Origin of the sequence: Arenibacter sp. S6351L (assembly GCF_023016025.1) — a bacterium.
GTDB lineage: Bacteria > Bacteroidota > Bacteroidia > Flavobacteriales > Flavobacteriaceae > Arenibacter > Arenibacter algicola_B.
In genome coordinates this window covers 115,344-173,014 of the sequence record NZ_JALKBB010000009.1, presented here as the reverse complement: position 1 = coordinate 173,014, position 57,671 = coordinate 115,344, and the positions used below count along the sequence as shown (strand labels likewise).

General features: G+C 39.1%; 54 protein-coding genes and 1 riboswitch (2 of these 55 cut by a window edge). Of the genes, 29 read left to right on the top strand and 25 right to left on the bottom strand.

Annotation, left to right across the window (positions count from 1 at the left end; translation table 11 throughout):
* On the bottom strand, positions 1-36 hold the 5' portion of the coding sequence (locus MWU82_RS10080) for an RNA methyltransferase (RefSeq protein ID WP_247096271.1). It extends 621 nt beyond the left edge of the window; the window shows 36 of its 657 coding nt (coding positions 1-36); its start codon is at positions 34-36; its stop codon lies beyond the left edge, outside the window.
* 61 nt (positions 37-97) lie between these two features.
* Here MWU82_RS10080 and MWU82_RS10075 point away from each other — a divergent pair, with 61 nt between their 5' ends.
* From MWU82_RS10075 to purB, 3 genes are all read left to right on the top strand, one after another.
* Positions 98-790, top strand: coding sequence for an NAD-dependent deacylase (locus MWU82_RS10075; RefSeq protein ID WP_247096270.1), 693 nt, complete (start codon positions 98-100; stop codon positions 788-790).
* Positions 791-945: 155 nt separating this feature from the next.
* The gene (locus MWU82_RS10070; protein ID WP_247096269.1) at positions 946-1,506 is read left to right on the top strand and encodes an adenylosuccinate lyase; all 561 of its coding nucleotides are present in this window, start codon (positions 946-948) and stop codon (positions 1,504-1,506) included.
* A gap of 105 nt (positions 1,507-1,611) precedes the next feature.
* Positions 1,612-2,955 (top strand): adenylosuccinate lyase, encoded by a 1,344-nt coding sequence (gene purB / locus MWU82_RS10065; protein ID WP_215947467.1) that lies wholly within the window; start codon positions 1,612-1,614, stop codon positions 2,953-2,955.
* 127 nt (positions 2,956-3,082) lie between these two features.
* On the opposite strand, the gene MWU82_RS10060 is transcribed toward purB, so the two are convergent.
* From MWU82_RS10060 to MWU82_RS10040, 5 genes are all read right to left on the bottom strand, one after another.
* Positions 3,083-3,898: a mechanosensitive ion channel domain-containing protein gene (locus MWU82_RS10060; protein ID WP_215947468.1), complete on the bottom strand. Its 816-nt coding sequence runs from the start codon at positions 3,896-3,898 to the stop codon at positions 3,083-3,085.
* A 268-nt stretch (positions 3,899-4,166) separates the two neighbouring features.
* Positions 4,167-4,712, bottom strand: a complete 546-nt coding sequence (locus MWU82_RS10055) for a DUF4252 domain-containing protein (protein WP_215947469.1) — start codon at positions 4,710-4,712, stop codon at positions 4,167-4,169.
* A gap of 70 nt (positions 4,713-4,782) precedes the next feature.
* A complete protein-coding gene (locus tag MWU82_RS10050) occupies positions 4,783-5,328 on the bottom strand; it encodes a DUF4252 domain-containing protein (protein ID WP_247096268.1) in 546 nt (181 codons plus the stop codon).
* Positions 5,329-5,338: 10 nt separating this feature from the next.
* Positions 5,339-5,761, bottom strand: a complete 423-nt coding sequence (locus MWU82_RS10045; protein ID WP_215947471.1) for a hypothetical protein — start codon at positions 5,759-5,761, stop codon at positions 5,339-5,341.
* Positions 5,748-6,257 (bottom strand): RNA polymerase sigma factor, encoded by a 510-nt coding sequence (locus MWU82_RS10040; protein WP_215947472.1) that lies wholly within the window; start codon positions 6,255-6,257, stop codon positions 5,748-5,750. Before MWU82_RS10040 ends, MWU82_RS10045 begins: the two co-directional genes overlap by 14 nt.
* A 242-nt stretch (positions 6,258-6,499) precedes the next feature.
* On the opposite strand from MWU82_RS10040, the gene MWU82_RS10035 reads away from it, so the two are divergent.
* Both MWU82_RS10035 and MWU82_RS10030 read left to right on the top strand, forming a co-directional pair.
* Complete coding sequence (locus tag MWU82_RS10035; protein ID WP_247096267.1) at positions 6,500-7,993, top strand: S41 family peptidase; 1,494 nt, start codon at positions 6,500-6,502, stop codon at positions 7,991-7,993.
* A 93-nt stretch (positions 7,994-8,086) separates the two neighbouring features.
* Entirely contained in the window at positions 8,087-9,559 is a 1,473-nt protein-coding gene (locus MWU82_RS10030) for a S41 family peptidase (RefSeq protein ID WP_247096266.1), read from the top strand.
* Positions 9,560-9,726: 167 nt separating this feature from the next.
* Here MWU82_RS10030 and MWU82_RS10025 read toward each other — a convergent pair whose 3' ends face one another.
* Together MWU82_RS10025 and MWU82_RS10020 are read right to left on the bottom strand one after the other, a co-directional pair.
* Complete coding sequence (locus tag MWU82_RS10025) at positions 9,727-10,782, bottom strand: DUF5074 domain-containing protein (RefSeq protein WP_215947475.1); 1,056 nt, start codon at positions 10,780-10,782, stop codon at positions 9,727-9,729.
* Between the two features lie 15 nt (positions 10,783-10,797).
* The gene (locus MWU82_RS10020; protein WP_215947476.1) at positions 10,798-12,642 is read right to left on the bottom strand and encodes a TonB-dependent receptor; all 1,845 of its coding nucleotides are present in this window, start codon (positions 12,640-12,642) and stop codon (positions 10,798-10,800) included.
* A gap of 32 nt (positions 12,643-12,674) precedes the next feature.
* A riboswitch (cobalamin riboswitch) is annotated at positions 12,675-12,892 on the bottom strand.
* A gap of 259 nt (positions 12,893-13,151) precedes the next feature.
* On the opposite strand from MWU82_RS10020, the gene MWU82_RS10015 reads away from it, so the two are divergent.
* The 6 genes from MWU82_RS10015 to MWU82_RS09990 all read left to right on the top strand — a co-directional run bounded on the left by MWU82_RS10015 (position 13,152) and on the right by MWU82_RS09990 (position 18,579).
* On the top strand, positions 13,152-14,297 hold the full coding sequence (locus MWU82_RS10015) for an ABC transporter substrate-binding protein (protein ID WP_247096265.1): 1,146 nt from the start codon (positions 13,152-13,154) through the stop codon (positions 14,295-14,297).
* Positions 14,298-15,329 (top strand): iron ABC transporter permease, encoded by a 1,032-nt coding sequence (locus tag MWU82_RS10010; protein WP_247096264.1) that lies wholly within the window; start codon positions 14,298-14,300, stop codon positions 15,327-15,329.
* Between the two features lie 109 nt (positions 15,330-15,438).
* On the top strand, positions 15,439-16,233 hold the full coding sequence (locus MWU82_RS10005) for an ABC transporter ATP-binding protein (protein WP_247096287.1): 795 nt from the start codon (positions 15,439-15,441) through the stop codon (positions 16,231-16,233).
* 64 nt (positions 16,234-16,297) lie between these two features.
* Positions 16,298-17,647: a DNA recombination protein RmuC gene (rmuC, locus tag MWU82_RS10000; RefSeq protein ID WP_215947478.1), complete on the top strand. Its 1,350-nt coding sequence runs from the start codon at positions 16,298-16,300 to the stop codon at positions 17,645-17,647.
* An 18-nt stretch (positions 17,648-17,665) separates the two neighbouring features.
* On the top strand, positions 17,666-18,022 hold the full coding sequence (locus MWU82_RS09995) for a 6-phosphogluconate dehydrogenase (protein WP_247096263.1): 357 nt from the start codon (positions 17,666-17,668) through the stop codon (positions 18,020-18,022).
* A gap of 5 nt (positions 18,023-18,027) precedes the next feature.
* Positions 18,028-18,579 carry an acyl-CoA thioesterase gene (locus MWU82_RS09990; RefSeq protein WP_215947480.1) on the top strand — a complete coding sequence of 184 codons (552 nt, stop codon included), beginning with the start codon at positions 18,028-18,030 and terminating at the stop codon, positions 18,577-18,579.
* Here MWU82_RS09990 and pgl read toward each other — a convergent pair.
* On the bottom strand, positions 18,576-19,286 hold the full coding sequence (pgl, locus tag MWU82_RS09985; protein ID WP_247096262.1) for a 6-phosphogluconolactonase: 711 nt from the start codon (positions 19,284-19,286) through the stop codon (positions 18,576-18,578). The two genes, MWU82_RS09990 and pgl, sit on opposite strands and share 4 nt — an antisense overlap.
* Before the next feature lie 25 nt (positions 19,287-19,311).
* Positions 19,312-20,844, bottom strand: coding sequence for a glucose-6-phosphate dehydrogenase (zwf, locus tag MWU82_RS09980; RefSeq protein WP_247096261.1), 1,533 nt, complete (start codon positions 20,842-20,844; stop codon positions 19,312-19,314).
* Positions 20,845-21,033: 189 nt separating this feature from the next.
* Between zwf and gndA the strand changes: the two genes are divergently transcribed.
* The 3 genes from gndA (at position 21,034) to MWU82_RS09965 (ending at position 24,279) form a co-directional block, all read left to right on the top strand.
* Positions 21,034-22,440 (top strand): NADP-dependent phosphogluconate dehydrogenase, encoded by a 1,407-nt coding sequence (gene gndA, locus MWU82_RS09975; RefSeq protein WP_247096260.1) that lies wholly within the window; start codon positions 21,034-21,036, stop codon positions 22,438-22,440.
* Positions 22,441-22,526: 86 nt separating this feature from the next.
* The gene (locus tag MWU82_RS09970; protein ID WP_215947484.1) at positions 22,527-22,808 is read left to right on the top strand and encodes a hypothetical protein; all 282 of its coding nucleotides are present in this window, start codon (positions 22,527-22,529) and stop codon (positions 22,806-22,808) included.
* Between the two features lie 283 nt (positions 22,809-23,091).
* Positions 23,092-24,279, top strand: a complete 1,188-nt coding sequence (locus MWU82_RS09965; RefSeq protein ID WP_247096259.1) for an LETM1-related biofilm-associated protein — start codon at positions 23,092-23,094, stop codon at positions 24,277-24,279.
* 91 nt (positions 24,280-24,370) lie between these two features.
* On the opposite strand, the gene MWU82_RS09960 is transcribed toward MWU82_RS09965, so the two are convergent.
* The 9 genes from MWU82_RS09960 to MWU82_RS09920 all read right to left on the bottom strand — a co-directional run bounded on the left by MWU82_RS09960 (position 24,371) and on the right by MWU82_RS09920 (position 34,801).
* Positions 24,371-25,126 (bottom strand): LytTR family DNA-binding domain-containing protein, encoded by a 756-nt coding sequence (locus tag MWU82_RS09960; RefSeq protein WP_247096258.1) that lies wholly within the window; start codon positions 25,124-25,126, stop codon positions 24,371-24,373.
* Between the two features lie 52 nt (positions 25,127-25,178).
* Positions 25,179-25,496: a 2TM domain-containing protein gene (locus MWU82_RS09955; RefSeq protein WP_247096257.1), complete on the bottom strand. Its 318-nt coding sequence runs from the start codon at positions 25,494-25,496 to the stop codon at positions 25,179-25,181.
* A 5-nt stretch (positions 25,497-25,501) separates the two neighbouring features.
* Positions 25,502-25,831, bottom strand: a complete 330-nt coding sequence (locus MWU82_RS09950) for a 2TM domain-containing protein (protein ID WP_215947488.1) — start codon at positions 25,829-25,831, stop codon at positions 25,502-25,504.
* Positions 25,831-26,133 carry a 2TM domain-containing protein gene (locus MWU82_RS09945; RefSeq protein ID WP_215947489.1) on the bottom strand — a complete coding sequence of 101 codons (303 nt, stop codon included), beginning with the start codon at positions 26,131-26,133 and terminating at the stop codon, positions 25,831-25,833. The genes MWU82_RS09950 and MWU82_RS09945 overlap by 1 nt, the downstream gene beginning before the upstream one ends.
* A gap of 90 nt (positions 26,134-26,223) precedes the next feature.
* Positions 26,224-27,561, bottom strand: coding sequence for a 2TM domain-containing protein (locus MWU82_RS09940; RefSeq protein WP_247096256.1), 1,338 nt, complete (start codon positions 27,559-27,561; stop codon positions 26,224-26,226).
* Between the two features lie 52 nt (positions 27,562-27,613).
* A complete protein-coding gene (locus MWU82_RS09935) occupies positions 27,614-27,871 on the bottom strand; it encodes a hypothetical protein (RefSeq protein ID WP_247096255.1) in 258 nt (85 codons plus the stop codon).
* A 1,336-nt stretch (positions 27,872-29,207) separates the two neighbouring features.
* Positions 29,208-30,341, bottom strand: a complete 1,134-nt coding sequence (locus MWU82_RS09930) for a Gfo/Idh/MocA family oxidoreductase (RefSeq protein ID WP_247096254.1) — start codon at positions 30,339-30,341, stop codon at positions 29,208-29,210.
* A 12-nt stretch (positions 30,342-30,353) separates the two neighbouring features.
* Positions 30,354-31,211 (bottom strand): sugar phosphate isomerase/epimerase, encoded by an 858-nt coding sequence (locus MWU82_RS09925; protein WP_247096253.1) that lies wholly within the window; start codon positions 31,209-31,211, stop codon positions 30,354-30,356.
* 83 nt (positions 31,212-31,294) lie between these two features.
* On the bottom strand, positions 31,295-34,801 hold the full coding sequence (locus MWU82_RS09920) for a PVC-type heme-binding CxxCH protein (RefSeq protein ID WP_247096252.1): 3,507 nt from the start codon (positions 34,799-34,801) through the stop codon (positions 31,295-31,297).
* Positions 34,802-34,996: 195 nt separating this feature from the next.
* Here MWU82_RS09920 and MWU82_RS09915 point away from each other — a divergent pair, with 195 nt between their 5' ends.
* From MWU82_RS09915 to rpiA, 6 genes are all read left to right on the top strand, one after another.
* Positions 34,997-35,863 (top strand): AraC family transcriptional regulator, encoded by an 867-nt coding sequence (locus tag MWU82_RS09915; RefSeq protein WP_215947494.1) that lies wholly within the window; start codon positions 34,997-34,999, stop codon positions 35,861-35,863.
* Between the two features lie 73 nt (positions 35,864-35,936).
* On the top strand, positions 35,937-37,493 hold the full coding sequence (locus MWU82_RS09910; RefSeq protein WP_247096251.1) for an FAD-dependent protein: 1,557 nt from the start codon (positions 35,937-35,939) through the stop codon (positions 37,491-37,493).
* Between the two features lie 70 nt (positions 37,494-37,563).
* A complete protein-coding gene (locus tag MWU82_RS09905) occupies positions 37,564-38,838 on the top strand; it encodes a DEAD/DEAH box helicase (protein ID WP_215947496.1) in 1,275 nt (424 codons plus the stop codon).
* Positions 38,839-38,971: 133 nt separating this feature from the next.
* The gene (locus MWU82_RS09900) at positions 38,972-39,814 is read left to right on the top strand and encodes an endonuclease/exonuclease/phosphatase family protein (RefSeq protein WP_247096250.1); all 843 of its coding nucleotides are present in this window, start codon (positions 38,972-38,974) and stop codon (positions 39,812-39,814) included.
* 39 nt (positions 39,815-39,853) lie between these two features.
* Complete coding sequence (locus MWU82_RS09895) at positions 39,854-40,462, top strand: FMN-binding negative transcriptional regulator (RefSeq protein ID WP_247096249.1); 609 nt, start codon at positions 39,854-39,856, stop codon at positions 40,460-40,462.
* Between the two features lie 44 nt (positions 40,463-40,506).
* Positions 40,507-41,181, top strand: coding sequence for a ribose-5-phosphate isomerase RpiA (gene rpiA / locus MWU82_RS09890; RefSeq protein WP_215947498.1), 675 nt, complete (start codon positions 40,507-40,509; stop codon positions 41,179-41,181).
* A 127-nt stretch (positions 41,182-41,308) separates the two neighbouring features.
* On the opposite strand, the gene MWU82_RS09885 is transcribed toward rpiA, so the two are convergent.
* The 3 genes from MWU82_RS09885 to MWU82_RS09875 form a co-directional block, all read right to left on the bottom strand.
* A complete protein-coding gene (locus MWU82_RS09885) occupies positions 41,309-42,097 on the bottom strand; it encodes a hypothetical protein (protein ID WP_247096248.1) in 789 nt (262 codons plus the stop codon).
* Between the two features lie 217 nt (positions 42,098-42,314).
* The gene (locus tag MWU82_RS09880; protein WP_247096247.1) at positions 42,315-43,049 is read right to left on the bottom strand and encodes a response regulator; all 735 of its coding nucleotides are present in this window, start codon (positions 43,047-43,049) and stop codon (positions 42,315-42,317) included.
* Positions 43,050-43,051: 2 nt separating this feature from the next.
* Positions 43,052-45,004, bottom strand: a complete 1,953-nt coding sequence (locus MWU82_RS09875) for a tetratricopeptide repeat protein (RefSeq protein WP_247096246.1) — start codon at positions 45,002-45,004, stop codon at positions 43,052-43,054.
* Between the two features lie 184 nt (positions 45,005-45,188).
* Between MWU82_RS09875 and MWU82_RS09870 the strand changes: the two genes are divergently transcribed.
* The 9 genes from MWU82_RS09870 to MWU82_RS09830 all read left to right on the top strand — a co-directional run bounded on the left by MWU82_RS09870 (position 45,189) and on the right by MWU82_RS09830 (position 53,318).
* The gene (locus MWU82_RS09870; RefSeq protein ID WP_247096245.1) at positions 45,189-45,728 is read left to right on the top strand and encodes an ester cyclase; all 540 of its coding nucleotides are present in this window, start codon (positions 45,189-45,191) and stop codon (positions 45,726-45,728) included.
* Between the two features lie 58 nt (positions 45,729-45,786).
* A complete protein-coding gene (locus tag MWU82_RS09865; protein WP_247096244.1) occupies positions 45,787-46,554 on the top strand; it encodes a hypothetical protein in 768 nt (255 codons plus the stop codon).
* A gap of 174 nt (positions 46,555-46,728) precedes the next feature.
* Positions 46,729-47,163 carry a hypothetical protein gene (locus MWU82_RS09860; RefSeq protein ID WP_215947504.1) on the top strand — a complete coding sequence of 145 codons (435 nt, stop codon included), beginning with the start codon at positions 46,729-46,731 and terminating at the stop codon, positions 47,161-47,163.
* Positions 47,164-47,226: 63 nt separating this feature from the next.
* A complete protein-coding gene (locus tag MWU82_RS09855; protein WP_215947505.1) occupies positions 47,227-48,147 on the top strand; it encodes an ester cyclase in 921 nt (306 codons plus the stop codon).
* A 25-nt stretch (positions 48,148-48,172) separates the two neighbouring features.
* The gene (locus tag MWU82_RS09850; protein ID WP_247096243.1) at positions 48,173-48,682 is read left to right on the top strand and encodes a RidA family protein; all 510 of its coding nucleotides are present in this window, start codon (positions 48,173-48,175) and stop codon (positions 48,680-48,682) included.
* Between the two features lie 316 nt (positions 48,683-48,998).
* Positions 48,999-49,544, top strand: a complete 546-nt coding sequence (locus MWU82_RS09845; RefSeq protein WP_281502419.1) for an acyl-CoA thioesterase — start codon at positions 48,999-49,001, stop codon at positions 49,542-49,544.
* Between the two features lie 12 nt (positions 49,545-49,556).
* Entirely contained in the window at positions 49,557-50,594 is a 1,038-nt protein-coding gene (locus MWU82_RS09840) for an acetylserotonin O-methyltransferase (protein WP_247096241.1), read from the top strand.
* 15 nt (positions 50,595-50,609) lie between these two features.
* Positions 50,610-51,659 carry a proline iminopeptidase-family hydrolase gene (locus MWU82_RS09835; protein WP_247096240.1) on the top strand — a complete coding sequence of 350 codons (1,050 nt, stop codon included), beginning with the start codon at positions 50,610-50,612 and terminating at the stop codon, positions 51,657-51,659.
* 15 nt (positions 51,660-51,674) lie between these two features.
* The gene (locus MWU82_RS09830) at positions 51,675-53,318 is read left to right on the top strand and encodes an AMP-binding protein (RefSeq protein WP_247096239.1); all 1,644 of its coding nucleotides are present in this window, start codon (positions 51,675-51,677) and stop codon (positions 53,316-53,318) included.
* Positions 53,319-53,428: 110 nt separating this feature from the next.
* On the opposite strand, the gene MWU82_RS09825 is transcribed toward MWU82_RS09830, so the two are convergent.
* From MWU82_RS09825 to MWU82_RS09815, 3 genes are all read right to left on the bottom strand, one after another.
* Positions 53,429-54,868, bottom strand: coding sequence for a carbon starvation protein A (locus MWU82_RS09825; RefSeq protein ID WP_247096238.1), 1,440 nt, complete (start codon positions 54,866-54,868; stop codon positions 53,429-53,431).
* Positions 54,869-54,921: 53 nt separating this feature from the next.
* On the bottom strand, positions 54,922-56,037 hold the full coding sequence (locus MWU82_RS09820) for a hypothetical protein (protein WP_215947513.1): 1,116 nt from the start codon (positions 56,035-56,037) through the stop codon (positions 54,922-54,924).
* 65 nt (positions 56,038-56,102) lie between these two features.
* Positions 56,103-57,671, bottom strand: the 3' portion of a protein-coding gene (locus MWU82_RS09815; protein WP_215947514.1) for an FAD-dependent oxidoreductase. 219 nt of this gene lie beyond the right edge of the window; only the last 1,569 of its 1,788 coding nucleotides appear in the window; its start codon lies beyond the right edge, outside the window — the gene reads right to left on this strand; it ends in the stop codon at positions 56,103-56,105.

Here is a 57,671-nt window from a genome sequence, read left to right as displayed (position 1 = left end):
ACCTTCCAAATAATCAAGCAACTTGAGATCGACCATAATCCTAAGGTATTAAAAAAGAAAACGTTTAATTTTACAAATATTACTATATTCTGGCACAATGAAAAAAATAGTAGTTTTAACCGGCGCAGGAGTCAGTGCGGAAAGTGGAATTAACACTTTTAGGGATGCGGATGGCCTATGGGAAGGTCATGATGTCACGGAAGTGGCCACACCCCAAGGTTTTCAGAGGAATCCTGATTTGGTGCTCAATTTTTACAATGAGAGAAGAAGGCAATTGTTAAAAGTCTTCCCCAATTTGGCCCATAAAGCTTTGGTGCGCTTGGAGGACCATTTTGATGTTAGCATTATTACCCAAAATGTGGATGACCTGCACGAACGGGCTGGCAGCTCCAAGGTAATTCATTTGCACGGAGAATTACTTAAGGCTAGGTGCAGTCATAATCCCAACAAAATAATTGACTGGAAAACCGACCTCAAAATTGGTGATCTTTCAGAAGCAGGAAAACAATTGCGCCCCCACATTGTATGGTTTGGAGAGGAAGTACCATTATTGGGAGAAGCTGCCAATATAACACAAACAGCCCATATTTTGATTGTAATAGGAACCTCGATGCAAGTTTATCCAGCAGCCAGTTTAATACATTATGTATCCAGCGACACCCCTATTTACTTTATAGACCCAAAACCTAATATAAGTAGAACCGATTTTAACGGACTCACTATAATACAGGCGAGTGCCGTAAATGGGGTGCCCCAATTAGTTTCGGAATTAATTGAAAGGGAATCCTAAATTTGACTGTCCGGAGTTATACCAGCGTAAAATACTTTGCTCAGTTAACCGGATGTTTAAAGTTCTTTTTATATTTATTTCTTAGATTAATAACAGGTGTATAAAACAACACCAAACTGACAATCCAACAAAAAAATTAATATTTAGGTGTATTTGTGACCTACTTAGAACTCTATAACGCCCTTAACTACGTTGATCATTCCAGGACCAAAAGAATGGAAATGTCCAACCTTGTACTAAACGATCCATCCAGTATTGCACCTCTAATGGAAATTGCATTTCAAGTGGATGACCCTGTTTCCTGTAAAGCATGCTGGGTTTTGGAATTTACTGCCAAAAAACATTTGGGCTACCTCTTTCCTAGTATGGATATTTTTGTCCTTAATATTGGTTCGGTGCATTTGGATCCAGCGGTAAGACCCGTAGCAAAAATATGTGAGATACTTATGAAGTCCTACTTTCAATTGAAGGAAAACAAAACCCGTGATGCACTCCATGAACAGCATTTGGAAAGCATAACCTCCGCTTGTTTTGATTGGCTTATAGGTGACCATAAAGTAGCGGCCCAAGCATATTCTATGACAAGTCTTTTGTTATTGGGCAGGAAGTTTAGCTGGATCCATCCGGAATTGCGCATGATACTGGAACAGAACTATCAAAATGGCAGTGCAGCTTATAAGGCAAGGGCAAGGATGACCTTAGCTAAACTAAGGTAGGCAAAGGCTTTTGTACAAATAAGAGAACAATCTTCCGCTTCACTTTTAAACTCTTTAACTTATAGCTATCTTTGCGCTTTTCCAAAATCAATCAAATAGCATAAGATGTCATTAAACAAATTAAACGCCATATCCCCTATTGATGGCAGATACAGAAACAAGATAGATTCCCTTGCCTTATATTTTTCTGAAGAGGCACTTATAAAATATAGGGTGCGCGTGGAAATTGAATATTTTATAGCACTATGCGAAATTCCACTTCCTCAGCTTTCAAATTTTGACAATTCAAAATTTAATGATTTGAGGAAAATCTATATTGATTTTAACTCAGAGGACGCCATGGCCATTAAGGAAATTGAAAAGGTAACGAACCATGATGTAAAGGCCGTTGAATATTTTATAAAAAAGGAGTTCGACAAATTAGGCTTGGAGTCCCATAAAGAATTTATCCATTTTGGACTTACCTCACAAGATATAAACAACACTGCTATTCCACTTTCCATTAAAGAGGCCATGAACGAGGTTTATGTACCCCAATATTTGGAGGTATTGAACAAGTTAACGGCTTTGGTCAAGGAATGGGAAGCTGTACCAATGTTGGCAAGAACACATGGACAGCCTGCATCCCCCACCCGCTTAGGAAAAGAGATCGAGGTATTTACTGTTCGTTTGGAAGAGCAATTCAATCTACTCAACGATATTCCCAGTGCTGCAAAATTTGGTGGAGCAACAGGAAACTATAATGCCCACAAGGTTGCCTACCCCCAAATTGATTGGAGGAATTTTGGACAAAAATTTGTTCAGGAGAAGCTTGGCCTACACCATTCCTTTCCAACTACGCAGATAGAACATTACGACCACATGGCTGCTTTGTTCGACTGCCTCAAGAGGATCAATACGATTATAATAGATTTGGACAGGGATTTTTGGACCTATGTTTCCATGGACTATTTTAAACAGAAAATAAAAGCTGGTGAAGTGGGATCTTCCGCCATGCCCCATAAGGTAAACCCTATCGATTTTGAAAACTCCGAAGGGAATTTGGGTATAGCCAATGCCATTTTCGAGCATTTATCGGCCAAACTTCCCATTTCCAGGTTGCAGAGGGATTTAACCGATAGTACGGTGCTTAGAAACGTTGGCGTGCCTTTTGGGCATACACTTATAGCCTTTCAATCTACATTAAAGGGATTGAATAAACTATTATTGAATAAGGAGAAGTTTGAACAAGACCTAGAAAATAATTGGGCAGTAGTAGCTGAGGCAATCCAAACCATTTTAAGGCGCGAGGCCTATCCCAATCCGTATGAAGCATTGAAGGGCTTAACACGTACCAATGAGAAGATTACACAGCAGTCCATTTCCAATTTTATCGATACTTTGGAAACAACGGAAGAAATAAAATCCGAATTGAAACAAATTACCCCAAGTAATTATACGGGTATTTAAAGAATACCCTATTACAACATACCTAATAAAGGGTCAAAATAAAACCTCTTTTAAATATAAAGCAATCTAGAACCTAATAATTATAGCCTAGATTGCTTTTTTTATTGACAATTCAAAGGGACTAAACTTACCCTTTCTTTTGTATCTCTACCTGATGTGGGTATGGTATCTCTATACCTGCTTTATCCAGTGCTAGTTTACAGTTTTCCAATGTCTCAAAATACACCGTCCAATAGTCTTCGGGTTTACAAAATGGACGTACGGCAAAATTCACGGAACTATCCGCCAACTCCGATACGTTAACCGATGGCGCAGGGTCTTTCAACACCTTTGAATTGGATTCCAATACCGCTAATAATACTTCCTTGGCCTTCTTGATATCCTCACCATATCCAATACCAATGGTAGTGTCCACCCTCATCTTACCTTCGGCAGTATAATTTATAATATTGCCATTGGCCATGGCCCCATTGGGCACAATGGCCAACTTATTTTGAGGTGTTATAAGTTTTGTAGTGAAAATTTCAATTTCCTTTACGTTACCCAACACTCCCTGTGCCTCTATTAAATCTCCAATTTTGTAGGGCTTAAAAATCATAATCAAAACCCCACCGGCGAAATTGGACAATGAGCCCTGCAGCGCTAGGCCAACAGCCAAACCGGCCGCTGCGATCACAGCGGCGAAAGTGGTTATATTTATCCCTAACTGGCCAATGACCACTAAGATTAAAAATATTTTAAGGACCCATGATACCATACTGAGTAAAAAACGTTGTAGGGATTCATCGTATTTACTGCTGTACATTACCTTTCTTGTACCTCCAATAATTCTTTTAATAACCCATAATCCAATAATAAAAATTAGCAATGCGGTTAGCACCTTAGGTCCGAATTCCTTTGCCAATTCCATTCCGTAATTAAGCCATTCTTCTGCTTTTTCCATGATAATATATAGTTAGTGTTTTTGTAAGTACTAATATAGAAAATAAAAAAACTCTTGAAATTGCTTACCACAAGACCCGCCAAATGGAAATCTTTGGACCCAAGAATTAAGTGCTTGTTAGACTCTTAATTAAACACCAAGGAAATACTTATAATCCGGTTATAAAGTTGACTGTCCTAAAATATAACCCATAAAAAAAGCCCTGAATTGCCGTTTGGCCGCACAGAGCTTTAAATCAATATTGACTATGAATTATATAATTTTTTATTTAACCTTTTAAAAAATTTCCGATTTCACCCAAGCCTTCACCTTTATAATCCGATTTTTCAACAGCCTTCATAAATTGGACCAATTTGGCTGGGTTCATATTTTTGCCCAAAACCCGGACCAGCATAAAACCCTTATCCTCACTATCACCATAGATGATTACCTCATCAATGGCATCATCATCACCCAAATATCTTACGGAAGCTTTGCCGTAACTGGTGTTCATTTTCATCAGCTCCGTAAATTTGCCATTTTTTAGGATGGCATTGATATTCGCTTTTTCCTTTTGAAACTCATTATGGTTATCCTCAGTTATTTTAAACGCCAGAATATTTAGTTTTTTTAATGACCCAAGTGCTTCCCTTTGGTCATCGGTTAAATCGGCCTTCTCCATATTTAATAAGCTTACCGGCAGATCGACGGATAAAAAATTTGGATTATCCGCATTGTCCACATAATATTCCTGTAGACTTTGTGTTGACGAACATGCAGACATTGCCAAGATCAGCAACATTGCCCAGGCCAATTTTTCAACTCTTTTTTTCATTTCCTTTGTTATTAAGCTTTGATCAACAAGGGCAATGGTCTTTTTATTGAACCACTACCCTAGTCTACTATTACTTGTTCTTACCTGCCTTATTTAACTCGGAAGGCAAATTCATCTTTTGGGTTAAAGATCCAATCTTGTTGAGATCTATATCCCCGGTCAGCGATAGCAATACCGTTTCAAATTTCCTATCATTGATTTCCACGTTCCCATTTTTTATACCGGTAACAAACATTAGCAATTCGCTTACATGGTCTTCATCCTTTCCGCTCTTGATGTAAAACTTTACGTTGGCATCCTTATCCTTTACCCTCATAAGTTCCTGTAACGAGGAGGATTTTAAATACTTCTCCATGGTAATCTGCATGTCTGAGGAAATCTTTTTATCCTCCGTAATAAAAACCTTTAAATTTTTCAGATTTTGGGCTATATCCATAAAATCCTGAGCCTCTTTATCATCGACCTCAACGTTTATCTTGCTCAATAATTTAAACATACTTTCATTGACAACCACGGCACTTACATTGTCCAAATCTTCAAATTTATCGAACATGGATTGCGAAAACCCAATAAAAGGCAACACGGCTACTAATACTATTATGATATTCTTCTTCATCTTTTTTAATTTAATTTTTGTTGTAGATTTTTTGTTTTGTTACTTCAAATTCCCTTAAATAAGCTACTTTCTCGGTTCCCTTACCAAGATTGGTGGCCAAAAGACTTAATGCCTTTTTGGTTTCCTGATAGGCGTATTCCGCTTCTCTCTGTTCTTGATAGCTTTTTCCAAAATATATTCCAAATATTAGAATGCTTACAGCCGCAACGGAAATCCACTTTATATAACTTTTTTTTCTGGGTTTTAGCGGAACCTGTCCAGTAAACTTCTCTTCCTTGGCAATGGAAAAATACTGAAACATTGGGGCATATTTCTTTAAGTGTAAAGGAACATCTTCCTTTGCAAAATATTCCCTCAACATTTCTTCTTCGGCAACAGTAGCAGTTGCTTCAAAATACCTTTCCAATAATTTTTCTATATTACTTAATTCCATAATTGTGCTTTTGAACTAATTTTTCCCTCACTGTTTTTCGCGCCCTGGATAAAGCTACCCTAACCGCTGTAGCATTCATACCCAACAGATCCGCTATTTCTTCAAATTCATACTGTTCCACATCCCTTAACTGTAAGACCATTTTTTGTTGTTCCGGCAATTCCTCCATGATTCTTTCTATCCAACTTAGACTATCACTAACCTCCACCTGATTTTGTAGTGAAACATTTTCATCCCTGTAATTGCTGTGCACCAATTTCAAGTTTCCAGCCTGTTTGGATTTAAGTCGGTCTAAGCAAAAATTCTTGGTCATCATCATGGCATAAGCCTCCACATTGTTATAGCCTTCCATCATCTTATTCTTGGACCATAACTTCATTAGGATTTCTTGTGTGGCATCCTCAGCTTCTTCTTTAGAGACCAATAAACGCTTGGCCAGTCTATAAAGTTTATCCTTAAATGGTAAAACCACATTTAAAAACTCAGTTTGCTGCATTTTGGTTTAGTTGTTTTATAATCCTGAATAACGGGCCTACAATAGCAAGACGACTTACATCGAATTTTGTTACAATTAGTTTTCAATTCATTACAATGTAAGTAAATTAGCGCAACGGAAACCAAATTGGCAATATTACCGTATATAATTAAAATCGTTCCCCAAAACTGATTCATACTTTTTTAATGGAATGATATTTGTAAGCCACTACTAGTTATATTTTGGCCGTTATATTAAAGATTATGAAGAAGTATTTATTAGTTTTTTTAGTATTGAGTTTGTTCCTCACTAGTTGTAGCAAGAATGATGACCCCCTGGTTGCTGAGGAAATAGAAGAAATTATTCCTACCCCGGAAGCAGAAATAGATGTAACCGTCCAAAACTTTATGTGGCAGACCATGAATACCTATTATTTTTGGCAAAGTGATGTAGCTGACCTAGGGGATTACCGTTTTGCATCCTATGATGATTATGTGTCATTTTTGGAAACCGAGGAAAACCCTGGAACATTTTTTGACGAAAAATTACTTTACACGGAAGACCGCTTTAGTTTTTATTCCGATGATTATGAAGAATTGACACAATCTTTTGCAGGTATATCCAAGAGTAATGGTTTGGAATTCGGGTTGAGCTTATTTGTGGATAGTGATGATGTTTATGGATATGTGCGCTACATTGTACCTAATTCCAATGCCTCCACCAAAGATATCCAAAGAGGGGATATTTTTACCGGTGTAAATGGCACATCCCTTAACTTGGATAATTATATAGATCTGTTATTTGGTGATAGTGATACCTACACCTTAAATATGGCAGAAATCTCCAATAATGTTATTACCAACACAGACAGGGAAGTTTCCTTGACAAAAGAAGCCAACTTGACCGAAAATCCAATCTTTATCAACAAGGTATTGGAAACGGGAGGTAAAAAAATAGGCTATTTAATGTACAATGGCTTTACCAACGAGTTTGACGAACAATTGAATGCTGCCTTTGGCGAGTTCAAATCTGCCGGCGTTACGGATCTAGTATTGGATCTAAGGTACAATCCAGGTGGATCGGTCAATTCGGCCCGATTATTATCCAGTATGATTTATGGCACTTATACCAATAGTGTTTTCCTGAAGGCCAGGTATAATGTAAAGCTGCAATCGGAGTTTAAGGACGCCGACCTTATTGAATATTTTGCCGACGCAACGGACAACAATACCCCTATAAATACGTTAGGCCTAAGCAAGGTTTATATCATTGCAACCGGTAGTAGCGCATCGGCAAGCGAATTAGTTATGAACGGCCTGGACCCCTACATAAATGTAATCCATATAGGGACCACAACGACTGGGAAGAATGAATTTTCGGTTACCTTTGTAGACGATTTTGAGAATGGCAATGTTTACGACCCAGATAGGGAAGATAATATCAACCCCGATAATCATTGGGCCATTCAACCATTGATAGGACGAAATGAAAATGCCAATGGCTTTTCTGAATATACGGACGGACTTTCACCTGATATTTTATTAAGTGAGGATCTATCCAATTTAGGCGTATTGGGCACTATGAATGAACCCCTGTTGGCCAAGGCCATTGCCGAGATTACAGGAACTACTGCAAAAATAGATTTTACAGTGGATATGCCGGTTAAATTGGTAAGTAGTTCCAAAATGTTCACAAAGATCAAGGATAATATGTTTATGGATATCAAAAAACCCTTAAACTTGAAAGAAAAACAGTAGCCAGTGCTCTGTATAAGGTGCCGCTTTAGCCTACAAAGATTAACATAGGCTGATCAATATAATGTGCGACACAATTAATAATACAATTACATTATGAAAAAAATCCTAGGCCTACTCTTAATAACCATAGTTCTTTCCTGTTCGGATAAGGATGATGACGCATTCGTCTATCCAAAGGAATCAACTGTGCAGAACTTTATGTGGCAAGGCCTAAATCTCTGGTATTTTTGGCAGGCGGATGCCCCCAATTTAGGGGATAGCAGATTCACCACTAATGACGACTATGTGGCCTATCTTGAATCCTATACCGATCCAGAGGAGTTCTTCTATCAAACCTGTTACAAGCACACTAATATAGTGGGCAGCAATTCTGCCATTGATAGGTTTAGTTTTGTTGAAGATGATTACGAAACACTCGTAAATTCCCTGAGTGGTGTGTCTAAAAGCAATGGACTTGAATTTGGCCTGGCGCGCAATGAGGGCAGTACGGATCTTTTTGGATACGTACGATATATAATCCCAAACTCCGATGCTTCCAACAAAGATATAGCCAGAGGGGATATTTTTACTAGAGTGAACGGGGTTCAACTCACTGATGCCAATTATATAAGCTTACTTTTTGGGAATTCAAACACCTATACCCTTGGTATGGCTGATATTTCTGGTACTGTAGTTACAGATAATGATAAGGAAGTAACATTAACTAAGTCCGAAGGATTGCAAGAAAACCCAATATTGGTAGCGAAGACCGTAGAGGTCAACGGAACCAAAATTGCCTATCTAATGTACAACGGTTTTACCAGTGGCTATAATGAACAATTAAATACGGTTTTCGGACAGTTTAAAACGGCAGGGGCAACGGAATTGGTACTTGATCTTCGTTACAACCCTGGAGGTTCGGTAAACAGTTCCAGATTATTGGCCAGTATGGTATATGGTACCAATACCAGCGAATTATATGTAAGACAACGATGGAACGATAAAATACAATCCATGCTGAATAAGGAGCAATTGGAGGATTATTTTGCAAATAAAACAGACTCTGGAACAGCTTTGAACAGTCTAAACCTTAGCAAGGTATATGTTCTGGCAACAGGAAGTTCCGCATCGGCCAGTGAATTGGTCATGAACGGACTGGCACCCTATATTAATGTTTTTCATATTGGCGAAACTACCAGGGGCAAGAACGAATTTTCCGTTACCATGGTAGACGATATAGACAATGACTATATCTATAGATCCGACAGGGAAAATAAAATAAATCCCAGCAATAGGTGGGCAATGCAGCCGCTTATGGGGAGAAATGAAAATTCTGACGGATTTTCGGACTATACCTCTGGCCTGGCGCCCGATGTTGTTTTAAAGGAAGATCTTGCGGATCTAGGGATTTTAGGGGATATAAACGAACCCTTATTTGCTAGGGCAATCCAAGAAATTACAGGTGCAAGTGCGAAGAGGGACTTTACTGTAAAAATTCCGGTAAATGAAATATCCAACTCCAAAATGTTTACGGCCATAAAAGATAATATGTATCTGGACAAACCTGTTGATATTACTTTTCAATAAGCCCTACACTTGAATTAATAGTATACACAAACTATAAAACAGAAACCCCTCTTTTACTAGGTCGCTACCATGTAAAAGAGGGGTTTCTGTTTCTTTAGGTTACAGCCGTTACCACTATTATAATTACAACTAACTAATTTAGTCACCGAACCTAAAGATAAAAACGCCTAATTAAAGTAAATACCACCAGGAATAATACCTACGGATAGGGTTTCTATGGCTATTTTGGTATTTAGATCATAAACCGTAAGTGTTCCATTACTGGCATAATCCCCTGCATCAGTACCGTATAATCTCCCATTGTTTATGACCATGGTATAAAAACTGACGCCTTCCAATGCTACATCCAGATCCAAACTTGTAGCGGACAAACTTTGTTTATATACCTTATCGCCTAATTTATAATACAAATCACCTCCGTCTAAATTTAAACCCCCTGGATGTTGCGTAGTTTCGAATTGGATATTGCTATCCACCTCATTGGAAGCGGTATTGATCTTGGAAAGTACCCCTGCAGTTTCATCCCCTGTATAAGCGGGTTTTCCTGAGGCCAGGACCCACAAATTTCCGGAGGCATCCAATTGCATGGAACTGGGCACATCCCCTACTGTAAGTGTTTTTACTACCTCATTGGAAGCGGTATTGATAACCGAAACCTTATTGTTCTGTCCCCAAGCACCCTGATGGGCCACATAAACCGTATTGTCCTTGGCCAAAATGGCCTCAGGGCCCAAAACTACGGATATGGTACCTTCCACAGTATAATCCTGAAGATTGATAATGGCTACGAAATCATCTGTTTCATCTGCGGTATCACCCCAGTTGGTAACGTATCCCTTGCCGTTGGCTTCAATAAAATACCTAGGGTTGTTCAATCCGTCAGTAATGCTAGCAATTTTTTCAAAAGTATATCTATTTACCACATTTATCTTGTTGGAGACATTGGCCACTATAAACGCCTCATCCTCCGTGAATCCTATAGACTGTACAACATTGCCAAGATCCTCATCATTCGTCATTTTATAAATTTCGTTACTCACTACGGACAGATCCTCGGAAATAAAAGTGACCGTTCCCGTACCATTACTAAAGGGACCTTCATTGGAAACCAATATTCCATTTGCGTAATCGCCCATAGGCTCTTGAATCTCCTCATCATCATTGGAACATGACCAGGTAAGACCGATAGTCAACAAGGATAAAAATACATTTCTAATCTTCATTTGTTTTAGCTGTTTTTAAAATTTAGTAATTAATTGTAATTGAAAATTTCTATTGGGCATAGGCCTATAGGCCACATTCTGATAATCTTTATTAAACAAATTGTTCACCCTAACCCCTATAGTAAATTTAATTTCGGGAATGTCGGGCCAATGGTAATCCATCCCTATATTGCCAATGGTATAAGAGGGCAAACTATCACTGTTATCTGTGGTAGTGTAGACCGAACCATTATATAAAAATTGATAAAAGGCTACCAACTTCTTATATTGATAGGCCACGTTTGACCTCAACAAATGCTCCGGCACATACAGTAATTGATTTTTTGTTGAATTGTCTATAGATTTGGTAAAGCTATATTCACTTTCCCAGGCCACATTTTGGTTCTCCCATTTCTTCTTCCAATCAAAACCCAGTTCTAATCCATATTGGGAAACATCCTGAACATTCATTGCCATCCAAATTCCTTGTGCATTGGGTCGCCATTGAATTAAATTATCGGTTGTTATGCTATAGGCATTTAATGAAAGTGCTATGTTTTTCACTGCAACCGTCTGACCAAGTTCCACCTGCCAAGAGGTTTCCGGCAAGACCTCCAAATTACCGCTAGCCCCGGCACCTGTCCAATAAAGATCATTGAAGGTGGGAATTCTATGGTTTTTGGACGCATTAATAGCCAAGGTGTAGTTTTTGGCTACTTCATAACTACTGTTCAATGAAAAAAGAAAAGGACTATCAAAATCGCTGACCACTTCTTGTCTCAAGTTTACACCGTAACTCAATTTATCCGAAAGTTCATGGGAGAATAGGAAAGTGCCCGAAACAAAATTTCTTTGGGCATTTTCAATAGAAGTCCCTTTGGCCCATATGGAAGAAAAATCAATAATCCCATTTAAGGTAATTTTCTTTAATTGATATTTATAATCGTAGTTGGCAAGGACGGTATTGGCTTGCCCAAAACTAAACTCCTCCCTTTGCTTATTTGGGAAATATCGATAACGCTCATATAAATGCCCCACTTTTAAACGAGAGACCTTACGTTCGTTAAAGCTGCTCAACTCTATGAGCGACCTGTGATTTAAATCCCTATAATTTTCATCGGCCGGGGCCGTCAAGGTCCCGGAAAAATCCCTGTCCCCACTAAAGGTGTTGTGGTACAACTTTATAATTTGCTGATCGGACAAAATAATGCCAATATTGGCATTTAAATTAAATTGATCATAAGCACCGTTCTCATTCCTTAAATTAGTACCCAAATACTTATAATCGTTATCTGAAGCTATGTGGTTGATTCCGATATGAAAAGACGTTTTTTCTTTGCCAAGAGAAGTATTAAAAGCAAGTTTGCTGGTATTAAAACTACCATAACTTGTCTGTAAACTATTTTTCCAGCCGTTATTAAACCTAAAGCTATCGTTTAAAAGAATAGTGCCCCCAACGGCCCCACTCCCGTATTGCACCGAGCCCCCGCCACTTCTGACCACCACATCCCCATAATTCCCTGGAATTAAAGTATTGAAATCTGTCTGGCCGGTAAGTTGTGAATTTATATTTATCCCGTTCCAAACAACAGCGGTCTGTTGGGCGTTGGTACCCCGAAATGAAGCTGAAGAGACCATTCCATAACCATTTTCCTTAAAATACATATTGGAATTATACCTCAATAAATCGGTAAGTGATGTGCCGCTTTTTTGATAAACGGAATCATTGACAACCCTAACTTTTGTTCCTTTTGAAAAATGAAGCAGTTTGGCATCGCTCAAAACTACCTCGTCCAAAACAATAACGCTGTCCCTTTGCCCAAAAACCTGCGCAATGGCCAAGAGTACCAATGAAAATAAAAATATTCGCTTTTTTTCCATATCCAAGAAGACCCTTTGCCCGAAGATCTATTCTATTTAGTGATGAATATGGCAGGTCTCCTGACTTGCGTACTATCATTTACCTTCCCACCCCATAATTTAGGGCAGTGGTATTAGAAGAAATGATAGCCATCCAATAAACATGGATTAAGCTCACAGTTGCGGGAACAGTTTCGGAGTTTCACCGAATTCCCTTTTAATCCTATCCCCCAAACATTAGGGAATAGAAACCAAAATTCGCAGCGAAACTACTACTTTTTTTTGGAAGTATCACTGTCCTTTTTTCTATTTAGTTTATAGGCCAACCAGATAAAACCAACTATAAAATGTAAGACTATGACAGCGGCAATAATATATATTAGGGTGTTGGACTCTCCTCTCATAATTTTTTGATTTGCCCAAAAATAAATACTCTGGCCGCAATAAATTATGACCATTGTTAGGCTTTTAGAAATTTTGATTCAAGAAATTAATGCTACTTTTGAATTTTTAAACAAACCTTTAGCCTCTTGAACAAAGCCCTTCTTTATCTACTCCTTCTATGTATTTGTTCTTGCAAACAGCCTAAAAAGGAGAATATTTCCAGCGCCGTTTTATCGCAGCCCATAACCATAGATTATGCCCAAGGATTTACAATTGAGAGGACAACATCCGATATAACCATTATTAAAGTATCCTCACCTTGGCCAGAATCGGAAGATAGTTTTACCTATGCTTTGGTGCCTAAAGAAAAATTGGCCAGCATTACCTTGGACAAAGACGCCTATAACGCCATAATAGGTGTTCCGGTAGAAAAAATGGTAGTTACCTCCACAACCCATATCCCTGCACTGGAGGCTTTGGGAGAAGCTGATAAATTAATAGGATTCCCAGATACGGAGTACGTATCTTCCCCAATGACCAGAAAAAGAATAAATGAGGGATTGGTGCAGGAATTGGGCAACAATGAATCCTTAAATTCAGAAATGGTGATTGCCTTAAACCCCGAAGTAGTGGTAGGTTTTAGCATTAACCACGAAAACAAGGCCTACGAAACTATTCAACGATCCAATATTCCCGTAGTGTACAATGGGGATTGGACAGAAGAAACTCCCTTGGGAAAAGCGGAATGGATAAAATTTTTCGCCCCATTTTTTCAAAAGGAAAAAGAGGCGGATAGTATTTTCAAATCCATTGAGGACAATTATAATAATGCCAAGGCCTTGGCAAAAAAGGCAAATAACAGACCTAAAGTTTTAAGCGGAGCCCTTTATAAGGATATATGGTACCTGCCGGGCGGAAAAAGCTGGGCCTCCAAATTTATAGAAGATGCAAACGCTGAATATTTATGGAACAGCACCTCCTCCACCGGAAGCCTATCTTTAAGTTTAGAAAGTGTAATTGAGCGGGCTTATGATGCCGATTTTTGGATCTCCCCTTCACAATTTGGCAGCTATTTGGAACTAAAGGAAGCCAACCAGCATTATGCCCAATTTTCTGCTTTCAGCAATAAGAAGGTATATACCTATGCCAATTCCACAGGGGAAACAGGGGGATTGCTCTATTTTGAACTGGCACCAAACAGACCGGATTTGGTACTAAAAGACCTTATCCAAATTTTTCACCCGGAGCTGCTTCCCAACTATACGCCCACCTTTTTTAAACCCTTGGATTAAGTGCTGCAACTAAAAACATATAGAATCTATTTTATCCTCCTGCTATTGGTTATGTTGGTTTGTTTCATGATGAACATCAGCTTGGGCTCCGTATCCATTCCCTTAGAGGACACATTGAACGCTATAATGGGCAGACCTACCAAGGTGGATTCTTGGAGCTATATTATTTGGAACTACCGAATTCCCAAAGCGTTTACCGCCATTTTGGTAGGTAGTGGTTTGGCCTTAAGTGGTTTGTTGATGCAGACCTTATTCAGAAACCCCTTGGCCGGTCCCTTTGTATTGGGCATAAGCGCGGGCGCAAGTTTAGGTGCTGCCCTATTAATTTTAGGGTCCGCCCTATTCTCCGGGATATTTGCCTTCGGCATGGTAAATGATATTTCCTTGGCATTGGCATCCAGTATCGGTAGCTTTCTGGTACTATTGGCCGTTATGGTAGTTGCATCCAAGGTAAAGGATACTATGGCACTACTTATCATAGGCCTAATGTTCGGTAGCATTACCACTGCAGTAGTAAGTGTGCTATCCTACTTCTCCACGGCCGAAAAATTACAGCAATATGTATATTGGTCTTTTGGAAGCATTGGTAATTTATCATGGAATCAGCTTTTGTTATTGTTAATGATCATAGCGATTGGAATTTTGATCAGTATTTTTTCCATAAAATCTTTGAACGCATTACTATTAGGGGAAAGTTACGCCAGGAGTCTGGGCGTAAACATGAAGCAATCCCGGTATGCTATAATTGTTGCCACAGGATTATTGGCCGGTGGTGTAACCGCTTTTGCAGGCCCTATTGCCTTTATAGGCCTGGCAGTTCCACATTTGACCCGACAGATTTTCAATACCACCGATCATAAAATTTTGGTACCGGCCGTGTTGATTTACGGTGCCATTTTAATGCTGATCTGCGATACAATTGCACAAATGCCCAATTCGGCCAGTGTTTTACCCATTAACGCCATAACATCCATCATTGGGGCGCCAGTGGTTATTTGGCTGCTCTTGAGGAAAAGGAAAATGATTTTTTAATTTCCGATCAGTATCGGGCAGCGGTAGAGTAGCTTCTATGAATAAGTAGCCTAAAAAGAGATATTAAAACAGGAAAAACCAATAACTTAGCAACAAAAATTCACCTCAGATAGATACAAGTACTCCCCATATCGCCCTAAAAACGGAAAACCTGAGCATAGGTTATACCAACAAGAAGCAACAGTCCTACATTGCCCGGGATATTGATTTTTATCTAGTTAAAGGTGAACTTGCCGGCATTGTTGGCGTTAATGGTATTGGGAAGTCTACTTTATTGCGAACCCTTGGCAATATACAGCCCAAATTATCCGGCAGTATCACTTTAGACAGAGTTCCTTTGGAACAGCACACTATAGCCCAACTGGCCGCTGAAGTAAGTGTTGTACTAACAGAACCCATCGCTTCCAAAAATTTAACGGTGCTGGAACTCATCAGTCTAGGTCGGCAGCCATACACCAATTGGATAGGGACCCTTACCGAGGATGATATGGAAAAGATCTCCTTGGCATTGGACATGGTCCAGATGTCAGAATTAAAGTCTAAAAAGTGTTACGAACTTAGTGATGGACAATTACAGCGGGTAATGATCGCTAGGGCCATAGCCCAGGACACCCAGCTAATTTTACTGGATGAGCCTACGACACATTTGGATCTATACCATAAGGTCCAAATATTGAAATTGCTCAAATCTATTGCCCATACAACAAAAAAGACCATTCTCTTTACTACCCACGAAATTGAAATTGCCATCCAGCTGTGCGACAAAATGTTGATATTGGAAAAAAACCAGAGTACCTTTGGATCACCTTGCGAATTGATAGAAAAGAAAAGTTTTGAAAATCTTTTCCCCGCAGACATTATTATTTTCGATGCACAAACAGGTTCTTTTAGAGTTAATAAGTAATAAAAGTCAACATCACTTTTTTTTAACACAATCCACTATCTTTACAGCAAAGATCAATAACTAAATGAATGAATTGCTAGTATATGCAGTCCTTGCCCTAGTAGGCCTTGCCATTGGATATTTTCTAGGGAATTATATCCAAAATCTAAAAACGAAATCCAGTCAAAGCGCCCTTTTGGAGCGGGAACAACAATTGAGAACAAACCTCAGCACCTTGGAACAGAGGCTTATTGATGCAGAAGAGCATAAAACCCAATTACAATCCGAAAAGGAGCAATTGGGGAATAGAATTGTCCGCTATCAGGCGGAAATGGAGAATTTAGACCTTAAAAATCGGGAACAAAAAGGGGAAGTAGAAAAATTACAGGAAAAGTTTACCAAGGAGTTCGAGAATTTGGCCAATAAAATTTTAGATGAAAAAAGCACCAAGTTTACAGAACAGAATAGGGAAAACATTAAAAACATATTAACTCCTTTACAAGAGAAAATAATTCTTTTTGAAAAGAAGGTCGAGGACAGTCAAAAAGAAAGTGTAGGCATGCATTCCGCCCTAAAGGAACAATTGGCCAATCTTCAAACTCAAAATCTTAAAATCACCCAAGAAGCCGAAAACCTTACCAAAGCCCTAAAAGGGGACAGTAAAATGCAGGGCAATTGGGGCGAATTGGTATTGGAACGAGTTCTGGAGAAGTCGGGTCTGGAAAAAGATCGGGAATATACGGTACAACAAAGCTTTACCCGTGAAGACGGAAGCCGAGTGCTGCCCGATGTTATCATAAACCTGCCCGATGGCAAAAAGATGATCGTGGATTCCAAGGTTTCCCTTACAGATTATGAACGATATGTAAATGCCGAGGATGAACTGAAGGAGAAATTTCTAAAAGATCATATCAATTCCCTGAGAAGGCATGTGGACCAACTTTCTGCCAAGAAATATGAGGACCTTTACGAAATGGAGAGCCCGGATTTTGTACTCATGTTTGTTCCTATAGAACCTGCATTTGCCATTGCAATAAACAACGATAACAACCTGTACAACAAGGCATTTGAACAGAATATAATCATAGTAACCCCTTCCACCCTATTGGCTACCTTACGTACTATTGATACCATGTGGAACAATGAAAAACAGCAACGCAATGCCATTGAAATTGCACGTCAGGCAGGAGCCCTATATGATAAGTTTGAAGGCTTTGTTGGGGATTTGATGAAAGTTGGCAAAAAAATGGATGAAGCTAAGTCCGAATACAAGGGAGCAATGAACAAATTGGTCGATGGCAGAGGGAATATAATTACCAGCATAGAGAAATTAAAGAAAATGGGCGCCAAGGCTAAAAAATCCATCCCTGAATCTCTCCTGAAAAGAGCTCAGGATGATGATGACGAGAATGAGGAACCTTTGACCTTACTATAGTTAACTTAAACAATCAGTATGAAAAAAATACTCGGATTAACCCTGCTCGGCCTGGTCTTAGTGATGACCGCCTATTTTTTATTTGTATATTTTGTTCCCTATAGCGAAGGTATCCGCTCAGGGGAACTTATAAAAATAAGCAATAAAGGAGTACTTATAAAAACATGGGAAGGCGAGATTAGCCAAGGAATATCGGGCGCACAAATATTTTCCTTTTCGGTTTTAAAGGACGATGTAATTGCCAAGTTAAAGGAATATCAGGGATCTTATGTTAAAGTGACCTATATAGAGCGTTACAGGACCTTCTTTTGGTTGGGAGACACCAAATATTTTGTCACTTCTGTAGAAAAGGAAAACTCTCCACACTTAAACTAAAAACAATGGACAAATTTAAAACTGCCAGACAATCCAGAGTATCCATAACCGAATTAATGCTGCCTTCCCATTCCAATTTTGGGGGAAAGGTACACGGTGGCCACATATTAAACCTAATGGACCAAATAGCCTTTGCCTGTGCCTCCAAACACTCCAGAAAGTATTGTGTTACAGCATCAGTGAACAAGGTAGATTTTTTAAATCCCATTGAGGTCGGGGAATTAATTACGTTGAAGGCCTCCGTAAACTACACGGGACGAACCTCCATGGTCATTGGTGTCCGGGTAGAATCCGAAAATGTAACCACAGGAAAAAAGAAACATTGCAATTCCTCCTATTTTACTATGGTAGCCAAAGATGCAGATGGCCGAAGCACTCCTGTACCAGGTTTGATCATTGAAGACGAACAGGGGGTTCGCAGGTTTGCACGTAGCATTCAACGAAAAAAACAATCAATGTCACGAAGCAGTACATTTGAATCGTCACAATTTAAAATTAATGACCACTTAAAAGATCTGGATAACGAGAATGTAAAAATTAATCTGGATCCCGCCTAGTTGATTTGGGCTGCGGCCTCCTCGTCCAAGAACCAAATCAACTCCCCAGATGAAGGAGCTACTAAAGAAGCTGGATAACTTTCATGGCCTTCTTCCTTGGTAATTATGGACCTGACTTTTTCTGCCTTACTACTACCTGTCACTAAAAACGCAACCATTTTGGCGTTATTGATCAGCTTCCCGGTTATGGTAATCCTTCTTTGACCCGAATCTGGATGAATAGCTACTTCACAGTTATTCGTTGAGTCCCATAGGCCTATTTCATGTGGAAAAATAGATGCTGTATGTCCGTCATCGCCCATACCTAGGATAACCAAATCAAACTGAGGTATGTTGTCCACTATGGGCAATTCCTCTTCCAAGACCTTTCCGTATCTTCCGGCCTCCAATTCCGGCAGGTCTTCCCCAAGGACACGATGAATATTATCTTTGGGAAAATTTATCTTGGACAATAGGTGATCTACCGTCATTTTATAATTACTTTCCGAATCGGTAGGAGGAACACATCGTTCATCTCCCCAATACAAATGAACCGTAGACCAATCCACATCCTTATAATGCTCTGCCATATAATCAAAGACCACCTTAGGGGTACTACCTCCGGACAAAGCTATATGGGTTGTTTTGTTTTCTTTTATCAGTTCTTCCAAATAATCGGAAAAGTTTTTGGCAACTTCCGTTTTGGTTGGAGATATATTAATATGCATCTCTTATATTTTATTGAATTAATAATTACTTTATAACACAGAAACCAGGATCATCGGCCAAGTTTTCCCCGGGATTCCTCCACTTTAAGTCCCCTTCCAGTAAACGGTCCGAATTGGTTGGGCCCCAAACTCCGGAAGAATAACCATATATGTTAACATCCGAACCATTCTTCCAATAGTCCAATATAGGATCAACAAACTCCCATGCCGCTTCCACTTCATCCGCTCTGGCATAAAGGGTAGCATCGCCCTGCATGGCATCCAACAACAATCTTTCGTAAGCGTCCATTACATTGTTATCTGCCAGATTGGAATAGTAAAAGTCCAGATTGGCGCGTTCTACGGTAAAGCCCTGCCCTGGGACTTTCACCCCAAATTTAATAAGGATGCCTTCATCCGGTTGAATCCGAATGATCAACTGGTTGTCCTTGTTGTTCATATCCGAATTTTTAAACACTTGGTGGTGCGGCGATTTAAAATGTATCACCACCTCTGTTACCTTGGTAGGCATTCTTTTAGCGGTACGTACATAGAAAGGAACGTCTTTCCACCTCCAATTATCCACGAAAAATTTAATGGCGGCATAGGTCTCCGTTTTGGAATTGGGATCAACACCTTCCTCTTCCCTATACCCCTTAACTTTTTTACCGTCTATAACAGATGACAGGTATTGCGCCCTTACCGTATTATTATACAAGGTTTCCTCATCGCGCATAATTCGCAATGATTTTAATGCCTTGACCTTTTCGTTCCTAATTTCCTGAGCGCTGGCATCTATTGGTGGCTCCATCACGATTAACGAGACTATCTGCATTAAATGGTTCTGGAACATATCCCGAAGCGCACCGGATTTATCATAATACCCACCCCTTTTTTCCACGCCAACACTTTCGGCATTGGTAATTTCTATATGGTGTATGTAATTTCTGTTCCAAAGTGGTTCAAAAATACTATTGGAGAAACGGGTCACCAATAAATTCTGAACCGTTTCCTTGCCCAAATAATGGTCAATTCTATAGATCTGGGACTCCTTGAAATAAGTTTGCAGACCAATATTTAGATTTTTGGCCGTCTCCAAACTATAGCCAAATGGTTTTTCAACAATGATTCGCTTCCAACCTTCGGCTTCGTTATTCAAACCTTGCTCGGAAAGATTTTTTGCAATTAACTCGTAGAGACTGGGTGGAGTGGAAAGATAAAAAATATAGTTGCCCTCGGTACTGAATTTAGTATTTAAATCAGATATCCTGGTGGCCAACTTACTGTATTCCTTATTGTAATCCTCGCCCAGATCCTCATAAAAAAACTTGTCGGCAAAAGTATTTATAAAATCAGAAGATGCGTCCTTTACCTTATCCTTGAGGTAAGTACTCTCCTGGACTACCTTCCTCCTAAACTCACCATCGGTCATGTTACTCCTACTTACTCCCAAAACCACGAAATTCTCAGGAAGCTGTTTTGCCTTGTACAAGTTAAATAAAGCTGGTACCAGCTTTCTAGCAGTTAAATCTCCTGATGCCCCAAAAATAACAAGCATTTGATTTGCCGTTTTATTCATAATATAATTATTGGAAGTTTTGTTCAATTTGTTGGGAATTTAAAACTTTGGTTCTAAAAACCGTTTAATTGACTATTTTTGATTTTTGAATTATCGTGCGAAGATAAAACTAATTTAGATTATTCATTTATAAACAAGGACACTTAACAAAAGCCACTTTATTTTGTTAAATAACTTTAAGGAAAAAACATGGAAAACACATATGATTTTGGATTGATTGGCCTAGGGGTAATGGGACGTAATTTTATTTTAAACGTTGCGGATAACAACTTTTCGGCTATGGGATACGATCTTGATGATGAAAAAGTAAATGTACTGATCGAAGAAGGACAAGACACCAAAAGAGTAAATGCCTCCACCAATATTGAACATTTCGTACAATCCTTATCACAGCCTAGAAAAATTATGCTTTTAGTGCCTGCCGGTAAAATAGTGGACTCCGTAATTGAAAGTCTTTTGCCATATTTGGACAAGAACGACCTTATTATAGATGGTGGAAATTCATTTTTTACCGATACCGATCGTAGGGAGACTTATTTACAAAGTAAAGGAATTCACTTTTTCGGCTCTGGTGTCTCCGGAGGTGCAAAAGGTGCCAGGCGGGGCCCCAGTATAATGCCGGGGGGAAACAAAGAAGCCTACAAGGAGGTGCAGCCTATATTTGAGGCTGTCTCTGCCAAATTTAAAGGAGAGCCATGCGTAGCCTATTTAGGCCCTAAATCTGCCGGAAACTATGTAAAAATGGTACATAACGGCATTGAGTATGGCTTAATGCAGCTTACTTCAGAAATATATGACCTTCTAAAAAAAGCAGGCAAGTACAATAATGATGAACTTCATGCCATTTTTGATTCCTGGAACAAGGGTAGATTACAATCCTTTTTAATAGAAATATCCGCTGAGATTTTTAAACAGGAAGATGACAAGGGCGATGGCAGATTGGTAGACAAGATATTGGACAAAGCCAAACAAAAGGGTACCGGTAAATGGACATCCCAAAATGCCATGGACCTGGGTATTCCCATCCCAAGTATAGATATAGCCGTAAGTATGAGGGAAATATCGGCCTTGAAGGAAGAAAGGGTTTTGGCAGATAAGCTATACAATAGGCCAGAGCCAGCAATAATGGACAAAAAGGAAATGGCAAAATGGGCGGAGGAAGCACTTTACTTTTCCTTTATCACCACTTATGCACAAGGACTCCATCAATTGGCAGATGCCTCCAAGGAATATGGCTACGATCTAGATCTTTCTGTAATAGCCAAAATTTGGAGAGCGGGATGTATTATCCGCGCCGGTTTGTTGGAAGACATATCCGCGGCTTTTACCAAGGACAAGCAATTGCCAAACCTTTTGCTATCCCCACAGTTTGTTCCCAAGGTGCAATCTACTGTAGGGGCCACTAGGAATCTTGTAGCATATGGGGCCAAAAATGGCATTCCATTGCCAGGTCTTTCCAACTCTTTAATCTATTTTGATGCCTACACCTCTGGCAGGTTGCCTTTAAACCTTATTCAGGCGCAGCGCGATCACTTTGGTTCGCACACCTATGAGAGGACGGATATGGAAGGCATCTTCCATACAGAATGGGAGTAATACCCTACGGATAAAACAAACGTTTGCTTATAAGTTTTTTTTGGGCTATTTTTAATATAACATGAAAGTAGCCCAAAAAATTTAATATGAGCGGAAGCATTCAGGACATGAACAATAGAGTGAATCAGAATCGCTCTCTAAAACCTTCCAATCGAGCACGGTTTAAGGATAACAATAGGGATAATATATATTCCGATACCGTGCCTGCACTTACAAAATTGAACTTCAAGAAAGTATCCGAAATAGAATTAAAAAAAATAAAGGATCGGATAAAAAACAGGGCCCTTAAAGATCGTAATAGAGAAATGTTTATTTTTCTTGTTATAGCATTAACTCTCGTTGCAACTCTTTTCATTCTCTTCAAATAAACGCATATCGTCTTTATTAAGTTACCTACCTAAGACAGCTTCAAATTGTTCCTATAAAATTAAAATATGGTTGCCATATCCCGGCTTCCTCTGCCTTCCACCACCTAATATCAAACAAAATTCAATAAAAAATTTCCCTAAGAACAAAGTTTAGGTGATGACAACCTTCATCATAGATCAGATTTTATGTTGATGATTAAAAATGCCTTTTACCGAAAAAACAGTTCCAATAAGAATGAAGTCCCATATTTTAATTTAATTTTACCCACTAATATTTGAATCTATGAACCCTTCTGCCACCGGTTGGATAGATAAGTTTGGGTATCTGGTAAAGGACAATAACGACTATTTTAACTCCTTTGAAGAATTATATGCCCTACTCAAGAGTACCGGATTTGTTTATGGGATTAATCTGGATATACCCCCATTTATAATTAGAGAGGTTCCCTTGTCCGAGGATGAAAAAGCCAAGATCAATTTAATAACCGCACTCTATTTCACCTACAAGCTTAAAAACAACGAACCCAATTTCGAAGCTTTCCTTGGTTACATCTTTAAGTTCTATAAAGATTTGGGGATTAACAGAATTTCATTTTTGAACAAATTTCTTACGGGTAAAAAAACGTCTTCCAAACTGGAAAACCTTTTGAACTCAAGAATCTACCTAGAGGACAATGTAATAAGTAAGACCTTCAATAACATCATAACCAATTCGTTGCTTTTTATAGATGTTCTAAGCTTTAAAAGATATCTTGAAGGTGAAACTTCAATAAAGGAATATGCCCAACGCCTGGAACATATCACCATAAATGTTACATATCATACCTTAAATTCCAAAGAGAAAAATAAGAGTGACGAAAAACTGGCGCAACTTTTTGCCTCCTCGCTGACCTTTATTGAAAGCGTAAAACAGGATTTTGATGGCTCCTATAGAGATGAATTGGTCAACAAATATTCCGGTTCGGAAAATAGGTATTTTCTGGATGTTGCCTGCTTAACGGTATGGGAAGACCAGTCATTGGATTACACCGAATCCGACTTTATTTTTGGCTTGGGCAGGGACCTTGGTTTTGACCAAAATGAAATAGCAAAATCGCTACAGGATGTTACCGGATTTTTTCAATTGAATGCCGACAAAATACCCCATCTGAAGGACCACAATTTAGCTGTCCAATTTTACGATAGCATGTCCAAAATAGTAAACAAACTTATCCTCAGAAATAGCAAACGTCTACAAAAGGAACTTTCTGAAAGTAAGGAATTGGTTACCCTATTATCCAAATCAACGGTGAAGGATCTTAGCCCGGAAGAGAAGAAAAAAGTGCAAAATCAACTCGTTGATATTTTTAAAAGTATTCCTTCGCTAGCCATTTTCATACTTCCCGGCGGAGCAGTTTTATTACCCATATTCATTAAATTAATCCCGAAACTACTACCTTCCTCTTTTGACGACAACAGGGTTGAAGAATAGCCCAAAATTGCTCAAAAACACTACTATAAGAAAAACCTATAATTGATTATTTTCAACTTTAATATACTTAAAATCAATTATTTAAATACACTTACTCCAACCATAACTTAAAGTCTTTCACTCTTTCCCTACTTACTATTATTTCTTGTTCATTATAGCGGTTTAATTTGATTTCCAACCTAGAATTGGTGTAAGAAACAATATCTTTTATATGACTTATGTTCACGTAGAACTTTCTGCTCACCCTAAAAAAGGAGTTGGGGTGAAGTTCCGATTCCAAGTTTTCCAGGGTAAGATCCAATAGATAATTTCTACCATCGATAGTGGCTGCATAGGTACCTTTTTTGTCACTGTAGAAACATTCTATCTCCTCTGCATTGATAATTTTTAGATGCTGCCCTACCCTCACGGTAAACCTCTTTTTGTACTCCCGCTCCAAAGGGTTTACCAACAACTTTTTTATGTCTTCAAAATCGAGGGTCATTTTCTGTTTTTCAGGCCTAAAAACAAGGTACTTTTTTACGGCAATTTCCAACTCTTCATCATCTATGGGTTTCAACAAATAATCGATGCTATTCAACTTAAATGCCTGCAACGCATATTCATCATATGCAGTAGTGAAAATTACCGAACTTTGTATATCAACGGCCTCGAAGATCTCAAACGATAATCCGTCCGAAAGCTGAATATCCAAAAAAATTAAATCTGGATGATTGTTTTCCCGAAACCAAATAATGGCCTCCTCAACAGAATGGAGCATAGTGGACACCCCTACCTTCAAATTGGTCAATAATCGACCTAATCTTCTTGCGGCCGGTTTTTCATCTTCAATAATGATTGCATTCATTTTAATTGGCTAATTGGTTTTTGTTTGATTGCTATGGCACTATATTATCTTCTTATTCCTCCATGTATTTCCGCATCTGCCTTTCCTCCCACTTCCTAAAAAATCCAGGTTTCAATTTCAGAAAATAAACTCCGGCCACCACGAGGATCACCCCCCAAATAACTGGAATAAGAACCATATTCCATTCCATCCAATTTAAAAAACCCTGATCCTCAACTCCGTTGGCGGTAAAAAAATCAAGGAGCCTTCCTTTAAAAATCAAAAGAAGAGCATTCATAACCAGATAAATAGCAATATGTGCGTAAAAATTTTTAAGATTATCCACTCGCTTTTTAGCCTTAATGTACTTTTCCAAGTTATTCCTATCCATTTGCGCTATTTGTATTTTTCAACTTCCCGTTTCTCTTTCTCCATGTATCTTTGGATCTGCCTTTCTTCCCAATCCTTGTTGAAAAATGGATTATAAGAAAAAACCTTTAAGCCATGAAACAGTAAACCTACGCCCCAAAACAACCACACTGCAAAAGTTTCAAAGTCCCAAAATGCCTCCAGAAAGGAATCGCCATTGCTGATGTCACCTATAATCTTAGCCGTTGTAATAAATACATTTACAGCAAGATATACCACAAGATGAACATAAAACCCCTTTAATTCCGCTACGTGTTTTTTGGCGCGCTCCAATTTATTTTGCTTATCAATATCCATTATTTCCACCTGTTTTTTCTTTCATCCTCCTGCATATACTCTTGAATTTTCCGTTCTTCCCAGTTCTTTCCAAAGAAAGGGTTCAAACCAAAAACCTTTACGGCATGAAACACCAAGCCAATTCCCCAACCAAAGGCCGCCCAAAGAAACCAGGGGTACCGCCATTGATTGGTCCAGTAGTTAAGGGCCGCCAGAAACCCGATAAAAACAAAATAGGACATTAGGCTCATATAAAACTTCTTAATGGCACCAACCCTTTCTTTGGCCCTGAAATATTTGTTTTCCTTATCTATATTTTCCATTATTTGATTTTTATTCAAAATTCGTGACCTGTATAGTATTTTTCAAAAATAAGATCCTGAAATGTTGATTTTATAGGATGGACCGTAACCCTAAAAATCTTCATCTTCCATATACTTCTGAATTTTCCTTTCCTCCCAGTTTTTCCCTAAGAGCGGATTGTAACCAAAAACTTCCATACCATGAAGCGCTACACCAAATCCCCATCCAACAGCAGGGAAAAGTACCCATGGAAAACTCGTAGTGTTATAATTGAGTATAGCCAATAAGGGCAATACTACACAATAGGATATTAGATTGCCATAAAACCCCTTAATCGCCTCTACCTGTTCTTTGGCTTTTTGATAGCGTTTGTCCTCTAAAAATGTTTCATGCGTTTCCTTAATCCCTATTCTTTCCGTTAGTATTGGGAGCTTGACCGTAAATTCCGAAGCAGATTTATTGACCTGAACCTCCCTACTGGACAACATTTGGTAACGTTCCTGTATATTCCTGAGCCCAACCCCACTACTTTTTTTAACGACCTGCTTCTCCTGTAGATTATTCGATACACAAAGCATACCCCCTTCCTCATATACGCGTATCCGCAAGGGTCTTGCAACCGTTACCACGTTATGCTTAACCGCATTTTCCAACAAGAGCTGTAGGGACAAGGGAACTATTTTTGCCTCGGCATCACTGCATTTCCCAGGGATATCAAAAACTATACTATCCTCAAATCTCATTTTCAACAACCTTACATAAGTTTCAGCAAAGGCAAGTTCTTCGTCCACGGTCACCAAGTCTTTGTTCTTCTGCTCCAATACATATCGATATACCTTTGAAAGGGAAGTTGTGAATTTTTGAGCTTGAAGGGGATCCTCCTCAATTAAACTGGTAAGCACGTTTAAACTATTGAACAAAAAATGTGGATCCAATTGATTTTTAAGGGCATCGAACTTGGCAGAGGCAGTACCTGCAATTATTTTCTGCTCCTTTACCTTGTTCTCCTGCCGATGTTTAAAGTACCAAGCCAAATAAAACAGTGCAGAAATTAAAATCGCCAAAAACAGCGAAACTTTGTATTGCCCTGGCTCCTCATTTGCCAAAAAATCCAACGGAGGCATTTTTCCAATCCCTACCCTAAGAATTAAACGGGAGAGGAATATCCCCGCCAAGGAGAACGCAATGTTGCCGGAAATCGCAAATAACAAGCGTTTCCCCCTGTATATCTGCTGCCCATATTTAATTATAAGAAATTGAATCCAATACGCATTCACCATATAAAGGATTACAGCAAAAATCATATTGGCGTAATACTCCTGAAAAGCCCGCTCAACACTAAAGCCGCCATCGAATTCTCCCATAAAAAAGAAAACAGCGAGAAACACAAAATATAACAATGTACCTATAAACAGTGCATTTCCTATATGTTTAATAAACCGCATCATTAAGTCTTATTTGTAATCCATTTTAACATAATCCCGGAAATTCATCCCTCCGTTATCGACACATATGGAAGGCACCCGGCTTAAAGTTAGCAAAAAGTTTCCACGACGGTTCAAGATCTACTGTAACATAACGGACACCCTGTTTACTGTACAAAGATTCCGCCGCAAATATTTCCGGCATCACTTTAGATTCATTACTGCATTGATTTACAGTATAAAAAGTGCAATTATCTACTAATTCACTTTCATTATGAGCCGCCGCCAATTCATTGACGACGGTTGCCAGGATTATCAATATGACTTTATGCATAGCTCAATTTTAAGTGAGTTTTTCATTGGGCAAATGTGACTTAAATAAAAAAGGCAGGAAAATTGAATCTACCGAATTGTAGATTTAATGGGATGAGCTGGAGATAAAATGACCATAAATATAAAAGAGGACGCACCCCTACGTCCTCTTTTGAAGTTTTAAAAAATAGTTTCGTATAACAAAACGTATTTTTCAAGTCTTAACTTATGAATGTTAAAATTAACATTTATTCTCCTACGAAAAGCTCTTTTTTGAAAAAAAATTAACTCAAACCGTAATTCTGTATTTGCCCACTACATAGATTAATACTTACAGAAGGGTAGTTGGTACCACAAAACAGGAGGTTCCACCCATTAATCGACACCGATAGAACGGACAGCAATATTACAACGCCAGCTAATACAAGTTAGGAGAATTTTGGATCAATCCTAAAAGCTGTGTGTGAATTAGAAAAAGATAGGATAGACTTGCCCAGAGTTTGTGTTCTGTTCATTTTTTGCATCGCCCAAAAAACGAACCAAAAAACGCTAGGCTGATTTTAAATTTCTTTAAATCTACGCACTTTCCACGGCCGCATCGTCCAGACCGCTTTCACTTGGGTGAAATGCTCTTTGGACGGCTACCAACACCCAACGCGGAAACCGCTTGGTTTAAAACGAAATTGATAATAGGCCGTTCCTATGTTCCGTAAACCTAAATAATGTAGATAAATCATTATCATTAATTTAATGCTATCGAACATTGTCTTCAAAGCCTATGGTCTGGTTGGTCTTCTTCCGTAGTGGAGATGTCATGGCCGTTAAGAATTATTGAAGCCTTGGAGATAATTTAGGCCATGGCAGCGGTCCATAAAACCCCAAGATTTTAGGGGCCACCTAGTGAAGAAGGGTCTTTTCTTTTGTTTCGTTTTCTTTGGACAAGCAAAGAAAATGAAAGAATAATTTTAACAATAATTTCATTCGATTTTGCCCAATAAATAAAGCTAAAATCAAAAAACACAAAATATTATGTTCATCCTAATTTTTGAAGAAACACAACAAATAAGCATGATCCAGAATTTTATTCCCAGAAGAGATGTAAATCCTTAAAATAAAAAAGAGGACGCACCCCTACGTCCTCTTTTAAAAGTTAAAAAATAGGCTTTTTACCAAATAACTTATTTTTTAAGTCTTACTTATGAATATTAAATTTAGTGATTATTTTCAAATAAATAACGCTTTTTTTGAAAAAAGATTAACTCAAAACAAAATTCCTTCCCAAAAAAAATCTCTTCAACACCCCTCATTGAACTTAAAACAGAACTTTATATTTCACTTTTTAAAAAATTGTAAATAAACTATTTACCTAAAAAAGTAAACTCTGGCAACTTTATTATCTCGCCCCCTTTTAGGGCCGACTCATGTGCCAGGATCCCAACACAGGTAATATTGGCGGACTGTTTGGCATTGGGGTATGGCGCTTTATTCTGAATCAGGGCATTTACAAATTCGTGCACCAAATGTGGATGGGAGCCCCCATGACCAGCCCCCTGTGTAAATGAAAGATGTTGATGCTCTTCTGAATCATACACGCCCTGGGTCGTAAAGTGTTGTATTTCCTTCGGCAATAATTTTGCGAAATCCGGGCTTTCCACTTCCTCCGGAATTTCAGGTTCCGGTTTTTTGGCCGTGTGCACCACCAATGGCTTTCCTTCGATAAGGGGCCACTCTACCGATTTCTTCGAACCATACACCTCAAAGCTTTCCCTGTATTGTCTGGCTACATCAAATAGCGAACGATATACCTGAGCGCTTAGATCGGAATTCCGAAATTTAATATGCGTGGTCTCCACTGCAAATGGTGAGTTGTAATGCGGTATTAACTCCTCCCGTATAGTTCCCGACCCAAAACAGGAAACGTATTCAGCTTCGCCTCTCAAAAGGCCCAGAACAGGCCCTACACAATGTGTAGCGTAGTGCATTGGCGGCAAACCCGGCCAATAATTGGGCCATCCGTCCATATCCTGCTGATGGCTTGCTTTTAAAAACTGCACCTTGCCCAGCTCGCCTTTTTCGTACAACTCCTTCATAAACAGAAACTCCCTGGCGTAGACCACGGTTTCCATCATCATATAGGCGAGTCCTGTTTCTTCCGTTAAGCGTACAATTTCCTCGCATTCTTCTACCGAAGTTGCCATGGGTACGGTACAAGCTACATGTTTCCCTGCCCTTAACGCTTTAATGGACTGTATACCATGATCTGGAATAGGTGTGTTGATATGTACCGCATCTATTTCCGGATCCAGCAATAATTCATCATAGGAAGTATATCTTTTTTCGATATTGAACGCATCGGCCAACTGTTTTAGTTTATCTGGATTCCTTTGGGATACAGCCACCAAATTGGCGCTTGGGTGCTTTTGGTAGATAGGGATGAATTCCGCTCCAAATCCCAAGCCTACAATGGCGATGTTTACTTTCTTACTGCTCATCTTTTTCTATATTTAATTAAATGTCCTTTTTAAAAAATCAATCCCTTGGGAGGCGAATTCGTCCTGACTCTCGGCCAAATTTTTCCAAATGCACACGGCTCCAGCCAACTCTTTGATCTCCGGAGTAAAACTTTCGATGACGATAGCCCCTTTATAGTCAATAGCCCTTAAGCCATCTGCAAAATCAGCCCAAGGTGTTAATCCGGTACCAGGAATTCCCCTGTGGTTCTCAGAAACCTGCACATGCACCAACTTGTCACCTACAGTCTTTATGGCTTCTGCAATATTCTTTTCCTCAATGGTCATATGAAAACCATCTAGTAAAACTTTAGCACAACCGTGGTTAACATCTGCAATAAAACGCATTACATCTTCCGCCGTGTTGATCATGTCCGACTCAAAACGGTTTAACGGTTCCAAGGCTACGGACACCCCATAATCCTGGGCCATGGCACAAACCTTGGCAACATTGCTTACCGCTAGGCACCACTCCCGTTTGCGCTCTTCCCCTGGAAGCATTCGAGCCTTACCTACGGCAGCATACATGGGTCCAGCCAAAAAATCTACTTCCCATAGATTACATAGTTGAAAACACTTTTCTATGTAGTTGAAGCAATTTTGATGTACTGCGGTATCCTTATGGGTCAGATCTTTTGTTGGCCCAAAGGCTCCACAAACAACCGCTTGCAGCCCATTGTCTTTCAATGCTTTTTTTACAATTTGCCCATTGATAAGTTCCGGATCCTCCACTGGGATTTCCACCAAATCATACCCCATCTTTTTAATTTTAGGGAACAGGGCAATGGATTGTGTATTAAAAGGTGACTCCCAAAGCCAGGTGCTTACACCGTATTTTATATCATTTGTCATTATAGAATAATTACTTTAAATAAGTTATAGTAATAGTTTACCATACAATAGTATACCTAATAAATTTTAGGCCATTATACCATCTATTTTGCCTTGACTACCTTCATAACCCCTTGCATAATTCGCCAATGGCCGGGAAAGGTGCAGATAAAAGGATAATCCCCTGGTTCTTCGGGAGCTGTAAATTTTAAGACAACCTTTTCTTCAGGGTTAATAATGGCGGTGGCATATAGTACTTCAGCCATGTCTGGAACATAATTTTTCTCTGCTCCATTGGGTTCCATAGCCAATTTATCGGCTGCCATACCTACTTTTTCCTTTTCACCGGCTTTGGTAATTACCAGGTTGTGCTGCATAAAATCCGTATTCTCAAAAACTAGCTCAACCGCCTTTCCCGCTTCTACCACAAATTCGGTTAGGTCGTATTTCATTTCGTTTTTAATAGTCTTGACATTAACAACAATGGCATGCGAATTACGGGACAAACTATTATCAGCACCTAATTCAACCTCATTTATATAGGTTTCCACCAATTGTTCCGCTAGCGACTTATCTGAAAAGAGGTTCTGTGCAGCCTTCGAGAAATCCAATTCAACTTCATATTTCCAATCCCCGGCCAACGAGACCTGATATTGGCCTGTCTTTAAAAACATTTGTTCTTTTTTGCCCCAGATCCCTCCGCCACCGCCAGTATCCTCTACCCGGACGGCTATGGAATTTTTACCTGCTTTCAAAATCCCTGATGGAATTTGATACACCCTATTGGCCCGATAATCCTTCTCGGTTCCCCCAACCAACGTACCATTGATATACACCTTGTCAGAATCATCAATGGGTCCTAAAGAAATAGTACCCGACTTACCAACTCTGTTGGATGGAACATCAACATTTTTGCGGAACCAAATTACACCATCCATCTGCAACCCAGCATCTTCTATAAGCTGTGGAAGGAGCATTGTTTCCCACTTGGAATCATCCACCCCTACGGCTTGTCTTTGATCTTTAACCGAAGATCCTATTTCAAAATTAGGATTGGAAGCCATGAAGGCAGTGATAAATCCTTGATGATGCTTGCTACCGGCTACGTAAAGAGCCTTTGCCAACCAATCATCGGCCACAACAGGTTCGTTCTTACTCAACTCAAACAATCGACTCCCAATTTCAGCACTAGGCTCCCTTTCTGAAAAATATATAAGTGCTGCCAATTGCACCTGAGGATCCTGATCTGTCAACAAATTGGATTCCAATAGCAACGCATCTACAGTTTCATTTTTTGGCAAGATCTGAATGGCGGCTTTTCTAACCGCTCCTGATGGATGCTTTAAGGCGCTCTTCATTGCCTCCATAGCTTCGGCATTGGAAGAAACAACAGCAAGTCCATTAAGAGTCCATAAGGCATGCAAGGCGCCCGGGTTAAGCCCCAAAGCGTCCAATTCCGTGTTCTTAACCAATTTGATAAGATTTGGCACAATATCGGTATTTCCATTTTCAACCAATAAACGCTGGGCGGTCATTCTCCAAAACATATTATCATTGGAAAGGGCTTTTACCAAGCCTTTTGAATCGCCCTTATCCAAGGTAACGGATTTTTTGTCCTCACTATCTAGAGGAAAAATGCGCCAAATACGTCCCTTGGATTTATCACGTAAGGGATTTTCATAGGCATTCCCTAGTCCGTTCACAGCATCATAGCCCCCTCTATCTACATTGGGCGTGGGATTATGTTGAATGATAAAATTATACCAATCCAATACCCAAACTGCACCGTCCGGACCTACTTTCGCCTCCACCGGGGAAAACCATTCATCCGAACTAGCTATTAAATTGCCACCATCCTTTTCCAAATACCCAGCACCATCTTTTTCAATTTTAGCAATATGCACTACCCCTCCCGTGGGTTCGCACACAAAGGCATACTTGTTCCAATACTGTTTTGGAAAGCTCCTGGCGGTGTAAAAATGGTGTCCTGCGGCAGCCGTAAAGCCTCCAAAAACATCAACTTGCCGAACGTTTTGGGTAATAGGCAACATGGCGTAATGGCCGTCTATTTTTACACTCCCCTTCAAGGAAATACCTGCCACATCTTTTAAGCTCTTATTGGGTATGCCCATAAAAACACTATGGGTATTATTGGCTGTGGAAGCAAAAATGGAATTATCCTCAGTTATCCCCAATCCCCAAGTATTGTTACTCGTATTGGTCAAAAATTCAAAATTGCCAAAGTCGCTATTGAAACGATATATTCCTTGACCAAATTCGAAGTTTTCACCCGAAATATTTCCATTAAATCCTGAATAACCCACTACACCATAGATATTGTTGTCTATACCACGCTGAAGGTTCGATGGCCCGGCGTGGGTATCGAATACACCCCATCCATCGATTACAACTTCCTTTACATCTGCCTTGTCATCTCCATCCGTATCCTTTAAAAATAAAAAATACGGTGCCTGGGAAACCAAAATACCCCCATTTACAAAAGTAAAACTGGTAGGGATATTTAATTTTTCGGCGAATACGGTAAACTTGTCCGCTTTGCCATCCCCATCGGTGTCTTCACATATTTTTATTCTGTCGTCTCCCGAGCCTTTATCGTCGCGCACCGTATTAGGATAGTCTACGGTCTCTATTACCCATAGCCTACCTTTTTCATCCCAATTCATAGCTATAGGGTTAATAATATTGGGTTCCGAAGCAAACAGCTCCAACTTAAACCCACTTGGGACCTGGATTAATTTTGCCGATTCCTCCGGCGTTAAAGGCATTTGATATTTAGGTGCAGGATCCCTTTTCTCATAATTGGGGATATTGGCCATTTCCTTATATTCCAGGGTTGGTATGTCTTTGGCAAATTCTTCCCAATTCTTTTTTACCCGGTCGGCCACTGCCCATAAAATACCCTCTTTTATGAGATTATGAAATCCGGGTTTACTCCAAGTTCGTTCATCATGTCCGTAAGCTGTATAGAATACCTTCCCTTTACCAAATTGCTTTACCCAAGTCCATGGTTCATGATGTTCCCCTTCCACCCTTTCCATCAAAACGGTAATATCACTGGCCAATTTATCATGAACATAGGTTTCGTCCCATGTGGAGAATTCTTCAAACTTTTGCATGATGGGGTGCGACTTATCAATAATTTTGGCCGTAAAAGTATCCTTGCCGTGGGTTTTAAATTGTCCACCCACAAGGTCCACATATTGTTCGGACTCGTTAAAACAAAAACTAGCACAATGAATAGGTACAAATGCATGGCCTGCTGCAACATAATCCAGCAAGGCTTTTTCCTGTTCTGGAAACCTATTTTCATGATTGGCGTAAATTATTACTCCATCATAAAGCGCTAAATTTTCTGGATTAAGGTCTTCCACCTCTTCCGTATAGGTAATGTTTATACCACTTTTGGTTAAGGCTGAGGCCAAAATAGGCATATATACCCTTGAATTATGGTGCTCTAGGGCATGCCCTAGGAACAACATTTCCACACGTCTTGGCTGGTCGTCTTTTTTTTTCTTTTCGAAAGAATTACAACCTGAAAGAGTAATGATAGTGATAAACAAACAAAAAATACGGGCCTGTATGGTTTTCATGATTTAGTTGTATTTATGTTCAACAATTATAACAATTAATACAGCACAAAGAATCCTCGATGTTATCTACAATTGACTGTATTATACCATTGAATATGAATTTTACTTATATTTATTGACAAATAACTACAAGATTGTAGATGTATAACTAGGATTGGCCACTATATTTATGAATAATTAAATCCTTGCCCATAAGTGAAATCTGCATTACAAAAATCGCCCATTCCCAATTCCCATGCCTTTGTGGCCAAATTGTTGAGACAGCCCAATTTTGACCCTATTTGGCATTTCCATCCGGAATATCAACTGTTTATGGTTTTAAAAGGTAGTGGCACCCGCTTTATTGGTGACCACGTAAAACATTTTAAGGAAGGGGATATAACCTTTACAGGACCAAATTTACCTCATATGTGGCGTAGCGATAATGAAGGGTACGCTGTTGAGGAAAATTTATGGTCCGAGGGAATCGTAGTTTACTTTCACGACGATTTCATTGGCCAGAGTCTATTGCAAAAGGAAGAAATGATCAAATTAAGGCAGTTATTCCAAAAGAGCTTGCGAGGCCTGGATGTTATGGGCAAAACCGCAGATACCATTCGCGTCATGATCAAAAACCTTATACATCTTGAAGGAATGGAAAGTGTTTTGGAATTGTTTAAAATTCTAAACTGCCTTGCCAATACCACCGAAAACACCATACTGGCCAGTCCTGGCTATACCAACTCTTTAAAGGAAGGGGATACGGAAAGGATGAATAATGTACACGCCTATGTGATGAAGAATTTCAAAGACAAGATAGAATTGGGCACGGTTGCCTCTTTGGCCAATATGACCCCTACCTCCTTTAGCAGATACTTTAAGATCCATGCCAATAAGACCTTTTCCGAATTTTTAAGTGAAATTAGAATTGGCCATGCCTGTAAATTACTGATCGAAAATAAAATGAATATTGGCGAGGCATGCTATGAGAGCGGCTTTCAAACGCTATCCAATTTCAACAAACAGTTCAAGGCAATTACCAAGAGAACCCCGTTGTCCTATAAAAAGGAGTATAGCTCATAAACAAACCTAGAACACAATGGCTGGTCGTGTTTTTTTGAATAAATAATTACTTTAATTAAAGTAATTTTGCGCTATGGTAAGAAACATTCAGCTCAGGACCACTTTATTGGAAGAATCGGTAGATGATATCCTAAGAAAGAAAGCTTCAAAATATTTGGGAATTCCAATGGAGGAAATTTCAATGGTAAACGTACTTAGGAAATCGATCGATGCCCGTAAATCCACCATTTACTTCAATTATAAGGTTTCGGTTTACATCAATGAACCTGCTCCTAAAAACAAGGAGTACAACTTTGATTACAAGGATGTTTCCAAAGCAAAAAAAATACATATCATAGGTTTTGGACCCGCCGGAATGTACGCCGCTCTGCGCTGTATCGAATTGGGATATAGGCCCATAGTCCTTGAAAGGGGCAAAAATGTAAAAGATCGTAGACGAGACCTAAAGGCCATCAATAGGGATCATATAGTAAATGAGGACTCCAATTATTGCTTTGGAGAAGGAGGTGCCGGTACTTATTCCGATGGCAAGTTGTACACCCGAAGTCTTAAAAGAGGAGATGTACGGCGAATTTTTGAAAATTTGGTCTTTCACGGCGCAACTGAACAAATACTTATAGACGCACACCCCCATATAGGCACCAACAAATTGCCCAAGCTAGTGCAAAACATAAGGGAAACCATTATTAAATATGGTGGTGAAATACACTTTCAAACCAAGGTGGTCGATTTCACCATTGCCAATAACGCCATAAAGGCCATTGTTTTGCAAGATGGTTCCGAAATGCCTGCTGACAGGATTATTTTGGCTACTGGGCATTCTGCAAGGGATATATACTATTTATTGAACAACAAAAAAATTGCAATACAGGCCAAATCATTTGCCATGGGTGTCCGGGTAGAACACCCTCAACATATTATAGATAGTATTCAATACCACTGTAAAGGGCAACGCAACGAATTGCTACCAGCTGCTTCCTACAGTCTGGTAGAACAGGTGAAGGACAGGGGCGTATACTCGTTCTGTATGTGCCCTGGCGGATTTATTGTTCCCGCAGCAACATCGCCGGGAGAAGTAGTCGTCAACGGTATGTCCCCTTCCAAAAGAAATAACCTATTCGCCAATTCCGGTATAGTTGTGGAAATAAATGTAGATCTCGATATTCACAAATATGAGCACCATGGCGCATTGAAGGGCCTTGAATATCAAAAGGATTTGGAGCGATTGGCTTTTACTTCAGGTGGGCGGACACAAACTGCGCCTGCACAGCGACTTACCGACTTTGTGGAAGGCAAATTGTCCAACGATCTGAATCCAACCTCTTATCAACCAGGTTTAAAATCCGCTCCTCTGCATTCGCTTTTACCCAAACTGATTGGCAGCAGGCTGCGCTCGGGTTTTACCGCCTTTGGGGAAAAAATGAAGGGCTATTACACTTCGGAGGCCAATGTGGTGGGGGTGGAATCGAGGACCTCCTCCCCTGTTAATATTCCAAGAAATGAAAAATTGGAACATCCGGAAATAAAAGGACTTTTTCCCTGTGGGGAAGGTGGAGGTTACGCTGGGGGCATTGTATCGGCAGCTATGGACGGGGAACGATGTGCAGAGGCCGCTGCAGCTGGATTCTAAGGTCTATTTTTGCATTTAAACGGTTTATCCAAACTAATCCCCTACCTTTGCCGCTTATTTTACATACTACATGACATTCAAAGAATTAGGTATTATAGAGCCTATCCTAAAAGCCTTGACGGCTGAAGGCTATACAAATCCAACCCCAATACAAGAAAAATCCATACCCATATTACTAAAAGGAAAGGATCTATTGGGTTGCGCACAAACAGGAACCGGCAAAACGGCAGCATTTTCCATACCCATCATACAACAATTGGTGATGGATAGGGAAGCCAATCAACAACAGCGAAAAATAAGAACCTTGGTGGTAACTCCTACACGGGAGTTGGCCATACAGATTGGGGAAAATTTCACCTCATATTCACGATTCACAGGAATAAAAAACACCGTTATTTTCGGTGGTATTAAACAGGGAAGACAAACGGATGCCCTTAGAAAGGGTGTAGATGTACTTATAGCTACTCCAGGAAGGTTATTAGACCTAATGAACCAAGGCTTTATTTCTTTAAAGGATATTAAATATGCCGTATTGGACGAGGCCGATCAAATGTTGGACATGGGCTTTATCCATGATATTAAAAAGATAATTGCCAAACTACCGGAAAATCGACAATCCCTTTTCTTTTCCGCTACCATGCCACCTGCCATAGTGGAACTCTCAAAGAAAATATTGGGAGATTTTGAACGCGTTACCATAAAACCTCAGCAAGCCACAGCGGAAAAAGTAGAACAGGGCGTTTATTTTGTTACCAAAAAAAATAAACCCAGCCTCCTGATCCATCTTTTGGAAAAAGATCCAAATGATTCCGCCCTTGTTTTTTCCCGTACCAAGCACGGTGCCAACAAAATAGTAAAACAATTGGCCAAGGCCGATATAAAGGCAGATGCCATTCACGGCAATAAATCGCAGAATGCACGTCAAAAAGCTCTGGGCGATTTTAAAGATGGGGAATTAAAGGTCCTAATCGCAACCGATATTGCGGCTAGAGGAATAGACGTTGAAGAACTTTCATTGGTAATCAATTACGACCTGCCCAACGTTCCGGAAACTTATGTACACCGAATAGGTAGAACAGGAAGGGCAAGCGCCAGTGGGGTTGCACTATCATTTTGTGATGCTGAAGAACGACCTTACCTTAAGGATATTCAAAAATTAATTAACCAGCAGGTACCCGTTATTACGGACCACCCTTATGTGGATGATGGATCGGAAGAGATACCCTTGGAAGAGAAAAAACATCACAATAATAGACAAAAACAAAGGACTGGACACTCCAATCCTAGAGGCGGTAGAAATAACAACCGTAACAGAAACAGGAATAATAGACCAAAAAGGGATTGATTTTAAAAAAATCAGTTCCCTTTTTTCTTTTATTTTAATGATATATACCCCAAAGGATTAGTAGGTATTTAAAAAATTCAGGATATTTATTCTTTTAAAGGATTTACCCTTAAAGTCAAAAAATAAATATCTAATGAAAAACCTATTTACTACCGTACTGATGGGATTGGCCTTCCTTTTAATTCCGGAAGCCTCATTTTCCCAAACCACCAATCTTATCAGTTTTAACATAAAATACGACAATACGTCTGATACGATCAATAATTGGAACAAACGTAAGGCCTCATTAGCAAAATTAATTCAGCACTATGATGCCGATATTATAGGTATTCAGGAAGGCCTGCACAATCAGGTGGATTATTTGAATAATGCCCTCAATGGTTATTCCTATGTGGGAGTGGGTCGGGACGATGGTCAGCAAAAAGGTGAATACTCGGCAATTTTCTACAATAGTGATAAATTCAAAGTGCTAAAAACGAATACCTTCTGGTTATCCGAAACCCCAGAGAAAGTATCGGTGGGTTGGGATGCCTCTTTGGAGAGAATCTGTACCTATGCCTTGTTTGAAAATGTTAGGACCAAAAAACAATTTTGGGTCTTTAACACCCATTTTGATCACAGGGGAAAGCAGGCCAGAGTAAATTCTGCCCAACTCATTTATAAAAATATTAAGGAAATAAACACTACTGACCTTCCCGTAATCCTAATGGGAGATCTAAATTTAACCCCTGACACCGAGCCTATACAATTCTTGAAAAAGAACCTGACAGATGCCTTGGAAATATCACAAAAACCTTTCTATGGACCAATAGGCACTTTTAATGGTTTTGATCAGGACAGAATTATGGAAAATAGAATAGACTATATCTTTGTAAATAATATAGACGTCCTGTCCTACACCCATATTGATGACAGAATGCCCAATAACATGCATATTTCGGACCATTTGCCCGTTTTGATGACCGTAAAGGATTAAATTGGGTCCATAACATTTGACTACTAAAGCACCTAAAAAATGTACACCCCATCCCATTACAGAAACGAAAACCTGGATGAAGTTCGGGAATTCCTTAAGCACAACAGTTTTGGCATTTTGATCAACCAGACCAATGGCCGCCCTTGGGCAACCCATATCCCTTTGGAATTGGATACAAATGCCGGAGGAGAGGATGTTTTGGTCGGGCATATCTCCAAGGCCAATCCCCAATGGAAATCTTTTGTGGATAACGAAGAAGTCTTAACCATTTTTAATGGTCCGCATAGCTACATTTCCTCATCCTGGTATAAGGAGGAGGAAGTACCTACATGGAACTATATAGCGGTACATGTCTATGGTAAAATACAAATACTAAATGATGAGGCGGTCTTGGATTCCTTGCATAAATTAGTGGACAAATACGAAAAAGCATCCACCAACCCGATTTCGATCCATAATCTGTCCCATAAAACCATGAAACAAATTAAGGGCATTGTCGGGTTCCAAATCATTATATCTGATATACAAGCAACCTATAAGTTATCGCAAACAAGGCCAGAGGACCATCCAAAAATAATCGAGGAATTACAAAAGACCAATAATCCAGGTTCCCATGATATTGCCAACATGATAAAACAAAAAAAATAATAGCAGAATAGTATTTAAAATTCTTATACACAATTAATAGAGAAATGAATCTGGATAGAGAAAAACAACTTGCAGCCAAAGAAGCCGTAAAATTTGTTAAAAGTGGAATGACCGTTGGTTTGGGTACTGGTTCCACCGCAGCCCACATGGTGAAAGAACTAGGTAGTATGGTACAAAACGGACTAGAAATAGTTGGGGTACCTTCCTCTGAAAACACCAAAAAATTGGCAACGGAAATAGGGATACCCCTTACTACCTTGGAAGAAACCAATGCTATTGATGTTTATATTGATGGTGCCGATGAATTTGATCCCTATATGCAACTTATTAAAGGAGGGGGTGGCGCCCTATTAAGGGAGAAAATATTAACCTACAATTCCGATTTGGTCATCATCATTGCAGATTCCCAGAAAGAAGTAAAAAGGTTGGGCGATTTTAAACTGCCCGTGGAAACCATTCCTTTTGCTACCAAAAAAATTGAACGGTTGCTCCAAAAAATGGGGCTACAGCCAAAATTAAGAGTAAAGGATGGGGGAAATTTTGTCACCGATGAGGGTAACTTTATTTTGGACCTTAATATTGGACACGTTTCAAATATCCAATTATTGGAAAGCAACCTAAAGCAAATTCCGGGTATTGTGGAGACCGGCCTATTTTTAGATATGGCCGATATCATAATAATTGGTAAAGGAGAAACTACCATTACCCTAAAAAAGTAAGTCGACATCACCTTCCTATATAAAGGTGCTTAGCCATAAACAGGATCCATTATTTTCATGAACATAAAACCTATAATATTAAAATTATAGGTTTTATTATTATTTATGTGAAAGAAAGTATAAATCATTAACGCACCTTGCGTATTAATTTGGCCATATAAACATATTTCATATCCCTCAACGCTATGCCATCCTGCATTGCCTTGGTGGATGCCGGCGTTGCCCCCTCAGCCCAATTAATATTTTGGTTTAGGGCCTGCTTATAATCCTTGAACATACTTACAGTCATATGCGAAGCATAAGTATCACTTCCTATTGGAGAAATAAAGCGGATTAATCCCCAATTGGCTTTACCTCCAGAATCGACTGCCTTTTGGTGGATGGGCTGAAAGATTTCCATTTCTGCTTTTTCATAAGATTCATAGTCCATTAAACCTACCTTCATCATATCCATTTGGGCTATTGTACCAATCGGCATATCAAAATCTCCCTTGGTTGTAGCTATTTCTTCTGAAAATATTCTTACCGCCAAATCCCTAGTAGTGGAGGAATGATTTAATTTTTTATTCAGATCGGCTTCGGACATGCCGGGATAGGCCGCTTTGGCCCTATCCATTAGATGTGCCCAACTGCTGCCATCCATCATCTTTACGGGATCGTTATAAACCGTTACCGTGAGATATTGGAAGTCTTGCATCTCGCCCCCTGGGCTAAGGGCCCAGAGATCCCAACCCATAATATCACCACCTTTAACGCGCTGGGCCTGAATTTTCTCCCAAAACTCTTCCGTTGCGCTATACTCCACCTCCTGCTCATTGTCTACATGCATAAACTCAAAAAGCAGATACAATTTTTCCTGGGCCACGACCGTATTGCCCACCATCAATAATGCGATAAAAATTAATAGATTTTTCATAATAATCAGGTGTTATGGATTAATAAAGTTCTTTTGGGATTATTAACTCTGCATTAGAATAATACCCCAAAAGCGAATTTGGATATAAGGCTGGCTATAACCGTATATTTTATTATATTAATCAATAAATCCCAATATATTTAGAAGGACAGGACGAATGAAGGTTACTATTGTCCGTAGATAAACTTAAATTTACCGAAGTTTTGAATTAACTAAATTAAATAGTGTGCAAATGTTTCAGTAGATGTTCCTTAAAGGATTTACTAAGGGGAATTACTTTCCTGCTTATTTCCAAATGGTTATCCGCAACTACATCCAATTTGGAAATATTCACCATATAAGATCTGTGGACCCTAAGAAACATGTGATTTTTCATTTCATTCTCCACCGCCTTAAGGGTGGTACTCACCAAATAATTTCCGGTTGAAGTAACTATATTACTATAATTCCTATCCGCTTCTATATATAAAATATCATCCAGAAGCAGTTTTACCATTTTTCCATTATGCCTAACAAAAATTCGATCCAAAAGAACCTCCAAATCGTCAGACTCCACGTTAGATCCCAAATCCTTATCCCTTATTTGATCTTCTACCAAGGCAATTGTCCGTTGCAGATTTAGACTATTAAATGGCTTTGAGATAAAAGCATGGGGGCGTGTAGCCTTGGCCTTGGTAAAAGTAGCCTCGTCGCTATTGGCCGTGAGATAAATAATGGGAATCCTTTTGTATTTCTGAATTTGTTTGGCTGCTTCAATTCCATTTATATTGCCCCTTAGGTTAATGTCCAACAAAATAATATCGGGACAATTGGTAGTAGCATGTAAAATTGCTTCCTCTCCCCTAGTTTCAATTCCCATTACCTCATAACCCAAATTGGAGAGTTGCACAGAAATATTGGCAGCGATGATCATATCATCCTCTACAATTAAAATGCGGGTCTTTTGTTCCATAATTATGCTGCTTTATGATATTGAAATTCAAAGGAAACAGAAGTTCCCTTTTCATGGTGAAGTACCATTTTGCCATCCAATTGTCTGGTTAAAAGTGATATCAATTGAGTGCCAAACCCTGTTCCATTTACCTTATTGCCATTTTGGTAACCTATACCATTGTCGGTAACTTTAAGCTCCAAATGAGCAGGCCCCTGCACAAGACCAATTGTAATTATTCCGTTTAGTTTTTTAGGAAAGGCATATTTCAAGGAATTTGTAATCAACTCGTTAACTATTAACCCTATAGGGGTTGCTATGTCTACATTTAGTTCTATCTCCTCCATGTCATAAACCATAACTATTTTTTGCCCTGCACCGTAGGATTGCAATACATAATCCCCTAAGATTTTGAAATAATTCTTCATCTCAATGCTTCCTAGATTCTTTCCCTGATACAAATTTTGATGGATCATACTCATGCTCTGAATCCGATTTTGGATTTGGAGCATATTGTCCTTTATTTTGTTGTCCTCTATATGAGTAGATTGGAGCGAAAGCAAACTGGAGACAACCTCCAAGTTATTCTTTACCCGGTGATGGATTTCCTTTATAAGAAATTCTTTTTCCTGGTTTTGTTGCTGCAGTAGTTTATTCTTTCTGCGGTTAACTCTAATAGCTACAAAGCCCAAAATCAGGAGAAACAACAATAGTCCCGTGATAGTGGAAGTTAACATCTGGTTGCTTTTTTGCTTGCGAATGGTACCCTGTTGTAGAAGTATGGTGTCTTCCTTCTGGGCAACTTCAAATTCCGTTTGCAATAGGGCTATTCGTTGATCGGATTCTGCAGTAAAGATTTCCTTTTTTAGCCCATCATACTTGGAAAATGCTTTATAGGCCTCCATATAATCATGGTCCCCGGCGTAAGCCTTTCCCAAGGCTTCATACAACTGACTCAAATAGTATTCATCTCCGAATTCGGTGGTAGCCACATCCAGGGATTTCTGAAGACTTTCTATAGCATTTTTATATTTACCCTGAAGGTTTTGCAGTTTTCCAATAGAAAGCCAAGATCTCATCAACATAAAATCATTATCCAAGATGGTGGCGTACTTAACCGCATTGTTGCCGGCACTTTCCGCCTTCCTGTACTGGCCTAGATAGGCATAGAGATCTACAAGGGATATATAAACATCACTTAAATTATTATAGAATCCGTATCGCTCACCTATTGCCAAAGAATGTTCGTAATATTTCAGCGCTTCGTCATATCTATTAAGTTCCAAGAAATTGTTGGCCACCACATACAAGGTAAAATCATAATCCAGGTCAATTATTCCCCGTTCCTCAAAAATGACAATGGATTTAATCCCGTATTTTAAACCCTTATCATATTTTGCCTGTTTCCAAAAAATATTACTTAAGTCGCTATAAGCAAGGGCCATAGCCCTTTTATCGTTTAATTCCTCCCCTAATCCCAATGCTTCCATGGCATAATCGGCGGCCTTGTCCAGCTGCCCTCGACGTTCATAAACATAGCCCAATTGTGTATTTAAAAAAGGTAGATCTTTGGTCAGTACCTTTGCTTTTGCCTCTTCCAAAACTTCTTGGGCTTCATCCAGTTTTTCCATTCGCAATAGAATGGCACCTTGGGTAATTTGAAATCTGCCATGCCAAAGCATATCATCCTTTGCCAATGTACACTTCAACCCTTCCTCGGTGAAATTTAGGGCCTTTGTTAAATTACGGGTATGCCAATAATAGGCTAGATCATTCAGTATTTCGAACTGTAGGGCATCGGATGGAGCCTGTGCATAAAAATCTTCCAATTGTTGTAGATAGGAAACTCCAAAATTATCGGTATCAACAAATACCTTTTCATATGGAGTCTCTCGATCAAAGTCTATGAGTTGACCAAATAACAAAGGGCTGCAAAGAATACTGATGAAAATTGCTATGAAGTGCTGATTGCCCATTTTTTTTAAACAATGATATATCTTAAAAATCCGGGGATGTTCAAGATACGATATTATTGGCATAAATCACAGGCTAAATAAAACTAGTTGTTCGGACATTAAAACACGGCCTCCGTCCTAATCAAATTGTTGATCAACATAAAAAACAATTAATTAGTTCAAAGTATGTAGTTATTTGAAAGTCATGAAATCACCAATGATGTTTTTAATTTTTATGGTTATAGGCTGTGTTTCATGTAAAAACAACAAGGCTCAAAAAGGCAATGAAAACCTGGAAATGTCCAGTAACAACATAATGGTTGCGACAAAAAACAACCTTGAAACAACCATTAACGCCTATCTGAACCACAAGGGAGAAAAAGAAATTGATAGTCTGGTCACCGAAGATTATTTACGAAACATGAACGGAATACCCGTTGTTACCAATAAAGCAGAGCTAAAAGCAAGACTTAAGTTATACGGTAATGGATTTCCAGACTATAATATAACCTTGAACAACAGCATTGTTTGTAATAACCAAGGCTATGTTAACTGGATATTTACAGGGACCAATACCGGTGAATTTGCCGAAGTAATGGCCACCGGCAAAAAAGTAAGAATAAGCGGATTTTCACATTTCTATTTTAATGAGGAAGGCCGAATATACCAAGAGGATATGTTTTACAATGAACTGGAATTCTTGCAACAATTGGGGTACTCGTTGGAAGCCCCTATTCTAAAGTAGTTCAACATATAAACCACTCAGTAAAATTAAATGTCTAAACCATAAAACAACAAATATCATGAGAACACTAAGAAAAACCATTTTTATTGCCCTGGCAGCTACATTATTACCACTTACAAGCACAGCACAGGGCGAAAAAAACCAAGCGTACTACGTACATGAGGACCAAGTAAAACCTTCCATGATTCAAAAATACAACCAAGTATCCAAGGATTTTATGGAAGCATGTAAAAAACATAATCTACGGGACATGAGCTGGCAGGTAGGCTCTACCGACACCGGAAGGTATTTTAACATTTCCCCTATAGAAAATATGGCGGAACTGGATAAGAACGTTATGGCCCCCTTGGCTGAAAAAATGGGAGAGGAAGCTTTTAGAAATCTTTTTAAGCGGTATAATGAATGTTATGACAAACACGGGGATTACGTTATCTATCTGAACAAAGAGCTCACCTATATGCCAGAAGGAATCAGTACCACCACCGAGGGTCAGAACTACAGAAAATGGCATTTCTTAAATGTTACCCCAAGCAACATTCAGAATCTTAAGGAAAAGCTGAAGGAATTAAAAGCCCTTTATACTTCAAAAGGATCCAAGGAGTACTATCGCATATACCACAATGGGTTTGGTAATATGGGCGATTACTATCTCGCTGTGATTTCGGCCGTAGACGCTGAAGACTATGCCAAAAAATCCAAAGAAAATGAAGCCTTATTGGGGGAAGAAGGGAAAAAGCTTTTTGATGAAGTGTTCAGCTATGTCCAAAAATACGAAACGGAGAGCGGACAGATGCATCCCGATTTAGCCTATACACCTTCAAATTAAATTCATAAACAGGTAGGCACTAGGTTTCAAAAAAACCTCAGGGTAACAAGTAGTTTGCAGATTTTCAATTTGAATTAGCAATTTCGTAAAGAAAATAGACCAAACCATTACTACAGCCCCCCTACCTGTTTTTAAAACAATTAAATAAGAGTAATAACCATTAAAAACAACAGTATGAGAACTATGAAATCTATTTTAGGAGCACTAATGATCGTTGCCCTGTTTATCCCTACTTTAGGATCTGCACAAGAAGGAAACTATTTCACGGTAACCACTTGGAAGCTAAGTATACCTGAAAATGGCACCCGGGCCGAGCTCAATGGACTTTTAAAAGAATTTACTGAAAAAATATCCTTCAAGAACGATAAGATCATCAGTGAACGGGTGCTACATCATATATCCGGGGCAGACTTACGGGATTTGGTCATCATTAGTGAACATGCCTCTTGGAACGACATTGATGCCGCTTCCAATATGCAAAATGAATTAATCAATAAAGCCTGGCCCAAGGAGGAAGATCGCAATGCCTTTTTTAAGTCCTGGAATAAATACGTGATTACCCATTCTGACGAGATATATCAAGAAAATCCGGAATTGACCAAAAAATAGTATTGGTTCAAAACCTGACGGGAGTTATAATCCCGTCAGGTACAAATAAAAAACTAAAGCGTCATGAAAAAATATATAATTATTGGGCTTGCAGTAGTTTTTATAACGGCCTGTCAAGAAAAGGCACCACAACGTTACACTCAAAATTCTCCTGAAATTAATACCGTAAAGAAATTGATAGGCAATTACAATAATAAAACCTATGACGCCAGTATCTATGCCGATACTTCAAAGACTTATTACAATGCCAAGGAAAACCCTTTGTCGCCGAAAGAGGTAATTGCCTACCACAAAGAAAGGGATATGGCCTATTCCAATAGAAGTTTCCTTGATAAGGACCAAGAATATGAAATGGTGCTCACTGATGATGGCGAAACATGGGTAAATTGTTGGTTGGACTGGCAAGGTACCCTTGCAGGAAATGATCAGGTAGTCAATATCCCTATCCACTTAACATATCGTTTCGCAGATGGCAAAATTGTTCGGGAAGTTGGGATGTGGGATCCCACCGCGATAATGCATGCCCTTCAGGAAATGGAGATGAAAAACAGCATGTCCGCCGATGAAAAAGCTATACAGACTACCATAGACAATGTCACCAAGGCTTGGAATGCAAATGACAAGGAATTAATGTACGCCAATTTGGCCAAAAATGTCACGAGAACGGCCAATGGGGTCACCATCGCCAAAAAACAATCCGATTACGGAGACTTTATGGATATCTACCACAACGCATTTCCTGATTTTAAGGTAAGCTTGGACAAAACGGTCATTGATGGCAATAAGGCCTATCTCAACTGGACATGTACCGGGACCAACAAAGGTGAATTCATGGGAAACCCGCCTACCAACAAAAAAATTAAAACCCATGGTTTTAGTGTTTGGATGTTCGACAAGGCAAACAAGGCCATTAGAGAGGATGCCTTTTATGACAATCTCGTAGTTTACGAACAGTTGGGGTATTCAATGCCCATGCCAAAATAAAAAACCCAGCAAAGCTAATAACACAATGAACGCTAAATGGAATTTAACAGTTGGTTTCTTAATAGTTGTCCTGACAACAAACTTAAGTTGCAAGGAAAAAATTATCAAAGAAAAAGCGGAGCTGCCAAAACACACTACAGAAAAGGAAATTCCCGAATATTTTCTACTCCGTCCTGAAGTCGAGAAGGCCTATGGCTACTCACATGCCGTAAAAATAGGGAACGAAATAAAGATTTCCGGAGCAGTGAGTATGGACGATGAAGGCAACCCGACCGCAATAGGTGATCTTGAACAGCAAATGAAAAATTGTTACTCCGATTTGGAAAAGGTTTTAGCGCACTATGGATGCACCTTCGATGATGTGGTGGTAGAAAATGTTTTCACCACTAACATGCCCAAGTTTCTAGAAGTTGCCGCCTATAGAAATGAGATTTATAAAAATCAATATCCAACAGGTTCTTGGCTAGGCGTCAAGGAACTGGCACTTCCGGAATTTATGATCGAAATAGAATTGGAGGTTCATAAAGCGGAATAATATTAAGGTAAATCAAAAAAATCATGATTAAACCAACTATGCTTTAAGCCTGTATTGTATTCTGAAAACCAAATGGTTACTTCGGTACCTATTATTAACGACCCCTAGTATAAAGCCATTAAAAATCGGTATACCGTTTTGGAACCAATTATATTGTCGATGCCAATAACCCTATAAAACAAATCTTAAATCCCAATATTATTCATGATTTAAAAACAAAGTACTAAATTGAAAGAGATTGCATTACCCTCCCCCATAGAATAAAATATAAAATCCACAATTGAACCCACTAGAATAGAAAAATAACAAATTTTAAATGGTTTATTATTGGTTGCATCTATTATATATTTTTATAGGTTCCAAATTATTCTGGAAGGAAGTTGATCTTACTTCAAATCAAACAAGAAAACGAAGGGTAAGCATTTTAGATTGCGACACCTTCAGGTATATGTCCAATGCCAAGTACGCTTATTATATGGACTTCATTCGATTTGAAAAAATGTTTCGGTCAAAACTATTTGATAATACTGTAAAAAAAGGGATGTATGCTGTTTTAGGGTCTCAAAAAATCATCTATAAAAAACCTTTAAAAATGTGGTCAACATTCACAATCACCCTTATCCTGGAAGGATGGGATGACAAATGGGTATATCACAGTCAGGTTTTTGAACAAAATAACCAAGTGTGTGCCATTGGCTATACAAAAGCCGCTTTTTGGAAAGGCAAGAAAGCACAGGATTTAGAGATGATATTTAAAAATTGTGGTGTTACAATTAATGAAATGAAAATTTCAGAAGAAATACAGGACATATTTAATAGTGATTACCAACTTTTAAAAAATACAACTGACATATTAACCTAAATACTATGCATCATGGAAACAACAACACAGGTTACAGTAGATCCCTCAAAAATTATGCAGGTCGGTACCGGATTTTTCGGCACAAAGACCTTGCTCACGGCAGTGAATATGGAACTATTTACCGTTTTGGCCAAACGGGAATTATCTGGCAAGGATATTCAATCCGTACTAGGTTTACATTCGCGAAGTCTTTATGATTTTTTGGATGCATTGGTAGCCATGGACTTTTTAAAAAGAAAAGGAATAAAGGAAAGTGCCCTTTACAGCAATGCAGAGGATACCAATTTCTTTCTGGACAAGAACAAACCAAGTTATATGGGGGGTATGCTGGAAATGTGCAACAACCGTCTGTACCCCTTTTGGAATGATTTGGAGGATGGGTTAAAAACAGGATTGCCGCAAAATGAAACTAAAAATGGCGGGAAACCCATTTTTGAAGCGGTCTATGCTGATCCTAAGAAACTACGGGAATTTGTTGGAGCTATGGCCGGGGTACAAATGGGAAATTTTATAGAATTTGCCAAAGTATTTAATTTTTCGAATTACAAAACCCTGTGCGATATTGGTGGGGCGGGAGGATTTTTAGCGGCTCACGTTGCCATGAACAATCAACATATGCAATGTACATCCATGGATCTGCCCCAGGTAGAACCTATTGCAAAGGAAAACGTCCGGAATATGGGTTTAAAGGATAAGGTGAAAATTACCTCAGGGGATTTCTTTTCGGATGATTTTCCAAAATCGGACATAATTACCATGGGTAACATTTTACATGACTGGGGTACCAAGGATAAAAAGACCCTTATAAAAAAAGCATATAATGCCCTACCTAAAGATGGTGCCTTTGTCGTCATCGAAAATATTATAGATAATGATAGAAGTAAAAATGCCTTTGGCCTTTTAATGTCCTTGAATATGCTAATTGAGACAGAAGAAGGCTATGATTTCTCCTTTTCAGATTTTGACAAAATGGTCAAGGAAGCCGGATTTAAATCAACTTCAATAATGCCATTGAAAGGACCAACAAGTGCGGCGATAGCCATAAAATAAAAACATGCTGTAATTATGAGAACGGTATTTTTATTCACCAACATTTTTTTGGCTTGTTTAGTTTCCTGTGCGGAAAATCAACAATCAAAATTGGAAACGGAGCCTACATCCACCTATATGGATTACTCCAACAGCGAAGATCAATTTACAGGCGGTATTAATATGATACCAATCACTACACCCAAAGGTACTTTTAAGGTATGGACCAAACGGGTAGGTAACAATCCAAAAATGAAAGTTTTATTGCTTCATGGCGGTCCAGGGGGTACACACGAATTTTTTGAATGTTTTGATGGTTATTTGCCGAAGGAAGAAATTGAATATATTTATTATGACCAACTGGATTCCTATTATAGCGACAAGCCCAATGACTCCACTCTTTGGACTACAGAACATTTTGTTGAGGAGGTGGAACAAGTTAGAAAAGCCCTAAACCTAAATAAAGATAACTTTTATCTTCTTGGGCAATCTTGGGGCGGTATCTTGGGAATGGAATATGCCTTAAAATATCAGGATAATTTAAAAGGACTTATTATTTCCAATATGATGGCCAGCATCCCAGAATATGAGAAGTATGCCGCTGAAGTTCTAGGTCCACAATTGCCCCCTGATGTCTATAAGGAAATCAAGGCTATGGAGGCGAATAATGATTTTGAAAATCCCAAATATTCGGAACTCGTAACACAAAATTACTATACGGAACACTTTTTAAGATTGCCTGTGGATAAATGGCCAGAATCCATTAATAGGGCCATGGCCCACCTCAACCCCAATATTTATGTTTTTATGCAAGGATATAGTGAATTTGGGGTAACTGGAAATGCATCCCTAAAGGGTTGGGATGTCTCCGAGAGATTAAAGACAATTACAGTTCCTACCTTGGTTATAGGTGCTACCCATGATACCATGGATCCAAAATACATGGAATGGATGTCCAATGAATTGCCCAAGGGTCGATTTTTGCTATGCCCAAATGGCAGCCATTTATCGCAATACGATGACCAAAAGACCTATTTCAATGGATTGATAAGATTCATTAAAGATGTTGACGACAATAATTTTTAATTAAAAAGAACCGTCATGAATAATTTCAATTCTTCAATAGAGGCTTTTCTCTATTGGGAAAAGGAAACACCAAGTTACCCGTTCTTGATTCAGAATTTTGAGAGCCATCAAAAGACCATCTCATATTCCGATGCCGGGATTGAAATGAGAAAATTAGCCTCTTATTTATTAAAATTAGGTCTTCCTGAAAAAAGTCATATTGCCTTGCTGTCCAAAAATTGCCCCCACTGGATTATGGCAGATTTGGCCATATCCATGGCAGGATTTATTTCCATTCCAATTTATCCCACCTTAACTTCTAAAGGGATAAACCAAATTTTAACACATAGTGAATCCAAAGCAATCATTGTTGGCAAATTGGATGATTTTGAATCTCAGAAAGAAGGCATTCCCAATATTCCCATTATCAGTGTTAAAACATTTGGAGGAAATACAGGTAAATCTTGGGAAGACATTATGAACCAGGAATTGGAGTTGATGGATTTGAATAGACCTAAAACTGAAGACCTTCGAACTATTATTTACACCTCCGGAACTACGGGACAACCTAAAGGAGTAATGCATACTTCAGGGAATTTCACCAATAGTTCAACTACATTTACACAGGTTATAAATCTCCCAAAAAATCCCAAATTTTTTTCTTATTTGCCCTTGGCACATGTTGCGGAACGTGCTTTTTGTAATGGAATACTTTTTTATGGCGGCCAGATAACCTTTCCTTATTCCTTGGAAACATTCGCCGGGAACTTAGAAAAATTACAACCGGATATTTTCTTTGGCGTACCTAGAATTTGGACCAAATTTCAAGAAAAAATTTTGGAAAGCCTTCCACAAAGGAAATTGTCCTTACTATTATCCATCCCATTCGTAAACAAATCAGTAAAGAAAAAAATCCAGACCAAATTGGGATTGTCCAACGCATCATTCATTGCCTCGGCGGCTGCACCCATTGCTAGCAGTTTGGTTAAATGGTATAATACTATTGGTATCACCATTCAACAAGCCTATGGTATGACGGAAGATTGTTGTATTTCACATGCCAATTTATCCAATCAAAGTAAAATAGGTACTGTAGGCAAAGCATTGGAAGGGGTGAAAATTAAATTTTCTGAGGAAGGTGAAATTTTAATTTTAAATAACTGTCTTTTTAAAGGTTATTTTAAAGAACCAGAGATAACAGCAACAGTTTTTGATGAAGAAGGATATTTTAAAACCGGGGATATTGGCGAATACGACCATGAAGGTTATTTAACCATCACCGGCAGGGTAAAAGATCAATTTAAAACCGATAAAGGTAAATACATATCCCCTGCCCCCATTGAACTGCAAATTTCAAAAAATACGGACATTGAACAGATCTGCGTTGTTGGCACCGGTATACCTCAGCCTATAGCTTTAGTGACGGTCTCATCCTTAGGGAAGTCCAAATCTAAAGATGATCTAAGCAAAAGTTTGTATCAATCTATTTTGGAAATTAATCCAAGTCTGCAAAAACATGAGAAAATAGCCAAAGTGGTAGTAATGCAAGAGGAATGGAATGTAGCTAATGGATTCTCCACTCCGTCGTTAAAAATAAAAAGGAACAGTTTGGAAAGGGTATTCCAGCCCTTATATAAAACTTGGTTCGAAGCCGAGCAAAATGTGATTTTTAAATCCTAATAATATTTCAGTTCTATAAACCAATACTATTAAGAATGTAGATGAAGGTGGTATATTTATGATATAGATATATTGACCGTTTTGTATAAGGAAGGGATGTGTTTTCTACCTCATACCCCAACAAAAACTTTTTTCTTTTGGGAAGTATATACCCAAAAAGCAATAGTAATGGTCAAGGTTATTAGTGTACCTCCTATATAAGAAATTTCGTTTGGCAATTGGAAACCTTCCGGGGCAATTAAAATATAGGTACTACACACCATTGTCATAAAAATTGCCGGCAAAAGGGTAACCCAATATGCCTTGTTTTCATAGATTAGATAGGCAGTTATAGTCCAAAGTACGATCATGGCCAGGGTTTGGTTGCTCCATGCAAAATAACGCCATATAATTCCAAAATCGATCTGAGTCAGTATAAAGGCAATGACAAACAAAGGCAAACTTATAAGTAGCCTGTTCACTATTTTCTTTTGGTTGGACTTAAATATATCGGATAGTATTAAACGAGCAGACCTGAAGGCGGTATCGCCAGATGTAATGGGTGCAGCCACAATTCCCAATAAAGCCAGTACTCCCCCTATTTGGCCCAACATGTTAAGCGATATTTCGTTGGCCGCCCAAGCTGCATTGTTGTTATTGGCTATCATAGCACCGTTTAAACCTTCTACATTGCCAAAAAACGTCATAGCAGCCGCAGCCCATATCAAGGCTACGATGCCCTCTGTGACCATAGTACCGTAAAATATCTTTCTCCCTAGAGTTTCGTTCTTCATACAGCGCGCCATTAGTGGGGATTGGGTTGCATGGAAACCGGAAATAGCACCACATGCAATGGTTATAAAAAGAATAGGAAACAAGGGTGTTGCCTCTGGATCGCTGGTCATATTTCTTAAATTCCCTGGTACCAATTCGGGAATATTATAGTCTCCAAAAAAAAGTGCAAATAGCAGTCCTATTGCCATTAGCAACATAGCCACTCCGAATATTGGGTAGAGCTTGCTTATTAATTTATCTATAGGCAATAAAGTAGACAGAATATAGTAAACCAAAATAATGGCTACCCAAATCCAAACATTCCACATATTCCCTGTCATACCATCTATTATTTTCGCCGGACCTACCAAAAAGACGGTCCCAACAAATATTAAAAGCACTACCGAGAAAAGACGCATAAACTGTTTTGCAGTAGGTCCAAGGTATATCCCGACCACTTCACTAATGCTCAATCCATCGTGTCTTATAGACAACATTCCTGAAAAATAGTCATGAACTGCCCCTGCAAATATGCTTCCTAAAACGATCCACAAAAAGGCCGCTGGTCCAAACATGGCTCCTGCGATAGCGCCAAAAATTGGCCCCAAGCCTGCTATATTCAAAAATTGGATCAGAAAAACCTTCCAAGTGGGCAATGTCATAAAATCTACATCATCCCTAAGCCTAACGGCCGGGGTTTCCCTATCCTTATCCACGCCAAATATCCGTTCCATAAACTTGCCGTAGGTAAAATAACCCAGTATTAAAACTCCAATTGATAATAAAAATGATATCATCTAAAAAATTTTATAATTTTAATTTTATCACAAACGTTATACCCCTGATGCCCCTATTCCATTTCCTCCAAAAATTCGGCTACAATATAAGCGTATATATGGTTACCCGACTCGGCAAAGCGTAAAAGCTGTGCGTTAATATCAGGGTTGGTCATTGCAATATTTTCAATGGCCGAAAGATATAATTTCAACTGATTTTTTGTCATTATCTCCAAATTGCTGGCCAATAACACCAAAACCTCAAGCGGAGCTTCCTGAATATGATTCAGCAACAAGCTTCTATTATTTATATCAACCTCGGCAAAGCTCTCCCAAAAAGGTCTTTGTAAGCTTTCGCTTTCCCAGAACAATTTAGGAAGATTTTGTACAATATAAGTACGTACCAAGGGAATACCTAATTTAAAGATTTGTACTATTCGATCCTTATAATCAAGATACTCCGATTCGCTCAAAGAATTAAGGGCATACATTTGATAATCCACCTCGCTGCTCATGAGCATGTAACCCTTTAATTTATTATCGAACATGGAGGTGGTATATTCCTGTAGCTCTGCCTTAATTGGTCCATGTGCAATATTCCAAGCAACATAACAGGAATAGAGCGCTCCATCTACCACAGATTCCTTTACCTCTGCTATGGTGGCACCCGCTATGGCATCTACACCATCCAATTCGGACTCTTTTGGTTTTAAAACCAACTCATCAATTTTCTTTCTTTTCAGAATTGAATTGTCATCCATTAATAAATGGTGCAATTTTTCATAATCCTGTTCCAAGAATTCCACATGGTCATGTTTTGTCAATGTCTGGCCCTCCACCTTATCATAACCCGCATACGCTCCTAATAAATTCCAATAAAGTGTAATATACATTAACCTGCATTCCCCATCCGCACAGACCGGAGTGCAAATATCAGCTGTATAAAGTACTGGTCTATTCTGCTGGGTAACCAGAATATCAATATTTTGATTACCCATGGTCTCTACCTCAATAAAAAATGGAGTTGGTTTATTTTTTAACACCACACCCTCCTGCCATTCCATTGCAAAGAACTCCGGTTTTTTGCTCAAAGTTTTATTTTGCTCATCAATGCTGTAGTTCCTGACCAATTTTTGGGTCGATAAAAGTCCGAATCCGCAAATTAATATGGTGACAACTATTATTTTCATGATAATTTACTTACTCCTTTTATGGAATGGGAACAGTTACATGGATCTTTTAAAGGTTAACCCTACTATTTCTTGGATTCTGGAATAGGGGTATATTTTTGATTTTCAATTAAATCCATATATTCATCCAAATACCCCGTATAAATATCCCTAGGGTTTACATCGTACTTTTTACAAAGTGATGCTGCAAAACCTACAGCTGCCCCCATTTGCCCTGTTGTCCTCATAACCCTTGGTCCACCCAGGCCAACATGGCTGGTACTGAAATTTCTTCCGGCCATAAATAAATTACTTATATTTTTGGAATACAAGCTTCGGTAAGGGATATAATATTTAGGAGTCTTATAAAAAAGGGCCTCGGAAATAAAGTCAGGATTTTTCTCATCCTCCAACACCGTCTGATAATGTACGTCTACCTCCCTGGTTTCCTCAACAACACCATCGGGAAAAGTGCGGCCAGATTTGGCATCGTTCAATGTAAAAATATAATCCCCGACCAATCTGCGGGATTCGCGTTTACCAACTAGATAAGATACCCATTCCAATTTTCGATGGGCATGTTCAGGTAGTTTTTTCGCGTTACCAAAAGAACCATATATAGCTCTTAGCATATGATCGCGGATTTCCTCGGCATCGTCTATTTGATTAAGATCATTACGGCTAAACTCCCACTGCCATTCCCCTTTCACCTTGGCATAATCCCTAGCCACTGGCATTGCCCAAGGTACCTCTGGAAATTCTGCCACTTCTTCTGCCTCATAGGAACGCCAAAGTACGGAAGATCCCATCACGGCATTATCTGGCTGTTTCGGACTCCATAATTCCCCATGCTCTTTCCATTCTTCCCCGTATTGGTCCACACTTTCCCTACCATAAGAAAATTCTGCTCCGGCCCAAAAACCTATCCAACCATCTCCGGTTGAATCTACAAATAGCGGGGCCTCAAAGCGAATGCGTTCCGCTGATGCAGTTTGACGTGCATCCACATAACTGATTTTATTTTCAACTGCTTTTGCATCATAGGCCCTCCAATTTAAAAAGAGGGAAATATTCTCGTAACTTTTTACATTGTTATCCCTTTTTATTTGGTCGTTATGTGCTTCGGGAGAGCCATTGGGATAATGTTCCGTATCCAACTTTTTTAGGATCCGTTCAAAATTGCCATATATACCCAGAGTGTGTACCCTAATTTCACTACTGGCATTACCTCCCAAAACAGGTCGGTCATGAATTAGCGCAACCTGAAGCCCTTGCTCTGCTGCCGCTATAGCCGCTGCGCAACCAGCAATTCCTCCACCAACAACAACTAAATCATATTTCTTGGTGATTTTGGGTGCCAACGGCTCCATAACTACAGTTTTCCTCCAAGTAGCCAACTTTTTCATGGATGAAGGTGGTTCAACGTCAGAAGTAGTAAAATAGATGGCATCACATCGACCATTAAAACCTGTAAGGTCTACAAGTTCCAAAATATTCTTTTTATTCGTTATCTGAACAGCTCCGGCATACTCCCAACCCCATCCAGAACGGAGGCCTAATGTATTTTCTAACACCAAGCCATTCACCTTTATCTGGAATTTTCCCGGTGCTTCCCATTCTCCCGGTACCCAATTCTTGGTTCGTACCCAAACCTT

Excerpts from the sequence above, each read along its gene's own strand:
- MWU82_RS10060 (WP_215947468.1), bottom strand. The coding sequence starts at position 3,898 with ATGGAAAAAGCAGAAGAATGGCTTAATTACGGAATGGAATTGGCAAAG.
- MWU82_RS09935 (WP_247096255.1), bottom strand. The coding sequence starts at position 27,871 with ATGCATAAAGTCATATTGATAATCCTGGCAACCGTCGTCAATGAATTG.
- MWU82_RS09960 (WP_247096258.1), bottom strand. The coding sequence starts at position 25,126 with ATGAATGCAATCATTATTGAAGATGAAAAACCGGCCGCAAGAAGATTA.
- MWU82_RS09835 (WP_247096240.1), top strand. The coding sequence starts at position 50,610 with ATGAGAACGGTATTTTTATTCACCAACATTTTTTTGGCTTGTTTAGTT.
- MWU82_RS09880 (WP_247096247.1), bottom strand. The coding sequence starts at position 43,049 with ATGGAACAAAAGACCCGCATTTTAATTGTAGAGGATGATATGATCATC.
- MWU82_RS09845 (WP_281502419.1), top strand. The coding sequence starts at position 48,999 with ATGGTTTATTATTGGTTGCATCTATTATATATTTTTATAGGTTCCAAA.
- MWU82_RS10045 (WP_215947471.1), bottom strand. The coding sequence starts at position 5,761 with ATGGAATTAAGTAATATAGAAAAATTATTGGAAAGGTATTTTGAAGCA.
- MWU82_RS09970 (WP_215947484.1), top strand. The coding sequence starts at position 22,527 with ATGAGCGGAAGCATTCAGGACATGAACAATAGAGTGAATCAGAATCGC.
- MWU82_RS09950 (WP_215947488.1), bottom strand. The coding sequence starts at position 25,831 with ATGGATATTGATAAGCAAAATAAATTGGAGCGCGCCAAAAAACACGTA.
- MWU82_RS09995 (WP_247096263.1), top strand. The coding sequence starts at position 17,666 with ATGAAAAAAATACTCGGATTAACCCTGCTCGGCCTGGTCTTAGTGATG.
- MWU82_RS10075 (WP_247096270.1), top strand. The coding sequence starts at position 98 with ATGAAAAAAATAGTAGTTTTAACCGGCGCAGGAGTCAGTGCGGAAAGT.
- MWU82_RS09895 (WP_247096249.1), top strand. The coding sequence starts at position 39,854 with ATGTACACCCCATCCCATTACAGAAACGAAAACCTGGATGAAGTTCGG.
- MWU82_RS09905 (WP_215947496.1), top strand. The coding sequence starts at position 37,564 with ATGACATTCAAAGAATTAGGTATTATAGAGCCTATCCTAAAAGCCTTG.
- MWU82_RS09850 (WP_247096243.1), top strand. The coding sequence starts at position 48,173 with ATGAACGCTAAATGGAATTTAACAGTTGGTTTCTTAATAGTTGTCCTG.
- MWU82_RS09920 (WP_247096252.1), bottom strand. The coding sequence starts at position 34,801 with ATGAAAACCATACAGGCCCGTATTTTTTGTTTGTTTATCACTATCATT.
- MWU82_RS09965 (WP_247096259.1), top strand. The coding sequence starts at position 23,092 with ATGAACCCTTCTGCCACCGGTTGGATAGATAAGTTTGGGTATCTGGTA.
- MWU82_RS10055 (WP_215947469.1), bottom strand. The coding sequence starts at position 4,712 with ATGAAAAAAAGAGTTGAAAAATTGGCCTGGGCAATGTTGCTGATCTTG.
- purB (WP_215947467.1), top strand. The coding sequence starts at position 1,612 with ATGTCATTAAACAAATTAAACGCCATATCCCCTATTGATGGCAGATAC.
- pgl (WP_247096262.1), bottom strand. The coding sequence starts at position 19,286 with ATGCATATTAATATATCTCCAACCAAAACGGAAGTTGCCAAAAACTTT.
- MWU82_RS09840 (WP_247096241.1), top strand. The coding sequence starts at position 49,557 with ATGGAAACAACAACACAGGTTACAGTAGATCCCTCAAAAATTATGCAG.
- MWU82_RS09855 (WP_215947505.1), top strand. The coding sequence starts at position 47,227 with ATGAAAAAATATATAATTATTGGGCTTGCAGTAGTTTTTATAACGGCC.
- MWU82_RS10050 (WP_247096268.1), bottom strand. The coding sequence starts at position 5,328 with ATGAAGAAGAATATCATAATAGTATTAGTAGCCGTGTTGCCTTTTATT.
- MWU82_RS09885 (WP_247096248.1), bottom strand. The coding sequence starts at position 42,097 with ATGAAAAATCTATTAATTTTTATCGCATTATTGATGGTGGGCAATACG.
- MWU82_RS10035 (WP_247096267.1), top strand. The coding sequence starts at position 6,500 with ATGAAGAAGTATTTATTAGTTTTTTTAGTATTGAGTTTGTTCCTCACT.
- MWU82_RS09830 (WP_247096239.1), top strand. The coding sequence starts at position 51,675 with ATGAATAATTTCAATTCTTCAATAGAGGCTTTTCTCTATTGGGAAAAG.
- zwf (WP_247096261.1), bottom strand. The coding sequence starts at position 20,844 with ATGAATAAAACGGCAAATCAAATGCTTGTTATTTTTGGGGCATCAGGA.
- MWU82_RS09910 (WP_247096251.1), top strand. The coding sequence starts at position 35,937 with ATGGTAAGAAACATTCAGCTCAGGACCACTTTATTGGAAGAATCGGTA.
- MWU82_RS10040 (WP_215947472.1), bottom strand. The coding sequence starts at position 6,257 with ATGCAGCAAACTGAGTTTTTAAATGTGGTTTTACCATTTAAGGATAAA.
- gndA (WP_247096260.1), top strand. The coding sequence starts at position 21,034 with ATGGAAAACACATATGATTTTGGATTGATTGGCCTAGGGGTAATGGGA.
- MWU82_RS09820 (WP_215947513.1), bottom strand. The coding sequence starts at position 56,037 with ATGAAAATAATAGTTGTCACCATATTAATTTGCGGATTCGGACTTTTA.
- MWU82_RS09955 (WP_247096257.1), bottom strand. The coding sequence starts at position 25,496 with ATGGATAGGAATAACTTGGAAAAGTACATTAAGGCTAAAAAGCGAGTG.
- MWU82_RS09930 (WP_247096254.1), bottom strand. The coding sequence starts at position 30,341 with ATGAGCAGTAAGAAAGTAAACATCGCCATTGTAGGCTTGGGATTTGGA.
- MWU82_RS10030 (WP_247096266.1), top strand. The coding sequence starts at position 8,087 with ATGAAAAAAATCCTAGGCCTACTCTTAATAACCATAGTTCTTTCCTGT.
- MWU82_RS09865 (WP_247096244.1), top strand. The coding sequence starts at position 45,787 with ATGAGAACACTAAGAAAAACCATTTTTATTGCCCTGGCAGCTACATTA.
- MWU82_RS10020 (WP_215947476.1), bottom strand. The coding sequence starts at position 12,642 with ATGGAAAAAAAGCGAATATTTTTATTTTCATTGGTACTCTTGGCCATT.
- rmuC (WP_215947478.1), top strand. The coding sequence starts at position 16,298 with ATGAATGAATTGCTAGTATATGCAGTCCTTGCCCTAGTAGGCCTTGCC.
- MWU82_RS10025 (WP_215947475.1), bottom strand. The coding sequence starts at position 10,782 with ATGAAGATTAGAAATGTATTTTTATCCTTGTTGACTATCGGTCTTACC.
- MWU82_RS09945 (WP_215947489.1), bottom strand. The coding sequence starts at position 26,133 with ATGGAAAATATAGATAAGGAAAACAAATATTTCAGGGCCAAAGAAAGG.
- MWU82_RS09990 (WP_215947480.1), top strand. The coding sequence starts at position 18,028 with ATGGACAAATTTAAAACTGCCAGACAATCCAGAGTATCCATAACCGAA.
- MWU82_RS09925 (WP_247096253.1), bottom strand. The coding sequence starts at position 31,211 with ATGACAAATGATATAAAATACGGTGTAAGCACCTGGCTTTGGGAGTCA.
- MWU82_RS09875 (WP_247096246.1), bottom strand. The coding sequence starts at position 45,004 with ATGGGCAATCAGCACTTCATAGCAATTTTCATCAGTATTCTTTGCAGC.
- MWU82_RS09825 (WP_247096238.1), bottom strand. The coding sequence starts at position 54,868 with ATGATATCATTTTTATTATCAATTGGAGTTTTAATACTGGGTTATTTT.
- rpiA (WP_215947498.1), top strand. The coding sequence starts at position 40,507 with ATGAATCTGGATAGAGAAAAACAACTTGCAGCCAAAGAAGCCGTAAAA.
- MWU82_RS09940 (WP_247096256.1), bottom strand. The coding sequence starts at position 27,561 with ATGATGCGGTTTATTAAACATATAGGAAATGCACTGTTTATAGGTACA.
- MWU82_RS09900 (WP_247096250.1), top strand. The coding sequence starts at position 38,972 with ATGAAAAACCTATTTACTACCGTACTGATGGGATTGGCCTTCCTTTTA.
- MWU82_RS09870 (WP_247096245.1), top strand. The coding sequence starts at position 45,189 with ATGAAATCACCAATGATGTTTTTAATTTTTATGGTTATAGGCTGTGTT.
- MWU82_RS09860 (WP_215947504.1), top strand. The coding sequence starts at position 46,729 with ATGAGAACTATGAAATCTATTTTAGGAGCACTAATGATCGTTGCCCTG.